At 70.7% G+C, this 55,642-nt stretch carries 56 protein-coding genes and 2 pseudogenes (2 of these 58 cut by a window edge); 40 read left to right on the top strand and 18 right to left on the bottom strand.

Translation table 11 applies throughout. The features are described from left to right. Positions 1-281 carry the 3' end of a glutamate-1-semialdehyde 2,1-aminomutase gene (hemL, locus tag ABD841_RS13410; RefSeq protein WP_344971140.1) on the top strand. 1,015 nt of this gene lie to the left of the window's left edge, so only the last 281 of its 1,296 coding nucleotides appear in the window; its start codon lies off the left edge, out of view; the stop codon is at positions 279-281. 108 nt (positions 282-389) lie between these two features. On the opposite strand, the gene ABD841_RS13405 is transcribed toward hemL, so the two are convergent. Together ABD841_RS13405 and ABD841_RS13400 are read right to left on the bottom strand one after the other, a co-directional pair. Further along, entirely contained in the window at positions 390-863 is a 474-nt protein-coding gene (locus tag ABD841_RS13405) for a Uma2 family endonuclease (RefSeq protein WP_344971197.1), read from the bottom strand. 165 nt (positions 864-1,028) lie between these two features. Continuing rightward, on the bottom strand, positions 1,029-1,949 hold the full coding sequence (locus ABD841_RS13400; RefSeq protein WP_344971138.1) for an EamA family transporter: 921 nt from the start codon (positions 1,947-1,949) through the stop codon (positions 1,029-1,031). 74 nt (positions 1,950-2,023) lie between these two features. On the opposite strand from ABD841_RS13400, the gene ABD841_RS13395 reads away from it, so the two are divergent. The 6 genes from ABD841_RS13395 to ccsA all read left to right on the top strand — a co-directional run bounded on the left by ABD841_RS13395 (position 2,024) and on the right by ccsA (position 7,959). Further along, positions 2,024-2,953, top strand: a complete 930-nt coding sequence (locus ABD841_RS13395; RefSeq protein WP_344971136.1) for a LysR family transcriptional regulator — start codon at positions 2,024-2,026, stop codon at positions 2,951-2,953. Positions 2,954-3,127: 174 nt separating this feature from the next. Continuing rightward, positions 3,128-3,766 (top strand): histidine phosphatase family protein, encoded by a 639-nt coding sequence (locus ABD841_RS13390; protein WP_344971134.1) that lies wholly within the window; start codon positions 3,128-3,130, stop codon positions 3,764-3,766. 56 nt (positions 3,767-3,822) lie between these two features. Beyond that, positions 3,823-4,395: a TlpA family protein disulfide reductase gene (locus tag ABD841_RS13385; RefSeq protein ID WP_344971132.1), complete on the top strand. Its 573-nt coding sequence runs from the start codon at positions 3,823-3,825 to the stop codon at positions 4,393-4,395. A gap of 36 nt (positions 4,396-4,431) precedes the next feature. After that, positions 4,432-5,166, top strand: coding sequence for a cytochrome c biogenesis CcdA family protein (locus ABD841_RS13380; protein WP_344971131.1), 735 nt, complete (start codon positions 4,432-4,434; stop codon positions 5,164-5,166). A gap of 35 nt (positions 5,167-5,201) precedes the next feature. Continuing rightward, the gene (resB, locus tag ABD841_RS13375; protein WP_344971129.1) at positions 5,202-7,001 is read left to right on the top strand and encodes a cytochrome c biogenesis protein ResB; all 1,800 of its coding nucleotides are present in this window, start codon (positions 5,202-5,204) and stop codon (positions 6,999-7,001) included. Next, entirely contained in the window at positions 6,991-7,959 is a 969-nt protein-coding gene (gene ccsA / locus ABD841_RS13370; RefSeq protein WP_344971127.1) for a cytochrome c biogenesis protein CcsA, read from the top strand. Before resB ends, ccsA begins: the two co-directional genes overlap by 11 nt. A gap of 289 nt (positions 7,960-8,248) precedes the next feature. Here the strand turns inward: ccsA and ABD841_RS13365 are convergent, their stop codons facing one another. Beyond that, on the bottom strand, positions 8,249-8,548 hold the full coding sequence (locus ABD841_RS13365) for a PLDc N-terminal domain-containing protein (RefSeq protein ID WP_425581982.1): 300 nt from the start codon (positions 8,546-8,548) through the stop codon (positions 8,249-8,251). A 112-nt stretch (positions 8,549-8,660) separates the two neighbouring features. Here ABD841_RS13365 and ABD841_RS13360 point away from each other — a divergent pair, with 112 nt between their 5' ends. Together ABD841_RS13360 and ABD841_RS13355 are read left to right on the top strand one after the other, a co-directional pair. Then, positions 8,661-9,560: a hypothetical protein gene (locus ABD841_RS13360; RefSeq protein WP_344971123.1), complete on the top strand. Its 900-nt coding sequence runs from the start codon at positions 8,661-8,663 to the stop codon at positions 9,558-9,560. A 10-nt stretch (positions 9,561-9,570) separates the two neighbouring features. After that, entirely contained in the window at positions 9,571-9,810 is a 240-nt protein-coding gene (locus ABD841_RS13355) for a hypothetical protein (RefSeq protein WP_344971122.1), read from the top strand. A gap of 203 nt (positions 9,811-10,013) precedes the next feature. On the opposite strand, the gene ABD841_RS13350 is transcribed toward ABD841_RS13355, so the two are convergent. Then, positions 10,014-10,253: a BldC family transcriptional regulator gene (locus tag ABD841_RS13350; RefSeq protein ID WP_012887349.1), complete on the bottom strand. Its 240-nt coding sequence runs from the start codon at positions 10,251-10,253 to the stop codon at positions 10,014-10,016. A 263-nt stretch (positions 10,254-10,516) separates the two neighbouring features. Between ABD841_RS13350 and ABD841_RS13345 the strand changes: the two genes are divergently transcribed. Continuing rightward, a complete protein-coding gene (locus ABD841_RS13345) occupies positions 10,517-10,714 on the top strand; it encodes a DUF4229 domain-containing protein (protein ID WP_344971120.1) in 198 nt (65 codons plus the stop codon). Here the strand turns inward: ABD841_RS13345 and ABD841_RS13340 are convergent. Continuing rightward, complete coding sequence (locus tag ABD841_RS13340; RefSeq protein WP_344971118.1) at positions 10,698-11,963, bottom strand: delta-60 repeat domain-containing protein; 1,266 nt, start codon at positions 11,961-11,963, stop codon at positions 10,698-10,700. The genes ABD841_RS13345 and ABD841_RS13340 overlap by 17 nt on opposite strands. Before the next feature lie 77 nt (positions 11,964-12,040). Here ABD841_RS13340 and ABD841_RS13335 point away from each other — a divergent pair, with 77 nt between their 5' ends. The 19 genes from ABD841_RS13335 (at position 12,041) to ABD841_RS13245 (ending at position 31,840) form a co-directional block, all read left to right on the top strand. After that, positions 12,041-12,766, top strand: a complete 726-nt coding sequence (locus ABD841_RS13335) for a demethylmenaquinone methyltransferase (protein WP_344971116.1) — start codon at positions 12,041-12,043, stop codon at positions 12,764-12,766. Positions 12,767-12,915: 149 nt separating this feature from the next. Continuing rightward, the gene (locus ABD841_RS13330) at positions 12,916-14,193 is read left to right on the top strand and encodes a geranylgeranyl reductase family protein (RefSeq protein ID WP_344971114.1); all 1,278 of its coding nucleotides are present in this window, start codon (positions 12,916-12,918) and stop codon (positions 14,191-14,193) included. Continuing rightward, positions 14,190-14,312, top strand: a complete 123-nt coding sequence (locus ABD841_RS13325; protein ID WP_344971113.1) for a hypothetical protein — start codon at positions 14,190-14,192, stop codon at positions 14,310-14,312. Before ABD841_RS13330 ends, ABD841_RS13325 begins: the two co-directional genes overlap by 4 nt. Before the next feature lie 2 nt (positions 14,313-14,314). Further along, positions 14,315-14,674: an NADH-quinone oxidoreductase subunit A gene (locus ABD841_RS13320; RefSeq protein ID WP_344971112.1), complete on the top strand. Its 360-nt coding sequence runs from the start codon at positions 14,315-14,317 to the stop codon at positions 14,672-14,674. A 2-nt stretch (positions 14,675-14,676) separates the two neighbouring features. Continuing rightward, positions 14,677-15,228, top strand: coding sequence for a NuoB/complex I 20 kDa subunit family protein (locus tag ABD841_RS13315; RefSeq protein ID WP_344971110.1), 552 nt, complete (start codon positions 14,677-14,679; stop codon positions 15,226-15,228). A 226-nt stretch (positions 15,229-15,454) separates the two neighbouring features. Continuing rightward, positions 15,455-16,132: an NADH-quinone oxidoreductase subunit C gene (locus ABD841_RS13310; RefSeq protein ID WP_344971109.1), complete on the top strand. Its 678-nt coding sequence runs from the start codon at positions 15,455-15,457 to the stop codon at positions 16,130-16,132. Between the two features lie 125 nt (positions 16,133-16,257). After that, positions 16,258-17,514 (top strand): NADH-quinone oxidoreductase subunit D, encoded by a 1,257-nt coding sequence (locus ABD841_RS13305; RefSeq protein WP_344971195.1) that lies wholly within the window; start codon positions 16,258-16,260, stop codon positions 17,512-17,514. Further along, on the top strand, positions 17,511-18,308 hold the full coding sequence (gene nuoE / locus ABD841_RS13300; RefSeq protein ID WP_344971107.1) for an NADH-quinone oxidoreductase subunit NuoE: 798 nt from the start codon (positions 17,511-17,513) through the stop codon (positions 18,306-18,308). Before ABD841_RS13305 ends, nuoE begins: the two co-directional genes overlap by 4 nt. Positions 18,309-18,384: 76 nt before the next feature. Beyond that, positions 18,385-19,671: an NADH-quinone oxidoreductase subunit NuoF gene (nuoF, locus tag ABD841_RS13295; RefSeq protein ID WP_344971105.1), complete on the top strand. Its 1,287-nt coding sequence runs from the start codon at positions 18,385-18,387 to the stop codon at positions 19,669-19,671. Positions 19,672-19,738: 67 nt separating this feature from the next. Continuing rightward, the gene (locus ABD841_RS13290; RefSeq protein WP_344971104.1) at positions 19,739-22,333 is read left to right on the top strand and encodes an NADH-quinone oxidoreductase subunit G; all 2,595 of its coding nucleotides are present in this window, start codon (positions 19,739-19,741) and stop codon (positions 22,331-22,333) included. After that, positions 22,333-23,682, top strand: coding sequence for an NADH-quinone oxidoreductase subunit NuoH (gene nuoH, locus ABD841_RS13285; protein ID WP_344971102.1), 1,350 nt, complete (start codon positions 22,333-22,335; stop codon positions 23,680-23,682). The genes ABD841_RS13290 and nuoH overlap by 1 nt, the downstream gene beginning before the upstream one ends. Beyond that, a complete protein-coding gene (gene nuoI, locus ABD841_RS13280; RefSeq protein WP_344971101.1) occupies positions 23,669-24,184 on the top strand; it encodes an NADH-quinone oxidoreductase subunit NuoI in 516 nt (171 codons plus the stop codon). Before nuoH ends, nuoI begins: the two co-directional genes overlap by 14 nt. Beyond that, positions 24,177-25,010, top strand: coding sequence for an NADH-quinone oxidoreductase subunit J (locus ABD841_RS13275; protein ID WP_344971099.1), 834 nt, complete (start codon positions 24,177-24,179; stop codon positions 25,008-25,010). Before nuoI ends, ABD841_RS13275 begins: the two co-directional genes overlap by 8 nt. Beyond that, positions 25,007-25,303, top strand: a complete 297-nt coding sequence (nuoK, locus tag ABD841_RS13270; protein WP_344971097.1) for an NADH-quinone oxidoreductase subunit NuoK — start codon at positions 25,007-25,009, stop codon at positions 25,301-25,303. Before ABD841_RS13275 ends, nuoK begins: the two co-directional genes overlap by 4 nt. 70 nt (positions 25,304-25,373) lie before the next feature. After that, positions 25,374-27,215: an NADH-quinone oxidoreductase subunit L gene (gene nuoL, locus ABD841_RS13265; RefSeq protein ID WP_344971193.1), complete on the top strand. Its 1,842-nt coding sequence runs from the start codon at positions 25,374-25,376 to the stop codon at positions 27,213-27,215. Beyond that, the gene (locus tag ABD841_RS13260; protein ID WP_344971094.1) at positions 27,215-28,789 is read left to right on the top strand and encodes an NADH-quinone oxidoreductase subunit M; all 1,575 of its coding nucleotides are present in this window, start codon (positions 27,215-27,217) and stop codon (positions 28,787-28,789) included. The genes nuoL and ABD841_RS13260 overlap by 1 nt, the downstream gene beginning before the upstream one ends. Then, positions 28,786-30,339, top strand: a complete 1,554-nt coding sequence (gene nuoN, locus ABD841_RS13255; protein ID WP_344971092.1) for an NADH-quinone oxidoreductase subunit NuoN — start codon at positions 28,786-28,788, stop codon at positions 30,337-30,339. Before ABD841_RS13260 ends, nuoN begins: the two co-directional genes overlap by 4 nt. 14 nt (positions 30,340-30,353) lie before the next feature. Continuing rightward, positions 30,354-31,349 carry a polyprenyl synthetase family protein gene (locus ABD841_RS13250; RefSeq protein ID WP_344971090.1) on the top strand — a complete coding sequence of 332 codons (996 nt, stop codon included), beginning with the start codon at positions 30,354-30,356 and terminating at the stop codon, positions 31,347-31,349. Positions 31,350-31,438: 89 nt separating this feature from the next. Then, positions 31,439-31,840, top strand: coding sequence for a MarR family winged helix-turn-helix transcriptional regulator (locus tag ABD841_RS13245; protein WP_344971088.1), 402 nt, complete (start codon positions 31,439-31,441; stop codon positions 31,838-31,840). Positions 31,841-32,051: 211 nt separating this feature from the next. Here ABD841_RS13245 and rarD read toward each other — a convergent pair whose 3' ends face one another. After that, positions 32,052-32,969: an EamA family transporter RarD gene (rarD, locus tag ABD841_RS13240; RefSeq protein ID WP_344971086.1), complete on the bottom strand. Its 918-nt coding sequence runs from the start codon at positions 32,967-32,969 to the stop codon at positions 32,052-32,054. Between the two features lie 137 nt (positions 32,970-33,106). Here rarD and msrA point away from each other — a divergent pair, with 137 nt between their 5' ends. Beyond that, the gene (msrA, locus tag ABD841_RS13235) at positions 33,107-33,769 is read left to right on the top strand and encodes a peptide-methionine (S)-S-oxide reductase MsrA (RefSeq protein ID WP_344971084.1); all 663 of its coding nucleotides are present in this window, start codon (positions 33,107-33,109) and stop codon (positions 33,767-33,769) included. Positions 33,770-34,349: 580 nt separating this feature from the next. Here the strand turns inward: msrA and ABD841_RS13230 are convergent. The 4 genes and pseudogenes from ABD841_RS13230 to ABD841_RS13215 form a co-directional block, all read right to left on the bottom strand. Beyond that, positions 34,350-34,712: a hypothetical protein gene (locus tag ABD841_RS13230; RefSeq protein ID WP_344971082.1), complete on the bottom strand. Its 363-nt coding sequence runs from the start codon at positions 34,710-34,712 to the stop codon at positions 34,350-34,352. After that, positions 34,709-35,092, bottom strand: coding sequence for a hypothetical protein (locus tag ABD841_RS13225; RefSeq protein ID WP_344971080.1), 384 nt, complete (start codon positions 35,090-35,092; stop codon positions 34,709-34,711). Before ABD841_RS13225 ends, ABD841_RS13230 begins: the two co-directional genes overlap by 4 nt. A 134-nt stretch (positions 35,093-35,226) precedes the next feature. Continuing rightward, entirely contained in the window at positions 35,227-36,447 is a 1,221-nt protein-coding gene (locus ABD841_RS13220; RefSeq protein WP_344971078.1) for a helix-turn-helix domain-containing protein, read from the bottom strand. 130 nt (positions 36,448-36,577) lie between these two features. After that, a pseudogene (locus ABD841_RS13215) lies at positions 36,578-37,819 on the bottom strand (replication initiator); the annotation flags it as partial. Positions 37,820-37,967: 148 nt separating this feature from the next. Between ABD841_RS13215 and ABD841_RS13210 the strand changes: the two are divergent. Both ABD841_RS13210 and ABD841_RS13205 read left to right on the top strand, forming a co-directional pair. Beyond that, on the top strand, positions 37,968-38,309 hold the full coding sequence (locus tag ABD841_RS13210) for a type II toxin-antitoxin system RelE/ParE family toxin (protein ID WP_344971076.1): 342 nt from the start codon (positions 37,968-37,970) through the stop codon (positions 38,307-38,309). Next, positions 38,306-38,605 (top strand): helix-turn-helix domain-containing protein, encoded by a 300-nt coding sequence (locus ABD841_RS13205; RefSeq protein ID WP_068898232.1) that lies wholly within the window; start codon positions 38,306-38,308, stop codon positions 38,603-38,605. Before ABD841_RS13210 ends, ABD841_RS13205 begins: the two co-directional genes overlap by 4 nt. Before the next feature lie 443 nt (positions 38,606-39,048). Here the strand turns inward: ABD841_RS13205 and ABD841_RS13200 are convergent, their stop codons facing one another. Continuing rightward, positions 39,049-40,053 (bottom strand): GlxA family transcriptional regulator, encoded by a 1,005-nt coding sequence (locus ABD841_RS13200; RefSeq protein ID WP_344971070.1) that lies wholly within the window; start codon positions 40,051-40,053, stop codon positions 39,049-39,051. Between the two features lie 126 nt (positions 40,054-40,179). On the opposite strand from ABD841_RS13200, the gene ABD841_RS13195 reads away from it, so the two are divergent. Beyond that, positions 40,180-41,064 (top strand): NAD(P)-dependent oxidoreductase, encoded by an 885-nt coding sequence (locus ABD841_RS13195; RefSeq protein WP_344971068.1) that lies wholly within the window; start codon positions 40,180-40,182, stop codon positions 41,062-41,064. Further along, complete coding sequence (locus tag ABD841_RS13190) at positions 41,061-41,699, top strand: DinB family protein (RefSeq protein WP_344971066.1); 639 nt, start codon at positions 41,061-41,063, stop codon at positions 41,697-41,699. Before ABD841_RS13195 ends, ABD841_RS13190 begins: the two co-directional genes overlap by 4 nt. 363 nt (positions 41,700-42,062) lie before the next feature. Here ABD841_RS13190 and ABD841_RS13185 read toward each other — a convergent pair. The 3 genes and pseudogenes from ABD841_RS13185 to ABD841_RS13175 all read right to left on the bottom strand — a co-directional run. Beyond that, positions 42,063-42,554, bottom strand: a pseudogene (locus ABD841_RS13185) (DUF4143 domain-containing protein); the annotation flags it as partial. A gap of 242 nt (positions 42,555-42,796) precedes the next feature. After that, positions 42,797-44,083 carry a hypothetical protein gene (locus ABD841_RS13180; protein WP_344971062.1) on the bottom strand — a complete coding sequence of 429 codons (1,287 nt, stop codon included), beginning with the start codon at positions 44,081-44,083 and terminating at the stop codon, positions 42,797-42,799. 283 nt (positions 44,084-44,366) lie between these two features. Next, complete coding sequence (locus tag ABD841_RS13175) at positions 44,367-45,353, bottom strand: NAD(P)-dependent alcohol dehydrogenase (RefSeq protein ID WP_344971060.1); 987 nt, start codon at positions 45,351-45,353, stop codon at positions 44,367-44,369. A gap of 281 nt (positions 45,354-45,634) precedes the next feature. Between ABD841_RS13175 and ABD841_RS13170 the strand changes: the two genes are divergently transcribed. Further along, positions 45,635-46,417: a DUF2306 domain-containing protein gene (locus tag ABD841_RS13170; RefSeq protein ID WP_344971058.1), complete on the top strand. Its 783-nt coding sequence runs from the start codon at positions 45,635-45,637 to the stop codon at positions 46,415-46,417. 69 nt (positions 46,418-46,486) lie between these two features. Here the strand turns inward: ABD841_RS13170 and ABD841_RS13165 are convergent, their stop codons facing one another. From ABD841_RS13165 to ABD841_RS13155, 3 genes are all read right to left on the bottom strand, one after another. Then, on the bottom strand, positions 46,487-47,143 hold the full coding sequence (locus ABD841_RS13165; protein WP_344971056.1) for a response regulator: 657 nt from the start codon (positions 47,141-47,143) through the stop codon (positions 46,487-46,489). Next, positions 47,140-48,279 (bottom strand): sensor histidine kinase, encoded by a 1,140-nt coding sequence (locus ABD841_RS13160; RefSeq protein WP_344971054.1) that lies wholly within the window; start codon positions 48,277-48,279, stop codon positions 47,140-47,142. Before ABD841_RS13160 ends, ABD841_RS13165 begins: the two co-directional genes overlap by 4 nt. Before the next feature lie 243 nt (positions 48,280-48,522). After that, a complete protein-coding gene (locus tag ABD841_RS13155) occupies positions 48,523-49,005 on the bottom strand; it encodes a hypothetical protein (protein WP_344971053.1) in 483 nt (160 codons plus the stop codon). 352 nt (positions 49,006-49,357) lie between these two features. On the opposite strand from ABD841_RS13155, the gene ABD841_RS13150 reads away from it, so the two are divergent. The 3 genes from ABD841_RS13150 to ABD841_RS13140 all read left to right on the top strand — a co-directional run bounded on the left by ABD841_RS13150 (position 49,358) and on the right by ABD841_RS13140 (position 51,498). Further along, complete coding sequence (locus ABD841_RS13150) at positions 49,358-50,413, top strand: lytic transglycosylase domain-containing protein (protein ID WP_344971051.1); 1,056 nt, start codon at positions 49,358-49,360, stop codon at positions 50,411-50,413. A gap of 229 nt (positions 50,414-50,642) precedes the next feature. Continuing rightward, complete coding sequence (locus ABD841_RS13145) at positions 50,643-51,026, top strand: ArsR/SmtB family transcription factor (RefSeq protein WP_344971049.1); 384 nt, start codon at positions 50,643-50,645, stop codon at positions 51,024-51,026. Next, entirely contained in the window at positions 51,019-51,498 is a 480-nt protein-coding gene (locus ABD841_RS13140) for an SRPBCC family protein (RefSeq protein ID WP_344971048.1), read from the top strand. Before ABD841_RS13145 ends, ABD841_RS13140 begins: the two co-directional genes overlap by 8 nt. A gap of 230 nt (positions 51,499-51,728) precedes the next feature. Here the strand turns inward: ABD841_RS13140 and ABD841_RS13135 are convergent, their stop codons facing one another. Further along, entirely contained in the window at positions 51,729-53,129 is a 1,401-nt protein-coding gene (locus ABD841_RS13135; RefSeq protein WP_344971047.1) for an FAD-binding oxidoreductase, read from the bottom strand. 229 nt (positions 53,130-53,358) lie between these two features. On the opposite strand from ABD841_RS13135, the gene ABD841_RS13130 reads away from it, so the two are divergent. Continuing rightward, the gene (locus tag ABD841_RS13130; protein ID WP_344971045.1) at positions 53,359-53,850 is read left to right on the top strand and encodes a GNAT family N-acetyltransferase; all 492 of its coding nucleotides are present in this window, start codon (positions 53,359-53,361) and stop codon (positions 53,848-53,850) included. Further along, on the top strand, positions 53,850-55,642 hold the 5' portion of the coding sequence (locus ABD841_RS13125) for an ATP-binding protein (protein WP_344971043.1). The gene runs 1,774 nt beyond the window's last position; 1,793 of the gene's 3,567 nt are visible here — the first part of the coding sequence; its start codon is at positions 53,850-53,852; its stop codon lies beyond the right edge, outside the window. Before ABD841_RS13130 ends, ABD841_RS13125 begins: the two co-directional genes overlap by 1 nt.

Raw genomic sequence — 55,642 nt, 5'->3', positions numbered from 1 at the left:
ACGCGCTGGCCGCGGCCGGGGTGCCGCACCGCCTGCAACGCGCCGGGAGCCTGTTCTCCATCTTCTTCACCGACGAGCGGGTCACCGACTTCGCCACCGCCCAGAAGCAGAACACCGCCGCCTACCGGGCGTTCTTCCACGCCATGCTCGACCAGGGCGTCTACCTGCCGCCCTCGGCCTACGAGGCGTGGTTCCTGTCGGCCGCCCACGACGACGAGGCCCTGTCGCGCATCGCCGAGGCCCTCCCCGTCGCCGCCAAGGCCGCCGCCCAGGCGTCCTGACCGCCACCCGGCCCGGACCGATCGTTACCGCGCCCGGCGGGCCTCCTGCGGAGGCGTCAGGCGCGGCGGGTCCGACAGCCCGGGCTGACCGCCCCTGTCCCCGGTCGCCTACCGGGGCAGGGCGGTGAGGTCGATGTCGATCGGGAAGGGGACGGGGACGGTCAGCCGTCCGTGGTGGATGCCGGTGAGGGCGTACACGCGGGTGGCGGGGTCGAGCTCGCAGACGTGGACGACCGGGGAGCCGTCCATGTTCTCCACCCGCCAGAAGTGGGCGATGCCCGCCTCGGCGTAGCGGGACGGCTTGGTCTTGCCGTCGTGGTCTTCGGACTCGGGGGAGACCACCTCGACGGCGAGCCGCGCTTCGGCGGGGGTGTAGAAGGTTCGCTCGTCGTCCTCGGCCGCCGCCGCGTCGACGACGAGCACGTCGGGACAGGGACGCATCCGGTGGCCGAGCTTGACGTCCATCCGGGTGACGGCTGCCAGATCCTCGGGGACCTGGGCGTTCAGGACGACCCGGAGGCCGAACAACACGCGCTCGTGGAAGCGCTTCTGGGGGGACGTGAAGACGAGGGCTCCATCGATCAGCTCGACGTGCTCGAAGAAGTCGGGTTCGCCGTTGGGGCCCTCGGCCGGCAGGTGATCGAGGTCGTCGGCGGTCCATCCCCGGGGAGGCGGTGACGGTCAGTAGCCGAGTGCGGCGCTCACGTCGGTCACCGTAACATCGTCCCCGTCACCCGGCGTGCTCATTCACATCGCCTTCGTTGCCCTCATTCCATTGTCGCCTGATTCGCCCCGGACTGGGGAGAACGTGGGAGAGGGACGGAGAACGCGGCGGGGGCGGGTGCCGGCGTAGAGGACGCCGGAGAGGATCAGGACGGCGGCGACGAGCTTGAGCGGGGAGATCGGCTCGCCGGTGAACAGGGCGGCCGAGGACATGCCGAACACCGGCACGAGGAGCGAGTAGGGGGCGACCAGCGAGGCGTCGTAGCGCTGGAGCAGGAAGCCCCAGACGCCGAAGCCGCCGAGCGTGGAGATCAGTGCCACGTAGAGCACCGACAGGCTGCCCTCCACCGAGAACTCCAGCCGGGGAACCCCCTCCACCAGCAGCGACAGGGTCAGCATGGGCAGGGCCGAGACCGCGCTGAGCCAGACCATGAAGCGGAACGGGTCGGGCGGCGCGGCCTTCCTGACCGCGATGTTGCCCGCGCCCCAGAAGAACGCCGCGGCGACGATCAGCAGGAACGCCCCGATGGGCCCGCCCGTGCCCAGGTCGGCGGCGATCAGCGTGAGCCCGGCGAACGCGACCGCCATGCCGGTGACCCGGCGCGCGGTGACCCGCTCCCGGAGCAGGACGACGGCCAGGACGAGTGTGAAGACCGCCTGTACCTGGACGACGAGCGAGGTCAGCCCGGCGGGCATGCCCGCCCGCATGCCCAGCAGCAGCAGGGCGTACTGCCCGGCGCCCAGCGTGGCCCCGGCGGCGAGCACTCTGCGCCAGGGGACGCCGGGGCCGCCGACGAACAGCAGCGCGGGGAAGGCCGCCACCAGGAAGCGGAGCGCGACGTAGAACAGCGGCGGGAAGTGCCGGAGCCCGACCTCCATGACGACGAAGTTGAAGCCCCATACGGCGGCCAGGCCGATGGCGAGGAGGAGGTGGCGGGGACGCATGCTGCCATCCTCTTTTTCGATAATATTTCAGCACAAGTGAGATTTTCTTCAGTTGGTTGTTTAGACTTGCTTACATGTTGGACCTGAACCGGCTGAAGGCCCTGCACGCGGTCTCCGTCTACGGGTCGGTGGGCGCGGCGGCCGACGCGCTCATGGTGACCCCGTCGGCGGTCTCCCAGCAGCTCGCCAAGCTGGAGCGCGAGACCGGCGCGACGCTGCTGGAGCGCAACGGCCGCGGCGTGCGGCTGACCGACGCGGCCGGGCTCCTCGCCGACCACGCCGGGCGCATTCTCGCGTTGGTCGAGACCGCGGAGGCCGACTTCGAGGCGCTGCGCGGTGAGGTCGTGGGGCGGCTGAGCATCGGGGCCTTCCCGACCGCGGCCCGGGGGCTGCTCCCCGCCGCGCTGACCCTCCTGCGGAAGCGCCATCCCGATCTGCGCCTGCAACTCATGGAGCGGGAGCCGGAGCGGCAGATCCGGGAGGTGACCCGCGGTGAGCTCGACCTCGCGGTGGCCCAGGACTGGATGAACCGCCCCCTGCCGATTCCCGAGGGGCTCTCCCGGGCGGCGCTCCTCGACGACATCGCCGACGTGGTCCTGCCCGCGTCCCACCCGCTGGCCGGCCGGTCAGAGATCGAGCTGGCCGAGCTGTGCGGGGATCGGTGGATCAGCTCCTCACCCGGCACCGTCTGCCACGACTGGCTGGTCTACACGCTGCGCTCGGCCGAGTTGGAGCCGGAGATCACCTGCATGGCGGACGAGTACCCGACCCAGATGGCCCTCGTCGCGGCCGGCCAGGGGTGCGCCATCATCCCCCGCCTGGGCCGCGACTTCGTCCCCGAGGGCGTGCGGGTCGTCCCGATCAGGTCGCGCCCCACCCGCAGGCTCTACGCCCTCTGGCGCAGCGACGCGGCCCGCCGCCCGGCCATCCGCGCGGCGGTCGACGCGCTCAAGGTGGTCGCCGCCGACCTGCAGTGCCCCGTGCCGGACATGACGGTCCGCTGAGCGGGGTGACGCGGACATGACGGTCCGCTGAGCGGGGTGACCGGATGTGACGGCCCGCTGAGCGGGGTGGAACGCTCGCGACGGCGGGCGCGGCCCGTCGGTTGCGGTGCCGGTGTGGGCGGAGAGGCCCACCCGCACATCGCTTTCCGTACCTGTCGGTAGGCTAGCTGCACCATGGCTGAGACCACCGTCGTCCACCTCCTGCGCCACGGTGAGGTGCACAACCCCGCCAACGTCCTGTACGGCAGGCTGCCCGGCTATCACCTGTCCGAGAACGGCCGGCTGATGGCCGAGACGGTGGCCAAGTCCGTCGCCGGGCGCGATGTGACCGCGCTGTTCTCCTCGCCGCTCGAGCGCGCCCAGGAGACCGCAGTCCCGCTCGCGAAGACCTTCCACCTGGAGGTAACGCTCGACGAGCGGCTCATCGAGGCCCAGAACATCTTCGAGGGGCTGCCGATCGGCGGCGGCGACGGGGTCTTCCGCAACCCGCGCCTGTACCGCCACCTGTGGAACCCGCTCCGCCCCTCGTGGGGGGAGCCGTACGTCCACCTGGTCCGGCGGATGCGGGCGGCCGTCGAGGCCGCCCGCGACGCGGCGCGCGGGCACGAGGCGATCCTGGTCAGCCACCAGCTCCCGATCTGGACCATCCGCCTCGCGGCCGAGGGCAGGCGCCTGCCGCACGACCCCCGCCGCAGGCAGTGCGGTCTCGCCAGCCTCACCAGTCTCTCTTTCGAGGGCAACCGGTTGATCAGCGTCGGATACAGCGAGCCCGCGGCCGCGCTCGTCAAACGCCCCACTGTGCCGGGCGCCTGACTCCGCCGGTAGAGTGACTGCTCTACCGGTTGTAGTACAGGGAGATCCTGCCACCCATGCGCGCAAAGTTCCTCACCACGGCCTTCGTGCTGCTTGCCGCCGTGACCGGGTGCGCGGGAACCCAGGGGTCGCAGCCGCAGACCGGTGACACTCGCTTCGTCGCGGGCGACGGAAAGATCACCGTGTTCCAGGCCGCCGACCGCAGGCCCGCCCCGGCGGTGGAGGGCGAGACCCTCGACGGTGGTTCCGCGTCGCTCGCCGCGCACAAGGGCAAGGTCGTGGTGCTGAACTTCTGGGCGTCCTGGTGCGCGCCCTGCCGGGCCGAGGCCCCGGTGCTCAAGGACATCGCGGCCAAGACCAAGGCCGACGGGGTGGAGTTCCTCGGCGTCGACTTCAAGGACCGCAAGGCCGACGCGCTCGCGTTCGAGCGCAGCCACGCCCCGGGTTACCCCAGCATCTTCGACCAGCCGGGCAGGGTGGCGCTCTCCTTCCAGGGCACGGTCCCCCCGGCGGCCATCCCCTCGACTCTGATCATCGACCGGCAGGGAAGGATCGCCGCGCGGGCCCTCGGGGCGGTCAAGTACGCCGACCTCCTCGACGCCGTCACCAAGGTCGGCGGCGAGAAATGACGGGGCGCCACGACTCCGGACGGCGGTGGGCCCGCGATGAGCGCTGACCTGGTGGGTACGGTCGCGAGCGGGTCGCTCGTGCTGGCGCTGCCGATCGCGGTCGCGGCGGGTCTGGTGTCGTTCCTCTCGCCCTGCGTGCTGCCCCTGGTGCCCGGTTACCTGTCGTACGTGACCGGCATGAGCGCCGACCCCCGGCGGGGGCGCATGGTCCTGGGCATCGTGCTGTTCGTGATGGGGTTCGCCGCCGTGTTCGTGGCCGGAGGGGCGCTGTTCGGCGGCCTCGGCGCGGTGCTGTTCGGCAACGCCGAGATCATCACGCGTGTCCTGGGCGCCCTCACGATCGTGCTGGGCCTGGCCTTCATGGGCGCCGTCCCGGGACTGCAGCGCGACTTCCGCATCCACCGGGCCCCCGCCGCGGGCCTGGCGGGGGCGCCGCTGCTCGGCCTGGTGTTCGGTCTCGGCTGGACCCCTTGCATCGGTCCCACGCTCGGGGTCGTGCTCACCCTGGGCCTCAACGAGGGCAGCGCGGGGCGCGGGGCGCTGCTCGCGTTCGCGTACGCGCTGGGCCTCGGACTGCCGTTCGTGGTGGCCGGGATGGCGTACAGCAAGGCCCTGCGGACGTTCAAGGCGGTGCGCCGGCACTCTCAGCTGATCACCCGGGCCGGTGGCGTCATGCTGGTCGCCGTCGGCGTCCTGCTCGTCACGGGGCTCTGGGCGCAGCTCATCGCGGGGATGCAGGGATGGATCGGCGGATTCGAGCCGGTGATCTGATGGGACACGTCGAACCGGGTGGGAGGGAGCGAGCGGTGAGCGAAGCCGACCCCGACACGACGACCGGCCGCTCGGGGCGCGGCCCGGTGACCGACGTGGCCGGTCCGGCCGGCCCGGCGGACTCCGCGGATCGCGGCCGGGGCGCCGATCAGGCCCTCGACCGGGAGCAGGGCCCCGACCGCGGCGAGAGCGCCGAACGGGGCACATCCGTTCCCCAGGGCACCCGGGCGGCCTCGGCCGCCGGGGCGGGGCCCGCGGGGGAGGGAGGCCCCGCAGGGTTCGGGCTGGCCGGCTGGGCGCGCTGGTTCTGGCGGACGCTCACTTCGATGCGGACCGCGCTGATCCTGCTGTTCCTGTTCGCCCTCGCGTCGATCCCCGGCTCGATCTGGCCGCAGCGCGGCGTGTCCGACGCCAAGGTGGCCCAGTACTTCACCGACAGCCCGCAGCTCGCCGAGTGGCTCGACAGGTTCTGGCTGTTCGACGTGTTCAAGGCGCCCTGGTTCGCCGCGATCTACCTGCTGCTGTTCCTGTCGCTGATCGGCTGCGTGCTGCCGCGCACCACGGCCCACCTGCGCGAGCTGCGCAGGAAACCGCCCGCGGCGCCCCGCAACCTGTCCCGGCTGCCGCAGCACGCCTCCTTCGAGGCGGACCTGACCGTCGAGGCCGCCGCCGCCCGGCTGCGCTCCCGGCGGTTCCGGGTGACCACGGGCCCCGGCTGGGTCGCCGCGGAGAAGGGCTACCTGCGCGAGACCGGCAACCTGCTCTTCCACGTCGCGCTGCTCGGGCTGCTGGTCGCGGTCGGGGTGGGCGCGCTGTACGGCTACCGTGGCAACGTGCTGGTGGTCGAGGGCGACGGGTTCTCCAACACGGTCGCGGCCTACGACCGTTACATGCCCGGTCAGCAGGTCAGCGCCGAGTCGCTGGAGCCGTTCTCCTTCACCGTCGGGGACTTCCGGGCCACCTACATCGCCCAGGGTGAGAAGGCCGGGCAGCCGCTGGACTTCGAGGCCGCGCTGAAGGTCACCGACGCGCCCGGGGCGCGCGAGCGCGACTACGTGCTCAAGGTCAACGAGCCGCTGGACGTCAACGGCACGCTGACCTACCTGATCGACCACGGCTACGCGCCCACCTTCAAGATCACCGACGGGAGCGGCCAGGTGGCCTTCGACGGGCCGGTGCCCTGCCTGGTCGTCCAGCCGTCCACCTTCACCTCCGAGTGCGTGATCAAGGTCCCGGACGCCAAGCCGGAGCAACTCGGCCTGCTGGTGGGTTTCCTGCCGACGACCGTTCCCGCGGGCGACGAGTGGGTCTCGGTCTTCCCCGGCGCCGCCAACCCGACCGCCCAGGTCTACGGGGCCTTCGCCGGTGACCTGGGCCTGAACGACGGGCGCCCGCAGTCGGTCTACGAGATCGAGCCCGAGCGCCTGAAGAAGATGAAGCCGCTGCTCATGAAGGCCGACCCACTGGCGGTGGGCAAGAAGCTCGACCTGCCGGGTGGCGCGGGCTCGATCGAGTTCACCGGGGTCAAGGAATGGGTCGCCCTGCAGATCGCCTACGATCCGGGCAGGATGCCCGCGCTCGTGGCCTCGGTGGTGGCCGTCGTGGGGCTCGTGCTGAGCCTGACCGTCCACCGCCGCCGGGTCTGGGTGCGGATCCGTGACGCGGCCGCGTCGCCGGAGGGACCGGACGGGGCCCCGGCGGAGGACGGCCGTCCCGAGGGCGTTCGCCGGCAGATCGAGGTGGGCGGTCTCACGCGTACCGAAGGCGGTGATCTCAGCGAGGAGTTCGCCGAGATCGTCGCTGCTTTGAACCCAGGAGTGAAGGATGCCCGCTGAGGTCGACCCAGGCCTCGCCACACTGAGCGACCAGCTCATCTTGGCGACGGTCCTGCTCTACGTCTTCGCAATGATCGGCTACGCGCTCGACCTGGCCTTCGGCCGGCCCAGGGCGCGGGCCCGCGCCGAGGCCGTGCCCGCGCTCGCCGCGGTCGGCGGCGGAGCCGCTCCGGAGTCCGCCTCCGGGACGGACGCCTCGGAGGGCGATGCCCGGCGGACGGCGCCCTCCGCGTGGGCGTTGTGGGCCGGTCCGGCCGGGGTCGTGCTGAGCTGGCTCGGCTGGGCCGCCAACCTCGGGTCCATCCTGACCCGGGGCCTGGCGGTGGACCGGTGGCCCTGGGGCAACATGTACGAGTTCGTGGTCGCGATGTGCCTGGCGGCGGTGAGCGCGTTCCTGTTCATGCAGCTCCGCTACCGGATCCGCTTCCTCGGCGCGTTCGTGATGGTCACCGCGGCCCTGGGCCTCGGCTTCGCCGTGCGGTACCTGCACGTGCAGGCCGGTCCGGTGGTGCCCGCGCTGAACTCGTACTGGGTCGCGATCCACGTGTCGGCGGCGATCATCGCCAGCGGGCTGTTCATCGTGGCCGGCGTCTCCGGTGTCCTCTACCTGGTCAGGAAGGACACCGCGGTCCGTCTCCCGTCCCGGCAGGACCTGGAGCGGGTCGCGCACCGGGCCATCGTGATCGGTTTCCCGATCTGGACCTTCGCCGTCATCGCCGGCGCGCTCTGGGCGGACAAGGCGTGGGGCCGCTACTGGGGCTGGGACCCCAAGGAGATCTGGGCGTTCATCACCTGGATCGCCTACGCCGCCTACCTGCATGCCCGGGCCACCGCGGGCTGGAAGGGCAGGGCCGCCATGATCGTGCAGCTCGTCGCCTTCGCGTGCCTGCTGTTCAACCTCGTCGGGGTGAACATCTTCCTGGGCGGCCTGCACTCCTACGCCGAGGTCCCGGGCTGACTCTCGGCCCGGCGCCCTGACCGGACGCCCCGGGGCCGTAGCCACGCCCCGGGGTCGTCGTCCGGGGACGCCGGTCCGGGCGCGCGGAGCGCGGATCCGGGCGGACCGGCCGGGCACAGGAAGCGGGGCGGGCACGTGGAGCGCCCACGCGGGCAGGCCCGGCGCCGGGAACGGTCCGGGTATGCGGAGCGTCCGTGTGGGAAGGCAGGCCGGGCGCCGGGAGCGGGGCGGGCACGCCGGGCCGGGGCGCTGGCCCCGGCCGCGCCGGCCGTCTCCCGACGATCCTCCGTCAGTCTTCGTCGCGCAGGCGTCGCTCCAGATCCTTGAGGAACTCCGGGTCGTCGTCGGGGCCCTTGGGCGCCTCGGGCCGCGGGGGCCTGTCCTGGAAGAACTGGGGACGAGGGCTCCGGGGACCGTTCGGGCGGCCGAGCAGCAGCCAGAACACTCCTCCGACGGGCACCAGCAGCACCACGATCAGCACCCAGAGGAGCTTGGGCAGGTTCCTGGACTCCTCGTCCGGCGTGGTGATGACGTCGAACAAGCAGTAGAGCCAGAAGGCGAGTAGCGCCAGGCCGACAAGCAAGGGCATGCCCGAACTGTAAGCCATTGTGAGACCCGCTGCGGTCAGCCTTCCGTTCCGGGTGACTGGCGAAGATCGACGTCGTACGGTAGAGACCGTTGCCGCTTCCCCAGGGGGTGCGATGGCACATTCGGGCGAGAAAGGCCGTCATCGACGGCGGTGGTGGCAGCGCGGTCCGGCCTCGCGTGCGGAGAGTACCCTCAGGGAAGCTCCCCGTGACGCCTCTCGTGAGAGTGACGCCTCCCGCGAGCGCGATGTCCGCCCCGAGGGTGACATCCCGCGCGGGTTCGAGCGTCCCGAGCACCGCTCCGGCGCGGTCACCGCGCCCGTGGTCGACCGCCCGCAGTACACCTGGCAGGACTTCGAGCTCGACGACGAGCGGCCCCGGGCCCAGCCGAACTCGCCCGACACCCCCGACCTGGGCGACGGTCTGCGGCACTGCGGGCCCCTGGAGCGCATCCTGCACCGCCAGTGGGACTCCCGGCGGGAGACGCCTCCCCCGGAGGCCGTACGGGCCGTGGAGAGCCTCGCCAGGCTTCCCGACAGGCTCAAGGCGAAGCTCGCCGAGGGCCTCGACGGCATCTACGTCGGCGCCGGCGGGGTGCCCGACCTCGACGACATGGGCTACCTGCGCGGCGCTCCGCTGCCGTCCGGCCGGGCGACGTGGGACATCTGCGCGGGTGCGTACGGTGATCGCAAGATCGTGGTGGGCGACCGCCCCTCGCCCACACCCGACGTGATGATGCACGAGGTCGGTCACGCGATCGACGACGTCGACGCGCCGCACGGAGGCTGGGTCTCCGACTCACCGGAGTTCGCGGCGCTCTACGAGCAGTGCGTCCCCAGGCTGGCCTCCGGGTTCCACCTGCAGCCGGGAGACCTGGGGCGCAAGGAGTTCTTCGCCGACGCCTTCGCCGCCATCGCCTCCCGGCAGCGCCCCGCGCTGGTCGACATGCTGGGCGGCGACACGCGGATGGCGCTCAACGTCATGTTGTTCTTCAACCGGCGCTACGGAATCTAGGTGATCTGGGATGTACGTCATCCGGCTCGCTGACGGGACTCTGCGGGTGCCGCAGACCCTGTCCAGCGGTGACGGGCGTCTGATCGGCAACGCCTACGTGGAGATCTCTCCGGGCGATCCCGGCTACGACCGCTGGCTGGCCGAGTCGATCACCGAGGAAGAGTGGGCCGAGCGGCGGAGGCGCTGGCTCGCGGAGAACGACGAGTTGGAGAAGGAGTTCCTGGCTTTCAAGGCCGAGCAGGACACCTAGGCGGCGAGCGGATGGGCGGCTCGAAGGGCCCCGGGCTGCGGGAGCCGGAGCGGGCGGCGGGCCGGCCGGAACGGACCGGGTGGGATCCGGTGACGGGGGAGGTCACCGTCCGTGTCGTGTGGCACTCCACACGACTCCACGGTGACCCTGCGGCTTTCCGGGTAAGGCGCGCAGGATCACCGATGGTGTGACGTCATAAGTCGTCAGACGCGCGGGGACTCGCCCGCCGGCCGTTCGGCCGTCAAGACGTCCTCTCCGCGCAGAAGGGCGTGCACTTCCGACTCGCGGAAACGCCGGTGCCCTCCGGGGGTACGGATGCTGCTGATGCGGCCTGCCGCGGCCCAGCGCGTAACCGTTTTTGGGTCAACCCGGAAGAGGGCGGCAACCTCTCCGGGCGTCAGCAGACGCTCGCTGCTACTCTCCACAATCTCTCCCCCTCGCATCCCGCTTCCTGCCAGCGGGCGGACAGGTAACCAGTGTGCCGAGCGAAGCCTGATTTATCCGTGGTTTTCAACAAAGATCACGGGTTGTTATCGACTGCCTGCCCGATTGTTAGATGATAGAGCCTCTTTGGGACTCTCGTGGGTGTTTCTTTACGAAACTGATCTCTTGTGAAGAGTAGCAGCGGTCACACCCGATGCGAAGAGTGCCCGCCCGGCGTTCACCGAGCGTGCTTGAGCGAGCAGAGTGACGTAGCCTCGACGCTGTGCACCCCGTCTTCGTTTACACAGCGTCCCGGCTCGGCCTGCTGGCCGTGAGCGTGGGCGTGCTCTATCTCCTCGGCCTGCGCGAGCCCCTGATCCTGCTGATCGCCGCATTCCTGGTCAGCGGCGTGGCCAGTTACGTCCTGCTCTCGAAACAGAGGGACGCGGTGAGCGAGCGAATCACTAAGAATCGGGAGTGATCGGCAACGGGAACATACCGACTCGGGCATGGTACTCGCGACCAAGCCGTGTCGTGTCACTACCAACGAGTAATCCGCCCCGATGTGCCAGGAATGCCTTGACGCCGATTCCCCGCTCCCGCGTGGGATTCCAGCTCAGGGCCCTGCCGGTGCCGGGGTGGATCGCCCCGATCCCGGGACGTGTCACGGCCCCCGGTCCGGCCGAGTCGCGGCCGCGCGGGTTGTCCAGCCAGCGCTGGTGCCCGCCCACGTAGACCGCCGCCCCGGTCACCGCCACCGAGTACAGCGAGTCGCCCCCCGTGTGGTTCACCCAGGTGGGCGCCACCTCTCCCGGGGCGTACGTCTCGAAGCGCGCGGCGGTGTCGCACGTCGTGCGCGGGCCCATCGGGCCGCCGGTGGTGACCACCACGAAGTAGCCGCCGTCGGGCGCGAAGTCCAGCCCGCGCACGTAGCTGGGGAAGTCGTCGCGGCACCTGCCCTCGTAGGCGCGCGTCCGCCACGGGGCGACCCGCGCCGGTGCGGCGGCCACGTCGATCAGGCCGAGCTGCGGGCGGGACATCCCGTCGAGGGTGGTGAAGTCGCCGTCGACCGCCAGCCGGTCGCGGCCGAGGGACAGCGCGTGCACCCTCGTCCGGCCGCCCCGGGGCGCGCCCGGCCTGACCGCGAAACCCGGGTCGGCGGCGCCGGTGACGGCGTCCAGCCGGGCCAGGGCCGTGCGGTTGGCGCCGCCGATCCGGGTGAAGTCGCCGCCGACGTACAGTTGCCGGCCGCGCCTGGCCAGACTGGTGACCGCCCCGTCGTGGACGCGGGGGCCGAAGCCGGTCACCGGTGAGCCGTCGGCGAGCCGGAGCAGAGTCAGGCCGCGCGCCCACACGCCGCCCGCCGCCGAGAACCGCCCCCCCACGTAGACGGTGCCGTGCACGCCCGCGGCCAGCGCGAGGACCGGGCCGTCGACGTGCGGCGCGAAGCCGGACAGGACCCGGCCGGTGGCCGACTCGTAGGCGAACAGTCCGGACCGCGGCAGCGTGCGCGTGCTTCCCGCCTCGCGCACCGCGCTGAACGATCCGCCCACGACCACCGTGCCGCCCACCAGCGCGATGGCGTTGACGATCCCGTCGAGCACGTGGGGGGTGCTGTCGACCGGGTCGGCCGAGACGACTCCGCTGTGCTTCACGGTGCCGGCGGCGGCGACCCCCGCGGGCGCCAGGAGCAGCGCCGTGGCCAGCACGGAAGTGATTCTGGCAAACATTCGACAATTGGTAGCACGCTCTAGGTAACCGAACGACTACTTTCCGTGGATTGCCGGGGCGGGCCTAGGCTGGTGACATGACGCGCGCTTCTCTGGACAAGCACCCGCACGAGGTCGCCGCGATGTTCGATCGCACGGCCCGGCGCTACGACCTCGTCAACGACATCATCTCCATGGGGCAGGTCCGGCTGTGGCGCAAGGCGACCGCGGCGGCCGTCGACGCCGGCCCCGGCGAGCTGGTCCTCGACCTCGGCGCGGGCACCGGCACCTCCACCGACACGTTCACCGCGCTGGGCGCGCGCGCGATCGCCTCCGACTTCTCGCTCGGCATGCTGCGCACCGGCGTCCGGCGGCGCGGCGGCTCGGGCGTCCACGGCGGAGGGGTGCGGGGCGTCAGCTTCATCGCGGGCGACGCGCTGCGACTGCCCTTCGCCGACGAGGTCTTCGACGCGGTGACGATCTCCACGGCGCTGCGGAACGTGCACGACACCGGCCAGGCGCTCCGCGAGATGTACCGGGTGGCCAAGCCGGGGGCGCGTCTGGTGATCCTGGAGTTCTCGCACCCGACGCCCAGCTCGTTCGACCTCGTCTACTCCCAGTACCTGATGAAGCTGCTGCCGAAGGTCGCCAAGGTCTTCGGCTCCAACGACGACTCGTACGAGTACCTGGCGGAGTCGATCCGGGCGTGGCCCGACCAGGCGGCGCTGGCTAAGATCATCCAGGAGGCGGGCTGGGAGCGGGTCGCGTGGCGCAACCTCAGCCTCGGAATCGTGGCCCTTCACCGTGCATATAAGCCCGTATAGAAGATTGGCTCGCGATCGTGACACCCGCCTGACACTTTGCCCTGCAAAGGCGTTAGACTTCGGGCCGACAAGTTTGTGAAGCACTTCACAAAGGAACGAAAGGCCCCTTACCCCGAGGCCCTCAAAGCGTGTAGGACAGGACAGGTCCCGTGACCGTGCCAGCCGCCACACAGCGGAATGTCGCTGAGGCTGACGCCGACGTCATCGTCGTCGGCGCCGGGCCCGCCGGTTCGACAACCGCTTTCCATCTCGCACAGGCCGGGCTTGACGTCCTGTTGCTGGAGAAGACCACCTTTCCCCGGGAGAAAGTCTGCGGCGACGGGCTGACGCCCCGGGCCGTCAAGCAACTCCTCGCCATGGGAATCGACATCGACGCCCCCGGCTGGATCAGGAACAAGGGCCTGCGCGTGGTCGGCGGGGGCCTGCGCTTCGAGCTCGACTGGCCCGAGCTGTCGAGCTACCCCGACTTCGGCCTGGTCCGCACCCGCCAGGACTTCGACCAGATCCTCGCGGAGAACGCGGTCAAGGCGGGTGTCCGCCTGCTCCAGGGGGTCACCGTCACCGCCCCCATCCTCGACGACCGCAGCGGTCACATCGTCGGGGTCGTCGCCAAGAAGGACGACGAGGAGGTCTCCTACCGCTCCCGCCTGGTGGTCGCCGCCGATGGCAACTCCACCCGGGTGTCCCTGGCTATGGGGCTGCACAAGCGCCAGGACCGCCCGATGGGCGTCGCGGTGCGCACCTACTTCACCAGTCCGCGTCACGACGACGACTACCTGGAGACCTGGCTGGAGCTGTGGGACGGCGACACGCTGCTGCCCGGCTACGGCTGGATCTTCGGCGTCGGCGACGGCACGTCCAACGTGGGCCTGGGCCTGCTGAACACCAGCGACGCCTTCAAGAGCATGGACTACCGCGACCTGCTGCGGCGCTGGGTGAAGGGCATGCCGGCCGAGTGGGGCTACGTCGAGGAGAACATGACGACCCCCATCAGGGGGGCCGCCCTGCCGATGGCCTTCAACCGCCAGCCGCACTACACGCGCGGCCTGGTGCTGGTCGGGGACGCCGGCGGGATGATCAACCCGTTCAACGGCGAGGGCATCGCGTACGCGATGGAGACCGGCCACATCGCCGCCGAGACCATCGTCCAGGCCCTCGGCAGGGTCACCGCCGCCCAGCGGGAGCGGGTGCTACGCGCCTACCCGCAGACGCTCAAGGACGTCTACGGTGGATACTTCACCCTTGGGCGTGGTTTCGTGGAGCTCATCGGGCACCGCGGTGTGATGAACTTCGCGACCCGGCACGCGCTGCCGCACCCCCGCCTGATGCGGTTCGCGCTCAAACTCCTTGCTAATCTCACCGACCGGCGAGGCGACGCGTCGGATCGCATCATCAACGCCCTGTCGAAGGTGGCGCCACCGGCATGACCTCAGCGAACGCCTGGAAGCCCGAACCGGGGGCGATGATCGCCCTGCCTACACTTGCGAAATACACCGACATGCAGAGCTACGCGCCGGCGCGCGTGGAGATGGGAGAGGAGGCGTAGCGATGGAGCTTTACGCACCCATCCTGGTGCTCGCCGTTCTCGCGGCGGGATTTGCGATCTTCTCGGTGACGATCGCCCCCTTCACCGGTCCCAAGCGCTGGAACCGCGCGAAACTCGACGCCTACGAATGCGGCATCGAGCCGACGCCCCAGCCCGTGGGCGGCGGTCGCTTCCCGCTGAAATACATGATCACCGCGATGCTCTTCATCGTGTTCGACATCGAGATCATCTTCCTCTACCCGTGGGCGGTCGCCTTCAACAAGCTCGGGGTCTTCGGGTTGGTCGAGATGCTGCTGTTCATCGTCACCGTGCTCGTGGCCTACGCGTACGTGTGGCGCCGCAAGGGTCTGGACTGGGACTAGATATGGGTCTTGAAGAGAAACTTCCGAGCGGGTTCATGCTCAGCACGGTCGAGCAGGTCGCCGGCTGGGCGCGTAAGAACTCCGTCTGGCCGGCGACCTTCGGCCTGGCCTGCTGCGCCATCGAGCTGATGTCCACCGGTGGTCCCAAGCACGACCTGGCGCGCTTCGGCATGGAGCGCGCTTCGGCGTCTCCGCGCCAGGCCGACCTGATGATCGTGGCGGGGCGCCTGTCGCAGAAGATGGCCCCGGTGCTCCGTCAGATCTACGACCAGATGGCCGAGCCCAAGTGGGTCATCGCCATGGGCGTGTGCGCCTCCAGCGGCGGCATGTTCAACAACTACGCGATCGTGCAGGGCGTGGACCACGTCGTCCCGGTCGACATCTACCTGCCCGGCTGTCCGCCGCGGCCCGAGATGCTCATCGACGCGATCGTCAAGCTGCACGACAAGATCCAGAACATGAAGTTCGGTGCGCACCGCGCCAAGCAGATCGACGAACTGGAGCTGCAGGCGCTGCGGACGCTCCCGCTGATCGACCAGGGGACCGTCAAATGACGACCGGACCCGACACGGTGAGCGCAGCGAACGAGGAACGGTGAGCGACTGATGAGCCGGAGCGAACTCGACGCAGTGAGCGGAGTGGTCCGCGAGGTACGAGCGGCCCGCGCAGCGAACGAGGAGCGGTGAGCGACTGATGAGCCGGAGCGAACTCGACGCAGTGAGCGGAGTGGTCCGCGAGGTACGAGCGGCCCGCGCAGCGAACGAGGAGCGGTGAGCGACTATGAGCACTGACAACCTTCCCGGCCTGCCGGAGGAGCCGGTCGACCACCGGGGCATGTTCGGCGCCTCGGGCACCGGTGACACCTCCGGGTACGGCCGCCTCGTCGTGCGGCGCAAGCCCGAGCTGTCCACCCCCCGCCCGTACGGTGGCTACTTCGACACCATCGCCGACGAGCTGGAGCGCGCTCTCGGCGGTGACCTCTCCGACGCCGTCGAGCGCGTGGTCGTCGACCGCGGGGAGCTGACCTTCCACGTGCGGCGCGAGCGCCTGCTCGACGTCGTCAGGGTCCTGCGTGACGATCCCGCCCTGCGGTTCGAGCTCTCGCTCGGCGTCTCCGGGGTGCACTACCCCCACCTGGAGGGCCGGGAGCTGCACGCGGTGATCCACCTGTGCTCGATCACCCACAACCGCCGCCTCCGCCTGGAGGTCTCCTGCCCCGACGCCGATCCCCACATCCCCTCCACGGTTTCGGTCTACCCGACCCACGACTGGCACGAGCGGGAAACGTGGGACTTCTTCGGCATCGTCTTCGACGGGCACCCGGCGCTGACGCGGATCATGATGCCCGACGACTGGGACGGGCACCCCCAGCGCAAGGACTACCCGCTCGGCGGCATCCCGGTCGAGTACCGCGGCGCCGAGATCCCCGCGCCGGACCAGAGGAGGTCTTACCGGTGAGCGCCGCGTACGAGGAGAACGTCAAGGTCGACGAGCCCACCGGGGGCCTGGGCGAGGCCGCCGGGGGCTTCGACGAGGCCACGGAGGGCAGGGTCTACACGGTCTCCGGCAACGACTGGACGGAGCTGGTCGAGACCCTGTCCGGGCAGCAGGACGAGCAGCTCGTCGTCAACATGGGCCCCCAGCACCCGTCCACCCACGGCGTGCTCCGCCTGGTCCTCAACCTCGACGGCGAGACGGTCACCGAGGCCCGCACGGTCATCGGCTACCTGCACACCGGCATCGAGAAGAACATGGAGTACCGGACGTGGACCCAGGGGACCACGTTCGTCACCCGCATGGACTACCTCTCGCCGATCTTCAACGAGACGGCCTACTGCATGGCCGTCGAGAAGCTGCTGGGCATCACCGACCGGATCCCCGAGCGGGCCCAGGCCATCCGCGTGATGATGATGGAGCTCACCCGGATCTCCTCGCACTGGGTGGCCATCGGCACCTTCGGCATGGAGCTGGGCGCGACCACCCCGTTCCTGTTCGGCTCCCGCGAGCGTGAGATGGTGCTCGACGTGATGGAGTACATCACCGGCCTGCGGATGAACATGGCCTACGTCCGGCCGGGCGGCGTCTCCGTCGACCTGCCGGCCGGGGCCGTCGACAAGGTCGCCGAGCTGCTGAGGATCATGCCGCAGCGCATCAAGGACATGCGCAAGATGCTCGACGCCAACCCGGTCTACCTGGCCCGGACCAAGGACATCGCCTACCTCGACCTCACCGGCTGCATGGCGCTGGGCGTCACCGGCCCGATGCTGCGGGCCGCGGGCCTGCCGTGGGACCTGCGCAAGTCGCAGCCCTACTGCGGCTACGAGACCTACGAGTTCGACGTCCCGACCCAGAAGACCGCCGACGTCTACGGGCGCTACCTGGTCCGGATCACCGAGATGGAGGAGTCGCTCAAGATCATTGAGCAGGCTCTCGACCGGCTGGCCGGCCCGCTCAAGGGCGGGCGCGTGATGATCGACGACAAGAAGATCGGCTGGCCCTCGCAGCTGGCGCTCGGCCCCGACGGCCTGGGCAACTCGCCCGACCACATCGCGCACATCATGAGCGGCTCGATGGAGGCGCTGATCCACCACTTCAAGCTGGTCACCGAGGGCTTCCGGGTCCCGGCCGGGCAGGCGTACGCCTCGGTCGAGTCGCCCCGCGGCGAGCTCGGCGCCCACGTGGTCAGCGACGGCGGCACCCGCCCGTACCGCGTGCACTTCCGCGACCCGTCCTTCACGAACCTGCAGGCCATGCCCGCGACGTGCGAGGGCGGCATGGTCGCCGACGTCATCTCGGCGGTGGCCTCGATCGACCCGGTCATGGGAGGCGTCGACCGATGAGCGACGAAAAGATCAACGCGACCACGGGCACCGGTCTGACCGGTGAGACCGCGGTGGGCACGACCACGGCCACGGGCGGTGAGCCCGCGAACCGGGCCGCCCGCGCGGCCGGCGAGAAGGAGAGCGCGACCGTGAACGGTGGTTACGCGCCGGACGTCCGCGAACGCCTGGAGCGGGACGCCAAGGAGATCATCGGCCGCTACCCCAAGCCGCGGTCGGCCCTGCTTCCCCTGCTGCACCTGGTGCAGTCGGAGGACGGCTACGTGTCCGACGCCGGTCACGAGTTCTGCGCCGAGATGCTCGGCCTGAGCAAGGCCGAGGTCGTGGGCGTGTCGACCTTCTACACGATGTACAAGCGCAGGCCGATGGGCCAGTACCACGTGGGCGTGTGCATCAACACGCTCTGCGCGGTCATGGGCGGCGACCAGATCTGGGACGAGCTGTCCGAGCACGTCGGCGTCGGCCACGACGAGACGACGGCGGACGGGAAGATCTCGCTGGAGCGGCTGGAGTGCAACGCCGCCTGCGACTTCGCCCCGGTCATGATGGTCAACTGGGAGTTCTTCGACAACCAGACCCCGGCCTCGGCCAAGCAGCTCGTCGACGACCTCAGGGACGGCAAGGAGGTCTCGCCGACCCGCGGGCCGAAGAAGCTCTGCACGTTCAAGGAGGCCTCGCGGGTGCTGGCCGGGCTGCCCGACGGCCTGGCCGCGGACGGCCCCACGGCGGGCGACCCCTCCCTGGAGGGCCTCAAGATCGCCAAGGCCAAAGGTTGGAAGGCTCCCGAAGCGTGAGCAGGCGTAACGAGCGAGCCATCAGGCACGGTGCGGCCTCGTCCCGGAGCGACGGGCTGCCAGGCGAGGAGACGAAGTGACCACTCTCACCCCGGTTCTCACCGCGAACTGGGACCAGCCAAACTCCTTCACCCTGGAGGGCTACGGCGACTACTCGGCGGCCAAGAAGGCCCTGGGCATGGACCCGGACGCCGTCATCCAGGCCGTCAAGGACTCCGGACTGCGCGGCCGCGGCGGCGCGGGCTTCCCCACCGGCATGAAGTGGGGCTTCATCCCCCAGGGCGACGGCAAGCCGCACTACCTGGTGGTCAACGCCGACGAGTCCGAGCCGGGCACGTGCAAGGACATCCCGCTGATGATGGCCAACCCGCACGCGCTGGTCGAGGGCGTCATCATCGCCTCGTACGCGATCCGGGCCAACCACGCCTTCATCTACGTGCGCGGCGAGGTCCTGCACGTCATCCGCCGCCTGCAGGCGGCCGTCGCCGAGGCGTACGCCAAGGGCTACCTCGGCAAGGACCTCTTCGGCTCGGGCTTCGACCTGGAGCTGGTCGTGCACAGCGGAGCCGGCGCCTACATCTGCGGCGAGGAGACGGCGCTGCTCGACTCGCTGGAAGGTCACCGCGGCCAACCTCGGCTCAAGCCCCCCTTCCCCGCCGTGGCGGGCCTGTACGCCTCGCCCACCGTCGTCAACAACGTCGAGTCGATCGCGAGTGTTCCCTCGATCATCGCCAACGGCGCCGACTGGTTCGCGGGGATGGGCACCGAGAAGTCCAAGGGCTTCGGCATCTTCTCGCTGAGCGGGCACGTGACCAGGCCCGGCCAGTACGAGGCGCCGCTCGGCATCACCCTGCGTGAGCTGCTCGACATGTCCGGCGGCATCCGCGAGGGGCACCGGCTCAAGTTCTGGACCCCCGGCGGGTCCAGCACGCCGATCTTCACCGACGAGCACCTCGACGTCCCGCTCGACTTCGAGTCGGTCGGCGCCAAGGGCTCCATGCTCGGCACCCGGGCCCTGCAGATCTTCGACGAGACCACGTGCGTGGTCCGCGCCGTGCTGCGCTGGACCGAGTTCTACGCGCACGAGTCCTGCGGCAAGTGCACCCCGTGCCGGGAGGGCACCTACTGGCTCAAGCAGGTCCTCAAGCGGCTGGAGAAGGGGCAGGGCACCGAGGAGGACCTGACCACGATCACCGACATCGCCGACAACATCCTCGGGCGCTCCTTCTGCGCCCTGGGCGACGGCGCCACCAGTCCCATCCACTCGTCGGTGAAGCTCTTCCGCGACGAGTACCTCAAGCACTTCGAGATCGGCGGCTGCCCGTTCGACCACGCCCCGTCCAGGCTGTGGGGGACGAAGTGATCGCCAGGCGCGAGGCAACCGACAAGCACAGCACCGTTTCGGTCATGAGGCCGACGGAGGAGGCGCCATGACCGTCGAAGCCACCACCCCGGCCCAGGCGCCGGTGGACCTGGTCACCGTCACCATCGACGGCTTCCAGGTGAGCGTGCCCAAGGGCACGCTGATCATCCGGGCGGCCGAGCTGCTCGGCATCCAGATCCCGCGGTTCTGCGACCACCCGCTGCTGGAACCGGCGGCCAACTGCCGCCAGTGCCTGGTGGACATCCCGGACGCCGGCAACGGCCGCGGGTTCCCCAAACCGCAGCCCTCCTGCGCGATCGAGGTCGCCCAGGGCATGGTCGTGCAGACCCAGCTCACCTCCCCGGTCGCCGAGAAGGCGCAGCGCGGTGTCATGGAGCTGCTGCTCATGAACCACCCGCTCGACTGCCCGGTCTGCGACAAGGGCGGCGAGTGCCCGCTGCAGAACCAGGCGATGTCCAACGGCCAGGGCGAGAGCCGCTTCCAGGAGAAGAAGCGGACCTTCCCCAAGCCCGTGGCGCTCTCCAGCGAGGTGCTGCTCGACCGCGAGCGCTGCGTCCAGTGCGCCCGCTGCATCCGCTTCTCCGATGAGATCGCCGGCGACCCGCTCATCGACTTCTTCGAGCGCGGGGCCAAGGAGCAGGTCGGCGCCGCCGACGGGCGGCCGTTCGAGTCCTACTTCTCCGGCAACACCGTGCAGATCTGCCCGGTGGGCGCGCTGACCGGCGCGGCGTACCGTTTCCAGGCCCGCCCGTTCGACCTGATCTCCACGCCCGGCGCCTGCGAGCACTGCGCCAGCGGCTGCTCCCTGCGCACCGACCACCGCCGCGGCAAGGTCACCCGCCGCCTGGCCGGGGACGACCCCGAGGTCAACGAGGAGTGGAACTGCGACAAGGGCCGCTGGGCCTTCACCTACGGCACCCAGCCCGACCGGCTGAAGACCCCCCTCGTCCGTGACGAGGAGGGCCGCCTGGTCCCGGCGTCCTGGCCCGAGGCGTTCGCCGTCGCGGCCCGGGGCCTGGCCGCGGCGCGCGGACGCGCGGGCGTGCTCGTCGGCGGGCGCGTCACCGTCGAGGAGGCCTACGGCTACGCCAAGTTCGCCAGGATCGCCCTCGGCACCAACGACGTCGACTTCCGCGCCCGCCCCCACTCCGCGGAGGAGGCGCAGTTCCTGGCGCACGCCGTCGCGGGCAAGGGCATCGAGGTCCGGTACGCGGACCTGGAGAAGGCGCCGGCCGTGCTCCTGGCGGGCTTCGAGCCGGACGAGGAGTCGCCGATCGTCTTCCTGCGCCTGCGCAAGGCGTGGCGGAAGAAGGGCCTGAAGGTCTTCTCGGTCGCGCCGTTCGCCACCGCCGGGCTCGCCAAGATGGGCGGCACGCTCGTGCAGGCGGCGCCGGGCGCCGAGACCGCCGTCCTCGACGACCTCGCCGCCGCCGCCCCGGCCGCCGCCGAGGCGATCGGGCAGCCGGGCGCGATCATCCTGGCCGGCGAGCGGCTGGCGACGGTACCGGGCGCGCTTTCGGCGCTGGTCCGGCTGGCCGCCTCCACCGGCGCCCGCCTGGCCTGGATCCCGCGCCGCGCCGGCGAGCGCGGCGCCCTTGAGGCCGGCGCGCTGCCGAACCTGCTGCCGATCGGCCGCCCCGTCGGTGACGAGACCGCCCGCGCCGAGGTGGCCCGGGTGTGGAACGTCGCCTCGCTGCCCGAGGGCGAGGGCCGCGACACCACCGGCATCCTGCGGGCGGCGCTCGACGGGGAGCTCGACGCCCTCGTCGTCGCCGGTGTCGACCCCTACGACCTGGCCGCGCCGCAGGCCGCCCTGCTGGCCCTGGAGAACACCCCGTTCATCGTGAGCCTGGAGCAGCGCGCCAGCGCGGTCACCGACCGGGCCGACGTGGTCCTGCCGGTCGCCGTGACGGCCGAGAAGTCCGGCACGTTCGTCAACTGGGAGGGGCGCGGGCGCACCTTCGAGGAGGCGCTGCGCGTCCCCGGCGTCATGAGCGACCTGCGGGTCATCTCCGCCATCGCCGACGCCATGGACGTCCACCTGGGCCTGCCCGACCCGGCCGCCACCCGCCGCGAGCTGGCCTCGATCGGCGCCTGGCGCGGCCCGCGCACCCCCGCCCCCGCGGCGGACGGCGCGGCCCCCGCCCGGCCGGAGGCCGGCGAGGCCGTCCTGGCCACCTGGCACCTGCTGCTCGACGACGGCCGCCTGCAGGCGGGCGAGCCCTACCTGGCGGGTACCGCCCGCGCGGCCGAGGCTCTGGTCTCCGAGGCCACCGCGGCGGAGGTCGGCCTGGTGGACGGCGACCAGATCACCGTCGGCGCCGAGCACGGCTCGCTGACCCTGCCGGTGCGGATCGCCGACCTGCCCGACCGGGTGGTGTGGCTGCCGGCCAACTCGGCCGGCCGGTCGGTCACCCGGGACCTGCGCGCCGTCGCCGGTACGGTCGTCACGATCGGGCCGGCCTCCGGGAGCGCGTCCGCCGGCGTGATCGCGCCCAGCGCCGCGAGCCCGGTCACGCCCGGCGTGGCGAGCACGGTCGCGGGCGCGCCCGAAGGCGCGGACACGGTGCTTCCCGAGCGTGCCTCCGGCACGACGGCCGGCGAGGTGGAAACCGCCGGCGAAGCTAACGAGGAGCGGTAATGAATGCCCGGACTCTCCTAGCGGCCGATCCGACCCTTGCCGACTTCGGCAAGGACCCGCTCTGGATCAGCATCATCAAGGCCGTTGTCATCTTCGTCGTCCTGATGCTGGGCGTGCTCTTCGGCGTGTGGTTCGAGCGCAAGCTCATCTCCCGCATGCAGAACCGCTACGGTCCCAACCGGGCGGGCAAGTTCGGACTGCTCCAGTCGGTGGCCGACGGTCTGAAGATGGGTCTGAAGGAAGACCTGATGCCCCGGACCGTCGACAAGGTGATCTACTTCATCGCCCCGGTCGTCCTGGGGGTCCCGGCCTTCCTGGCCTTCTCCGTCATCCCGATGGGCCCCAAGGTCTCGATGTTCGGCGTCGAGACGCCGCTGCAGCTGACCGACCTGCCGGTCGCGGTGCTGCTGGTGCTGGCGATGGCCTCGATCGGCGTGTACGGCATCGTGCTCGCCGGCTGGGGCTCCCGCTCGCCCTACGCCGTGCTCGGCGGTCTGCGGGCCAGCGCCCAGGTGGTCTCGTACGAGATCGCGATGGGCCTGTCGTTCGTGGGGGTGTTCCTGTTCGCCGGGACGCTCTCCACCTCGGAGATCGTCGCGGCGCAGGCCTCCGGCGGGGTGCTCAACCTGGGCGGTCTGCAGATCCCGATGCCCTCGTGGTACATGATCCTGCTGATCCCGTCCTTCCTGATCTACATCGTCACCATGCTGGGCGAGACCAACCGGGTCCCCTTCGACCTTCCCGAGGGCGAGGGCGAGCTGGTCGGCGGCTTCCAGACCGAGTACTCCAACTCGCTGAAGTTCGCCATCATCATGCTCGCCGAGTACGTCAACGTCTTCGTGGTCTCCGCGGTGTCGATCACGCTGTTCATGGGCGGCTGGCGGGCACCGTGGCCGATCTCCATGTGGGACGGGGCCAACACCGGCTGGTGGCCGCTGCTCTGGTTCTTCCTGAAGATGGTGCTGGTCTTCTCCTTCTTCGTCTGGTGCCGGGCCTCGCTGCCGCGAATCCGCTACGACCAGCTCATGGCCCTCGGCTGGAAGATCCTCATCCCGATCAACCTGGCGTGGATCCTCCTGGTCGCCACCGTCAGGGCCCTGCAGATCCAGGACGTCAACCGCTCGGTCGTGCTGATCCTCGCCGCCCTCGTCATGGTCGGCTGCCTCGGCATCTGGTGGCGCTTCGACAGCGTGCTGCAGAAGCGCAAGGAGGACAAGGCCGCCCAGATCCAGGCCGAGTTCGAGCAGCTCCAGGCCGAGCCCACCGCGGGTGGCTTCCCCGTGCCGCCGCTTGACCTGCCGCACTACCACGGGGTGGCGCGCAAGGAGGTTTCCAGTGGGAGCAACTGATTGGCTGAACCCCATCAAGGGGTTCGGCGTGACCTTCCACACCATGTTCAAGAAGGTCGAGACGGTCAACTACCCCGAGGAGAAGCGGCCCACGGCTCCGCGCTTCCACGGCCGGCACCAGCTCAACCGCTGGCCCGACGGCCTGGAGAAGTGCGTGGGCTGCGAGCTGTGCGCGTGGGCCTGCCCGGCCGACGCGATCTTCGTCGAGGGTGCGGACAACACCGACGAGGAGCGTTACTCGCCGGGCGAGCGTTACGGGCGCACCTACCAGATCAACTACCTGCGGTGCATCCTGTGCGGCCTGTGCATCGAGGCGTGCCCGACGCGCGCCCTGACGATGACCAACGAATACGAGCTCGCCGACAGCAGCCGTGAGAGCCTCATCTACACCAAGGAGATGCTGCTCGCGCCGCTCGGCTCCGGCATGGAGGCCCCGCCGCACCCCATGCGTCTCGGCGAGACCGAAGAGGACTACTACCGGCTGGGACGAAACAATGGGTGAGACCATCACGTTCTGGGTCCTGGCGGTCGTCTCCGTACTGGCCGCCCTCGGACTCGTCTTCAGCCGCAAAGCGGTCTACTCCGCCCTGATGCTGGGCGTCGTCATGCTCTCGCTGGCCGTGCTCTACGCGGTCCAGGACGCCCCGTTCCTCGCCGCCGTGCAGATCATCGTCTACACCGGCGCGGTCATGATGCTCTTCCTGTTCGTCCTGATGCTCGTCGGCGTCGACTCCTCCGACTCGCTGGTCGAGACGATCAAGGGACAGCGTCTCTGGGCGGCGATCGCGGGCCTGGGCTTCGCGGTCCTGCTCGCCCTGGCCATCGGCAACGCGGCCTACGGCGCGCCCACCGGACTGGGCGCCGCGGTGCAGGAAGCGGGCGGCAACGTGCCCTCGCTGGCGCAGCTGATCTTCACGAGGCACGTCTTCGCCTTCGAGGTCACCTCGGCGCTGCTGATCACCGCCGCGCTCGGCGCGATGGTGCTCGCCCACCGCGAGCGGATCCGGCCCAGGGCGACCCAGCGTGACCTGGCCCGTGCCCGCTTCTCCGGCCCGCAGCCCTCGCCGCTGCCCGGACCGGGCACCTACGCGCTGCACAACGCCATCGACATGCCCGCCCTGCTGCCCGACGGCACGGTCGCGGCCAAGTCGATCAACCGGGTGCTCGCCCGGCACGAGGTGGAGGAGGGTTTCGCCCCCACCGACCCGGCGAAGGCGGCGCTCATCAGGCAGGTCCTGGAGAAGGACGCCCCCCAGGACGAGAACCCGGACCTGGCCGACAAGCCCGTCCAAGTGAAGGACGCGCTCCAGCAGGAGGACGGCAAGTGACCACTCACTACCTGGTGCTCTCCGGGCTGCTCTTCGCGATCGGTGCCATCGGCGTGCTCACGCGACGCAACGCCATCGTGGTGTTCATGTGCGTGGAGCTGATGCTCAACGCCTGCAACCTCGCGTTCGTCACCTTCGCCCGGCAGCACGGCAACCTGGACGGCCAGCTGATCGCCTTCTTCGTGATGGTGGTGGCCGCGGCGGAGGTCGTGATCGGCCTTGCCATCATCGTGATGATCTTCCGAACCCGCAGGTCGGCGTCTGTGGACGACGCCAACCTGCTGAAGTACTAAGAGGTGGCAGGTGCAATCTCCCGCTGAGATCGTCCCGCACTCCGCCGGGGTGATCGGGGCCTCCTGGCTGATGATCGTGCTGCCGCTGCTCGGGGCCGCGATCCTCCTGCTGGGCGGGCGCCGTACCGACCGCTGGGGCCACCTGCTCGGCGTCGCGATGTCCGTGGCCTCCTTCGCGGTGGCCGTCGCAGCCTTCTTCGAGCTGCTGGGCCGGGACCCGGGGCAGCGCCGCCTCGGCATCGCGCTGTACGAGTTCATCCCCGGCGTCGCCGACATGGGGCTGCTGATCGACCCGCTCTCGATCAGCTTCGCCCTGCTGATCACCGGTGTGGGCTCGCTGATCCACATCTACTCGATCGGCTACATGGCGCACGACACCGAGCGGCGCCGGTTCTTCTCCTACCTGAACCTGTTCATCGCGGCCATGCTCCTGCTGGTGCTGTCCGACAACTACGTCGGCCTGTTCATCGGCTGGGAGGGCGTGGGTCTCGCCTCCTACCTGCTGATCGGGTTCTGGCAGTTCAAGCCCTCGGCGGCGGTCGCGGCCAAGAAGGCGTTCGTCGTCAACCGCGTCGGCGACTTCGGCCTGCTGATCGCGATGTTCACGATCTGGAGCACGTTCGGCACGTTCGCCTTCGCCGACCTCCCCGAGAAGGTCGGCACGGCCTCCCAGGGCACGATGACCGCGATCGGCCTGCTGCTCCTCCTGGGCGCCTGCGGCAAGTCGGCCCAGCTCCCGCTGCAGTCGTGGCTCCTGGACGCGATGGAGGGCCCGACCCCGGTCTCGGCCCTCATCCACGCCGCGACCATGGTCACCGCCGGCGTCTACCTGGTCGTCCGGTCCGGTCTCTTCTTCGAGGCCGCCCCGACCGCGCAGCTCGTCGTGACGATCGTCGGCGTGGCCACGCTGCTCGCCGGTGCGATCATCGGTTGCGCCAAGGACGACATCAAGAAGGGCCTGGCCGGTTCGACGATGTCGCAGATCGGCTACATGATGCTCGCCGCGGGCCTCGGCCCGACGGGCTACGCCTTTGCCATCGCGCACCTGATCACGCACGGTTTCTTCAAGGCCAACATGTTCCTCGGCGCCGGTTCCGTCATGCACGGCATGAACGACGAGGTCGACATGCGCAGGTACGGCGGGTTGTTCCCGGTGATGAAGGTCACCGCGATCACCTTCATCATCGGTTACCTGGCGATCATCGGTTTCCCGCTGCTGTCCGGCTACTTCACCAAGGACGGCATCATCGAGGCGGCGATGCACCACAGCCCGGTCCTGGGCTGGCTCGCCGTGCTGGGCGCGGGCATCACCGGCTTCTACATGTCGCGGATGGTCTTCATGACCTTCTTCGGCAAGCGGCGCTGGGCCGACGACGCGCACCCGCACGAGTCGCCCTCCGTCATGACCGTGCCGCTGATCATCCTGTCGATCGGCTCGATCGTCCTCGGCGCCTTCCTGATCCTCGACAACCGGTTCATGCAGTTCCTCGCCCCGGCGGTCGGCCTGCCCGCGGAACTTCCCGCGTTCCACCCGTTCAGCGTCCCCGGCCTGGCCACGCTCGCGCTGGTCGCGGTCGGCGCCGCGTTCGCCTGGTTCCGCTACGGTGCCGCCGAGGTGTCCCCGGTGGCCCCGCGCGGCTCCTTCGTCACCACGTTCGCCCGTCGTGACCTGTACGGCGACGCCCTGAACGAGGCGCTGTTCATGCGCCCCGGCCAGTGGCTGACCCGGATCGCGGTGTTCTTCGACAACCGCGGCGTCGACGGCCTGGTCAACGGCCTGGCGGCGGCGATCGGCGGGACCTCGGGCCGGCTGCGCCGCGTCCAGACCGGCTACGTGCGGTCCTACGCGTTGTCCATCCTCTTCGGTGCCGCCGTGGTCGTTGGCGCCCTGCTCTACGTGGGGAACATGTGATGCCCTGGCTCTCAACCCTGATGGCCGTGCCCGTTCTGGGCGCGGTGGGTGTCTCCCTTGTCAAGAACGACAAGGTCGCCAAACAGCTGGCCCTGGTGGTCTCGCTGATCGTGCTCGGGCTCACCGGCGCCCTCGCGGCCCAGTTCGACCCGACCTCGGAGACGCGCTTCCAGTTCGCCGAGGTCTACGACTGGATCCCGCGCTTCGGCGTGCACTACGGCGTCGGCGTCGACGGCATCGCCCTGGTGCTGATCGCGCTCTCGGCGGTGCTCGTGCCGATCGTGATCCTCGCCTCCTGGCACGACGCGGACGGCACCGTCGTGACGGTGCCGGGCGAGGGGCCCAAGACGGTGGCCCCCAAGCGCTCGGTGCGGACGTACTTCGCACTGCTGCTGGTGCTCGAGGCGATGATGATCGGCGTCTTCGCGGCGACCGACGTCTTCCTCTTCTACGTCTTCTTCGAAGCCATGCTGATCCCGATGTACTTCATGATCGGGTCGTACGGCGGGGTCCAGCGGTCCTACGCGGCCGTGAAGTTCCTGCTGTACTCGCTCTTCGGCGGCCTGCTCATGCTGGTCGCGGTGATCGCGCTCTACGTGGTCGCCGACCGGGCCAACGGGGCGGACCAGCCGGGCACCTTCATGTTCACCGAGCTGATCGGGGTCGTCCAGGACCCGACCACGCAGAAGTGGCTCTTCGCCGGCTTCTTCATCGCGTTCGCGGTCAAGGCCCCGCTCTGGCCGTTCCACACCTGGCTGCCCGACGCCGCCGCGCAGGCCCCGGCCGGTGCCGCGGTGCTGCTGGTCGGCGTGCTGGACAAGGTCGGCACGTACGGCATGCTCCGCTTCTGCCTGGAGCTGTTCCCGGACGCGTCGGTCTTCTTCACCCCGCTGGTGATCACGCTGTCCGTCGTGGGCATCGTCTACGGCGCCATCGTGGCCATCGGCCAGACCGACATGAAGCGCCTGATCGCCTACACCTCGATCTCGCACTTCGGCTTCATCGCCCTCGGCGTCTTCGCGATGACCGACCACGCCGGCGCGGGCGCCACGCTCTACATGGTCAACCACGGTTTCTCGACCGGCGCGCTGTTCCTGATCGCCGGCTTCCTGATCTACCGCCGCGGTTCCAGCCTGATCGCCGACTACCGGGGCGTGCAGAAGGTCGCCCCGGTGCTCGCCGGCACCTTCCTGATCGCCGGACTGTCGGGCCTGTCCCTGCCGGGCCTGTCCTCGTTCGTCAGCGAGTTCATGGTCCTGTTCGGCACGTACGAGCGCTACGCCATCCCGGCGATCATCGCGACCACCGGTGTCATCCTGGCGGCCGTCTACATCCTGTGGATGTACCAGCGCACGATGACCGGTCCGCCGGCCGAGTCGGTCAGGGCCCTGCCCGACCTCGACACGCGGGAGAAGTGGGTGGTGGCCCCGCTGGTCGCGGTGATCATCGCTCTGGGCTTCTTCCCCAAGCCGGTGCTCGACGTGATCAACCCCGCGGTGGACAAGACGCTCTCCAGCGTCAAGGTCGACCAGTCCAACACCGCCGTGGCAGACAAGAAGGGGGCCGGCCAGTGAACGGCACCATCACAGCCCCGACGATCGAGTACGCGCTGCTCGCGCCGATGCTGCTCGTGTTCGGCGCGGCTGTCGTCGGAGTGCTCGTCGAGGCGTTCGCGCCGCGCTTCCTGCGCAAGTCGGTCCAGGTGCCGCTCACGCTGCTCGCCCTGGCCGGCGCGTTCGTCATGACCGTCCTGACCGCGCTCAACGGCCTGCCGGACGCCCCGGCGGCCATGGGCGCGGTCGCGGTGGACGGCCCCTCGCTGTTCATCTGGGGAATCATCCTCGTCCTGGCCCTCATCAGCACGCTGCTGATCAACGACGACGAGCAGTTCGTCGCGCAGGCGGCGGCCGTGCCGGGAAGCCCCGACGAGGAGGAGGCGGTCCGCCACGGGTACGCCCAGACCGAGGTCTACCCGCTGCTGCTCTTCTCGGTCGGCGGCATGCTGCTGTTCGCCGCCTCCAACGACCTGCTGGCCATGTTCGTCGGCCTGGAGGTCATGTCGCTGCCGCTGTACCTCCTGTGCGGCCTGGCCCGCCGTCGCCGCCTGCTCTCGCAGGAGGCCTCGGTCAAGTACTTCCTGCTCGGCGCGTTCTCCTCGGCCTTCTTCCTGTACGGGATGGCCATGGTGTACGGCTACGCCGGGTCGGTCGACCTGAGGGCCATCGGCTCCGCGCTCGGCTCGGTCAGCGGCCAGGAGACGATCCTGCTGCTCGGTGCCGCGCTCCTCGGCATCGGCCTGCTCTTCAAGATCGGTGCCGCGCCGTTCCAGGCGTGGAAGCCCGACGTCTACCAGGGCGCGCCGACCGCGGTCACCGCCCTGATGGCCTCCACCGTGCTGGTGGCCGCCTTCGGCGCCGTGCTGCGCGTCTTCTGGGTCGCCCTGGGCGGTCTGGAGTGGAACTGGCAGCCGGTGATGTGGGGCGTCGCGATCCTCACCATGATCGTCGGTGCGATCCTGGCCATCACCCAGACCGAGATCAAGCGCATGCTGGCCTACTCCTCGGTCGCCCACGCGGGCTTCCTGCTCACCGGCGTGCTCGCCGTGGGCGACGCCGCCGAGCAGAACCAGCAGTCCCTGTCGGCCATCCTGTTCTACCTGGCCGCGTACGGCTTCACCACGGTCGGCGCCTTCGCGGTGGTCACCATGGTCCGCGACGCGGGCGGTGAGGCGGGGCACCTGTCCCGGTGGGCCGGTCTCGGCAAGCGCGCCCCGGTCCTGGCGGGCATCTTCGCCTTCTTCCTGCTGGCCTTCGCCGGCATCCCGCTCACGAGCGGCTTCTTCGGCAAGTACGCCGTGTTCGCGGCGGCGGTCTCCGGCGGCGCGCTGCCGCTGGTGATCGTCGGCGTGGTCAGCTCGGCCATCGCGGCGTTCTTCTACGTCCGCGTGATCGTGCTGATGTTCTTCAGCGAGCCCGCCGCCGACGGTCCGTCCATCGCGGCCCCCACGGTGGGTACCTCGGCTGTGGTCGCTCTGGCGGCAGCGGCTACGGTAGTGCTGGGCGTTTTCCCCCAGCCGGTGCTCGATATCGCGGACCAGGCTGCGTCCGCGTTGTTCATTCGCTAGAGGAGTAATGGTCCATGGCTGCGCCACCGGTGGTTGATCTTCCGTTCGTCGACGAGCGGTTGGCGCAGGACCTGGCAGCCGGACTGGCCGAGGTCGAGAAGCTGCTGCGGTCCTCGGTGGAGAGCGACGACGCCTTCGTCACGGAGGCGTCGAAGCACCTCATCGAGGCGGGCGGCAAGCGGTTCCGGGCGATGCTCGTGCTGCTCGCCGCCCAGTTTGGCAGGCCGGACGCCCCCGGCGTGGTCCCGGGGGCCGTGGTGATCGAGCTGACCCACCTGGCCACCCTGTACCACGACGACGTGATGGACGAGGCCCCGGTCCGCCGGGGCTCCCCGTCGGCCAACGCCCGATGGGACAACACCGTGGCCATCCTGACCGGCGACTACCTGTTCGCCCAGGCCTCGGAGATCCTGGCCGACCTCGGCGCCGACATCATCAGGATCCAGGCCCAGACGTTCTCCCGCCTGGTGCGCGGCCAGATCCGCGAGACCATCGGCCCCCGCCCCGGCGAGGACCCGGTCACCCACTACATCGACGTGCTGGCCGACAAGACCGGCTCGCTGATCGCCACCTCGGGCCGGTTCGGCGCCCTGCTCAGCGGCGCCGCCCCCGAGGTCGTCGAGCGGGTGACCCGGGCCTGCGAGGCCATCGGGGTCGCCTGGCAGCTCGGTGACGACCTGCTCGACGTCGCCGCCGAGTCGGTCGAGTCGGGCAAGACTCCGGGCACCGACCTGCGCGAGGGCATCCGGACCCTGCCGGTGCTCTACGTCCTGGCCTCCGACGACCCCGGGAGCGCCCGGCTGCGCGAACTCCTGGCGGGTCCGGTGGGTGAGGAGGACATCGAGGAGACCCTGCGTCTGCTCCGCTCCCACACCGCGATGGAGCGGGCCCGCGCCGAGCTGACCTCCTGGGCCGACCGGGCCCGCGAGGACCTGGCGGGCCTTCCCGACATCCCGGCTCGCGCCGCCTACCTCGCCCTCTGCGACTACGTCGTGGAGCGCTCGGGCTGATCGGGAATCCCCGATCTCTTTGCGCGTGCATGCAAATGCGCGGATCCGCGTAAACTCCTCTCAGGTCGGATGCACCGGGGAGGTTCGCAATGTCGTGGGACCGTTTCGCCCTTCTGCACGCACGTGTGGAGGCTGACCTGGCCAAGGCCCTGCAGCGCGGTCACGGTCTCGGACTGTCGGAGTACCGCGCGCTGGGGCGGCTCGCCGCGGCTCCCGGCGGCGAGCTGCGCATGCAGGAACTCGCCGAGGCCGTGGGGCTCAACCAGAGCTCGGTGACCCGTCTCGTCGCCCGCCTGGAGGAGGCGGGCATGACCCGCCGGGCCCTCTGCCGCGACGACCGCCGCGGCGTCTACTCGATGATCACCGACCGGGGGCGCGCCCGCCTGGCCGAGGCCACCCCCACCTACGAGCGCACCCTGGCCGCCGCCCTGGAGCAGGCGGGCATCGACCCCGACTTCACCCCCCTGGTCCTCGCCGTACGGGGCTCCTAGCGCCTTTCAGGGGGCGCTGAGGGGCTTTCAGGAGCTTTCTGACGCTTCGTCGGAGAGTGGCAGTCTTCGGAGGGGACCTTCAGGGCGACGGCTTCGGAGAGCGACGGTTTTAGGACGACGGTCTTCGGAGAGCGACGGTTTTCAGGACGACGGTCTCCGGAGGGCGGCGCCTCCGTCGGACGGTGATGGTTTCCGGAGGGCGGCGCCTTCGTCAGACGGTGACGGTCTCGCGGTCTTCCTGCCGGGCCTGCCTGGCCCGGTGGGCCGTACGGAGGCTGTCCCAGGTGAAGACCGACAGGGCCAGCCAGACGATGGCGAACCCGATCCAACGGCTGGGCGGCATGACCTCGCGTGCGACGAGCACCCCGCACAGGAACTGCAGCACCGGCGCGATGTACTGGAGCAGGCCGATCGTGGTGAGCGGCACCCGGATCGCGGCGGCGGTGAAGCAGAGCAGCGGGACGGCGGTGACCACCCCGCCCCCGGCCAGCAGCAGGGCGTGCGCGGTGCCCGCGTTCCCGAAGGTGCTCGTGCCCTGCTGCCCCAGGAAGACGAGGTAGCCCAGCGCGGGGAGCAGCAGCACCAGTGTCTCGATCGCCATGCTCTCCGCCGCGCCCACCTGCGCGGTCTTCTTGACCAGGCCGTACGTGCCGAAGCTGAGGGCCAGCACCAGCGCGATCCACGGCAGCCGGCCGTAGTCGAAGGTCAGCACGAGGACGGCGACGGCGCCCAGCCCGACCGCGGCCCACTGGAGCGGCCGCAGTCGCTCCCTCAGCAGCAGGACGCCGAAGAGCACACTGACCAGGGGATTGATGAAGTAGCCGAGCGCGCCCTCGACCACGTGCCCGCTGTTGACCGCGTAGATGTAGACACCCCAGTTCACCGTGATGATCATTGCGGCCAGGACGAGGAGGCCGAGCTTCTTCGGGGTTCGTACGAGCGCGTGGAACCAGGACCAGTGGCGCCGTACCGCCAGGATGGCGGCGACGGCCACCAGGGACCAGGCGATGCGGTGCGCGAGGATCTCCACCGCGCCGGAGGGCTTCAGGAGCGGCCAGTACAGCGGAAACAGGCCCCACATCGTGTATGCGGCGACGCCGTACAGGACTCCACGACGTGATTCAGGCATGTAACTTATTTTCGCTCCTTACCGGATTTAATACAAGTTAGTATTACTTTCCGGATCATTAAGCGTTGCTTACGGGAACATGGCGCGGCCCTCGACAGTTCCCCTCTCTGGGGAGAACACGTCAGAAGGAGGTCCCCATGGGCTGGCTGTTCGGCAAGGACAAGACGTCGATGGTGTCGCCGGAGAATGCGCTCCCGGGCCGTGACATCCGCATGGCGGTCCCCGCCCGGCACGCGGTCCTCGACGCCCCGCTGGCTCCGCCGTACCCCGAGGGAAGTGAGATCGCGGACTTCGGCCTCGGCTGTTTCTGGGGCGCCGAGCGCAAGTTCTGGCAGACCCCCGGGGTGATCTCCACCTCGGTCGGCTACGGCGGCGGCTACACCCCGAACCCGACCTACGAAGAGGTCTGCACGGGCCTGACCGGCCACACCGAGCTCGTCCGCGTCGTCTTCGACCCGGCCCGCGTCTCGTACGAGGAACTGCTGCGGGTCTTCTGGGAGGCCCACGACCCCACCCAGGGCATGCGCCAGGGCAACGACGTCGGCACCCAGTACCGCTCGGCGATCTACTTCCACTCGCCCGAGCAGGAGAAGTCCGCCCTGGCCTCGCGTGACGCCTACCAGAAGGTGCTCACCGAGTCGGGCTACGGGCCCATCACCACCGAGATCGCCGCCGCCGGTGACTACTACTTTGCCGAGGAGTATCACCAGCAGTACCTGTTCAAAGTTCCGAACGGCTACTGCGGCATCGGCGGAACGGGAGTGGCCTGCCCGGTCGGCCTGACGAGTGGCGAGGCGTAGACCTGCGGAGATAGCTGAAATCTGGCCCTTGATCGCCCGGCATGCCCGGTGCTGATCTTGGGCCAGAGGTGTTTCCGGCGAGAATCTTCTCTACAGGGTCGAGTACTTTCTCTACAGGGCCAAGGCGGCAGCGCTCCGCGCCGCCGCACGGCGGGACACGCCCCGCCGTCCCGGCACGGCCAGCGGGCCGGGCATGCGGCCTGGGGGCCGGTCCCGGCCCGCGCCAGCCGGGACGGCACGGCGTAAGCCCGCCGCCCGCCGCACCGCGCACCCGCCGCACCGGACGAACCCGCCGCCCTGGGTACGCGCTGCCGCCGCCGCTCCGCCACCGGCCCCAACCGCTGCGCGGTCCCTTCGGGATGCTTCGCATTGGCGCCGGCCGCTGCGCTCCGTGAAGTTCACCCGGCATGTCCGATCAGCGGAAAGAACAGGCTGCCGCTTCGCTTCCTGTGCTCAGCCCTGGCGGGCTTGCGCTCCGGGTCGGGTTGCCAACGGATGACCCCGGCGACCTGGTCACGGTCGTCTCTGGTCGGGTGCGGCGGCGCGGGCACGGGGGAAGATCGCGCCGCCGCACCGGCTTTCAGCAGTGACGCCCCGGCATCCGTGAGGGGAAACGCCGGGGGGCCATCACCACCAGGGCGTCACTGAGCACGGTGGTCATCAGCGACCCGCCCGCCGGGAACGCGCAGTACACGGCGACGGGGTAGATGCGCAGCCCCCCGGGCAGGGGGTGAAGGTCGGCCACGTGTGCCCACACCAGATCCGCGGGCCCCAGGTCGGCCCGCCGGTTCTCGGCCCGCGCCGGGACGAGCGCGAACGGGTGACCCGCCTCCCGCTGGAACAGCAGGCCGTACCCCGCCCGCAACTCCGCCGCAGGCCGCACGGCGCTCCGGGGGTCGTCGATGTCCGCGCGGGCGGGGATGGCCTGGAGGTGCACCGTCACGACGGCTCACCCGGCCAGGCGGCGAGGATGAGTTCCACCACCTGTTCGGGGTGTTCGCGCTTCACCGCCTGGAGGTCGGGGCCGTTGCGCAGGGACACCAGGTAGCAGCCCGAGCGCGGCCCTACGGTCACCGTGGCCTCACGCCCGCCCTGGGGACCGATCACGGCCAGTTCCGGCGGGTGCCGATCGGTCCACGAGCGTGGCCACCGGGACGCCGGGCGGTCAGAGGCGAACCTGAGACTGATCGTGTGGTGACGGTGGGCACGGATACCCCGCTCGATGAGAAGCCGCTGCACGGTCACCAGCGCCCGGTCATGACGTTCCGCCGTCGCCTCGTCGACTACCCCCTGAGGTTCGGCCGGTGTCGCATGCTGTGTCACCTGTCCTCCAAGGTCGCAACCGCCGGATACGGACAGCGAGGACGGTAGTTCTCGCCGTCACGGCGACCTTAGGAACGGTCAAGGGGCCTACTGTTCACAGCTTGTGCACAGCGGACCCCTTGACGAGCGACCAGCTAGATGGCCATGCGGCTCTCCAATGTCCGCAGCGGTTCCGGGATCTTCCGGTGGACGCGCACGAGCTGACGAATTGTCTCCCTGGCCGAGGGATGGAAGCGCGCCATCTGCGGCGCGGTCCGCTCAGCGATGATCATCCGCTTGAGCGCCCTGTCGTGATCGTTGGCCCACAGGTGCGCCCGCGCCATGTCGATCTCGTGGTGTGCCCGGCGTTCGTCGGTGGTGTCGCGTCCGGTCAGATCGACTCCCTGATCCAGCCGGATGGCCTGGTCGGAGTCGCCGAGTTCGACGGCCACCGCGCACCCGTGGATGGCGGCGTTGCCCGGGTTCATCTGCAAGCCGTAGGGGTCGCGGCGGTCTCTCGGATTGATCCGGGCCGCCGCCTCGCTCGCGGTCCCGTGGTGCTCCCACGCATCGGCCGCCTTACCGGCCCTTGCGGCGGCGATGGCCGCGCTCAGATGCAGAGAGCCGAAGACTTCGGTGGACACCGGGTCGTCCTGGTCGATCTTGCCCGCCGTCTGCTTGAGCATCTTCAGCGCGACGTCCCAGGAGCCGAGCGTCATCAGTAACCGCGCCCGGCCCATGGTGACCAGGTGCGGCAGGTACGGATCCCCAGCCCGCTGGGCGGAGACCGATGTCCGCTCCACCACGACCTGTGCCAGGTCGTTGTAGCCCAGACGCCGGGCCAGCGATCCGGCGAAGCTCTGGGCGCGGTTGAGCAGCCGCCAGGCGCGGGGGTCGCCCGACTCCATGACATGCACGGTCAGCTCTTCCAATGCGGCAGGCAGGAGCGCGCCGAGGCGAGCGTGCGAGGCGGATTTCTGGAGTTTCTGGAGCCTGCCCAGCTCGGTGCTCAACTCGTCGAGTGTCCGGGGCGGCATGTCCGGCTCGGGCGCGACGTCCACGTACGCCAGCGCCATCCGGATGGCGGGGATCGCCGCGTGCACGGCGTCGCTGCGCTTGTCGGAGCCCCGGTACGGTTGTCCGTTGATCTCCGCCGGATCCACCTGACAGGCCCGCGCGACAGCGGCGACGAGCGAGGGCGTGGCAGGCCGGGCGCCGGACTCGACCTTGGCGATGAGGCTCCGCGAGACGTTGGCGAGCCGGGCCAGACCTTCCTGGCTGAGGTTGCGGAGCTTGCGTGCTCTGGCGATCCGCTGGCCGGTGTGCTCGCTGCGATCGTCGTGCATCAGGTCGGGGTTCCAGTCGTGCCCGGTCATCTGTATGCCTTCCTCGCGACTGCGCGGCATGTCCACCATAACGAGCCGTCCTTGCCGCCGGGGTGAACATTCCCGCCGCGGTCAGCTCTTGAACGAGGTCAGAGCACTGCCAGGGCAGGGAGACGCGCGGCTACTCGAACACCCGCTCTTCCGCTCTCTGCTTGGCGATCTCGCGGGCGGTGGTGATGCGTTGCCGGGCGAGTTCGGCCCAGAAGGCTTCGCCGTGCCGGTGTCCGTTCCCGGTATACCGCCACCAGGACAGGGTGACTGTCTTCTCCGCGTCGGGGGTGGGCAGGCCGAGGATCATCCGAGCCTGTTCGGCCCGGTACTCCGCGCGCGCCTGGCGCAGATCTCCCAGGGTGACGGAGTGGTAGCGGCTCTTGGTGGAGAAGTGGCCCCGGTAGCCGAGCATGTGAGCCCACTGCCGCAGTGGGAGATCCCGGTACGGGGGAAGCTCACCCAGGCTGAGACAGGTGTAGATCATCCGACGGCCGTGCTCGGTGACCTTCAGCGCGGCGATGTCCCCGGCGTTGCGGATCGGGCGGTCCACCGTCCCGGCGGACTCGGCGCCCTTGGTCGCGTACTTGGCGACGTAGGAGGCCACCCGCTGATCGCTGACGCCGTCCAACTCCGCCGAGACGTAGACCGGCCGCACGTCGAGCTGGGCGCCCCAGCGCAGCACCACCGGAGGAGGATCGCCCGGTAGCTGCTTCGACGCCGGTACGGCGATCTACGCGGCGGCGTGCCGGATCGCCTCATCCAGCAGGGGGACGGTGGCCCAGCCCGGCGGCGGTGCGGTCGGGCCGTCCGGCCCGTCGAGCCGGATCACCGCGTGGAAGTGGACCAGGCCGCGCGTCTGGTACTCGGCGACCTTGGCGTACGACAGGCGCAGGGCCGCGCGCAGGTGGGTACGGCGGATGCCGAGCAGCCGGGCGAGCGCGGCGAGGAGTGCTTGGGTAAAGCGGCGCCACGGCTCGCCCGCGTGCGCGTTCCGCAGCACCGCGCCCCGGTAGTCGTAGCAGCTCGCACAGAGCGGTTGGCCCACTTGCGGATCGTCGCGGTCATGGCGTGCCCCGCATCCTTCAGGCCGCCCGTGCTCGCAGATCGGGTGATCACGCCGGGGACGGCACGGCAGAATCGCGCCGTTCTTGCCCGTGCGGTGCGCGTGGACCGCGCCGAAGGACGGGGCGGTGAAGGTGGCGAACACGCGGGGATGCGCGCTGACGCCCTCGGGGACGCCCTTGCCGCCGCGCAGGCCGGAGATGATCAGGTGGTAGGTGTCGTCCCGGTAGAGCGCCGAGCAGGCCGGGCAGCGCGAGGCCCGGCGGTTGCCGCACGCGGTGAGCAGGAACCCGGTCGGTTCGGCGCCAGTGCTGCGCCTCGTCTGAAGGTCGTTCCGGTACGGCTTGCGTCACCGTGGTGGGAGCTGGAGGCCACGCGCTTCACCCAACGTGTTTTTATGAAAGCAGAGTGCGACAGAACCGTGGCTCATAGCATCAATGCTATGAGTTGGGGGTACCGTGGAGCTGGAACCAGAGGTTCGCAAGTGGCTTGAAGACCTGCCTTCGGCGCTGTTCGCAAGAGCGGCCTTCTATGTCGATCTTCTTTCGGCGGAGGGGCCTCTGCTGGGCGAGCCCTACACCAAGCAGCTGGACGGCAAGCTACGCGAACTCCGGTTCCATCTCGACGAGTTCGCGATGCGCATCACGTACTGGATCGCGCCTGGCCGCCGGATCGTGCTCCTGGCCGTGTTCCGCAAGACGCGGGCACGTGACGGTCGGGAGATCGATCGGGCTCGGCGGGCCATGCGTCGCTGCATCGAGTTGATGCACACCGTTGACGAGGAAGAAGAAGCGGTATGAGCGAGCAGGGGAGCTGGCGAGAGCTCAGGGATCGCCGGATGGCCGAGCCGGGTGCGGCCGAGGCGTATGAGGCCGCACGTATCGCCTACGAGCTGGGCAGGACGGTTCGGACGATGCGTGAGGGACGGGGATGGAGTCAGAGCGACCTGGCTCGTGAGGCCGGCATGACCCAGTCCGCGGTGGCCCGTTTCGAGGCGGGCGGGACCATTCCCACATTGCCGGTTCTGGAACGTCTGGCGCGCGCCCTGGACGCGGATGTCGAGGTCCGTCTGACGCCGAAGGCTCCAGCCGCTTGAGAGGTGCTCGGGGCACCCCCAGGTCTTGTGCCGGGGCTTGTCCGGCTACTGCAGGCTCGGTGGGACCAACGTCAAGCCGGGTGACCCGTCCGGGTGGTCCTGCCCGACGGGTCTGACGAGCCCGGAACAGTAAGCACGGCAGTCGGGGAGACCCTCGTACGGCCTCGGGCTGTTCGGGGTCTCTCCCGCCGCCCGACGTCGGGAAACCGAGCCGGGGGCGGCGGCGATGAGCCGGGACCCCGGTTGCATGCTCGTCTGCCGTGGCTCTGTCCACAGTGCTCGCTGTCCTGTGTGGCTTCCCATCAAACATGCGGCGTCTCAACGAGTCGGAGGAGGCCGCGGCGGACCCGCGTGATCCGGCGCTGGTTCTCGTCCGGGCGGTTACGGAGACCGGGCGGCGGGCGTCGTCCGACAACGCGAAGGGTCCGACGGTACCGGTCCGGTCAGCCGTTCATCGCGCGAGGGAAGGCCCGTCGATAGTCGCCCGGAGACACCCCCAGCTGCTTGAGGAAGTGGTGGCGGAGGTTGTTGGCCGTGCCGAGCCCGCTCAGCTCCCCGACCTTCGCGATCGGCAGGTCCGTCGACTCGAGCAGACTCCGGGCACGTGCCAGGCGTTGGTTGAGCAACCACTGCAGCGGTGTCATCCCGGTGGTCGCTCGCAGCCGCCGGTAGAGGGTTCGGGGGCTTATCGCGGCACGTCGCGCCAGTTCCTCGACCGTGAGCGGCTGGTCCAGGTTCGCGCTGGCCCATTCCAGGGCGGGACCCAGACTCTCGTCATCGGTCGGCGGCACGGACAAGTCGATGAACTGCGCCTGACCGCCGGGCCGATGGGCGGGCACCACCATCCGGCGGGCCAGCTGGTTGGCGATGTGCGCGCCGAGGTCGCGACGTACCAGGTGGAGGCAGAGATCGAGCCCCGCGGTCAGCCCGGCGCTGGTGAGCACGTCGCCGTCGTCCACATACAGCACCGAGTCGTCGACCTGCACCTTCGGATAGCGCTCGGCCAGCTGGGCGGTGTGCATCCAGTGGGCGGTGGCGCGGCGTCCGTCGAGCAGCCCTGCTTCGGCGAGAGCGAAGGCGCCGGTACACAGGGAGACGATCCGGGCGCCGGCGGCATGGGCACGGCGGAGGGCCGCCACCAGCTCGGGCGGCAGCGGCGTGCCGTCCTCGACGCAGGAGTCGGGAACCGAGGGCACGATGACCGTGTCCGCGCCGACGAGGCCGTCGAGCCCGTAGCCGGTCCGCACCGTCAGCCTTGATCCGGCGGGACCGCTCCGGTCATCCGGCGGACGCCTGCCCGTCCCGCACAGCCGCAGGTCGTACCAGGGGTCGGCGAGATCGGGATGCGGCCTGCCGAAGACGGTGCAAGGAATGCTCAGCTCGTACAGGTCCCAGGAGGGCACTTCGATGTCCTCGGTCACGACCACGGCGACGGAACCGGCGCTCATGATCCGAAGCCTATGGCAGGAATTTGGTGACATCCGTCATCCCCGTCACTGTTCTGGGCCGCGGCCCGCTGAGAACGTGGTCTCCGCGTGACCGACCGCCGCGAGCGGACAGACAAGGAGCTGTGGATGACCTCTGACCATTCGGCCGTGACCGTCATCGGGCTGGGCTCGATGGGCTCGGCGCTGGCCACCGCACTGCTGGACCGCGGCCATCCGACCACTGTGTGGAACCGTACGGCGCGCAGAGCCGAGGCGCTGGCCACCCGGGGGGCCCGTCCCGCCGTCACCCCCGGGGAGGCGGTCACGGCGAGTCCGCTCATCGTCGCGTGCGTGCTGGACTACGGGGCACTGCACGGCATCCTGGAGCCCGTCGGCGGCTCCCTCGAAGGCAGGACCCTGGTCAACCTCACCTCCGGCTCCCCGGAACAGGCCCGGGAGACCGCCGCGTGGGCCCGCTCGCTCGGCGCCGGTTATCTCGACGGCGCCATCATGACGACTCCCCCGGGCGTCGGCAGCCCGGAGATGATGTTCCTCTACAGCGGTTCACCCGAGGTCTTCGAAGCCCATCGCCCCACCCTGGCCGCATTGGGCGACCCCGTGCACCTGGGCGCCGATCCGGGCCTGGCGTCCCTCTACGACGCCGCGTTGCTCGGCCTGATGTGGTCCGCCCTGACCGGTTGGCTGCACGGCACCGCACTGGTCGGCGCGGAGAAGACGGAAGCCACGGCCTTCACCCCCTTCGCGGTCCGCTGGCTGACCGCCGTGGGCGGTTTCATGACCGCGTACGCGCCGCAGGTGGACGCCGGCCTCTACCCAGGTGATGACGCCACCGTCGACGTGCAGATCGCCGCCGTCGACCATCTCGTCCACGCCGCGGCGGCGCGGGGTGTCGACAACGCGCTGCCCGAGTTGCTGAAGCACACCATGGAGCGGGCCAGAGCGGCGGGTCACGGCTCCGACAGCTACGCGAGCGTGATCGAAGTCCTGCGGAACCCGGAGGGTGGCCGATGACCGCGGTGCCGGAGACCGCCTTCCCCTCCTCGCCCGACCCCGTGCCCCCCGTCACCGCCGCGTCATGGCCGGGCCTGGTGTCGGCCGTCGCCGACGAGTGCCTGGCCGTTCTCCTCAAGGGAGCCGGTCAGGACTGGTCACGCCGGGCCGGCGGTCTCGACTGGACCTGCCGCCAGACCCTCGACCACCTGGCCCTCGGTCTGATCGGCTACGCCGGTCTGCTCATCGCCCGTCCCCGTGACCGCTACATCACCCTCTTCGCCTCCCTCGACCCCCACGCCTCCGTTCCCGAGTGCCTGGAAGGGCTCGGCATCGCCGCGTCCCTGCTCAGCGTCACGGTCCGGGACACGGCCGCGGACGTGCGGGCATGGCATCCCTGGGGTCACTCCGACGCCGTGGGCTTCGCCGCGATGGGCGTCGTCGAACTGGCCGTTCACACCTACGACATCACCCGCGCCCTCGGCCTGCCCTGGACACCGCCCGGTGAGCCCAGCGCCGCCGCCCTCGCCCGTCTCTTCCCGGACGCCCCACCGGGGCATGATCCGTCCGCCACTCTGCTGTGGTGTACGGGCCGCATCTCGCTCCCCGGAATGCCCCGGCGTACGGAGTGGCGGTGGTACGGCGGCGCCGCATAGGGCCCTCGCCCCGATCTCCGCCGCCGTACCGCACACCGCGGCGCAAGGGTGCTCCGTGGCATGCGGCCGCGGTGGGACGGGAGTGGCCTGCCCGGTCGGCCTCTCGGCTGGCGAACGGGGCGAGGCTGGTCGTGTTCGGAAGTCTTTCGCGGGAGCGGAAGCGGTGGGTGCGGGATATCAGGTGGCCGGAGATGCCTCCCACAGCGCGGACAGTGGAAGGGCACGCATCTGGTCCCCGAAAGGGAGAGTTTCCTGTCCCGCGTAGAGGACGTACCCGGCGACGAGTCGGTCGCCGAGCCTGCGGGCCAGGTGCTGAAGCCCTCTGAAGTCATCGGCGCGTACGGTTTCCGCAGCCTTGACCTCGACGCCGACGACTTCGCCGGAGGCCCGTTCCAGAATGCCGTCGACTTCGACTCTGTCGCGATCTCGGTAGTGGTAGAGCCGCACGGGTTCTTCCGACCACGTCAGCTGGCGGGCCAGCTCGCCGAGGGCGAAGTTCTCCATCAGCGGGCCCACGGGTGCGGTTATGTCGGTGACCCGGGAGGGGGTGAGGCCGGCAAGGTGGGCGCCAAGGCCGGAGTCGACCACCAGGAGCTTGGGCGTCGCGATGGCGCGTGCGGTCGTGTTCGAGGACCAGGCCGGAATCCGCTTGATGACGTACACCAGGTCGAGCAGGTCGACGTACCGTTTCACGGTGTTGCGGGGGAGTCCGAGGTCACGGCTGATGTTGTCGATCACGGCGAGTCCGCCCATCCGGCCGCAGAGGACGTTGAGCAGGCGGCGCATGTCGGCGGGGCGCTCGATGTCCGACACTTCTTTCACGTCTCGATTGATCAGATTTGCCGGGTACTTCATGGCAGATCTGCCGTACAGGACGTGGCAGATTTGCCGTAAATAGGATGGCAGGTATGCCGTGACCCCAGGGGAATCCCCCCGGGGGGCAAACCTCTGAAACCTTCCTATGGTCACGGTGGCTGCGGTGGGACGGGAGCGTCCTGCCCGGTCGGCCTGGCCTCCAGCGAGGCATGGACCTGCAGGGATGGCCAGAGGCCGGCCCGTGATCGCCCGGCTCGACCGGGGCGGCCGGCGGATCGAGCTCAGTCGACCCGCCAGTAGGCGGCCTGCCGGTGTCGGGTTCCGTTCCCGGACGTCTCGGTCACGGTGGCCGCCCACGCGGTGGGCGCTCCCGGCCACGATGCGATCGCTTCTATCGACGTCTCCCGAAGGTCCAGTTGCTTCACCCAACGAGTGCCGGACAGCCGCCAGAGCCGGGACGTTCCGTCGGTCGCCCAGGCGTCGCCCCGGCCTGCCGGGGCGAGTTCGAGCCGGTCCCCTGCCGGCCCGTCCACACCGAGGCGGTAAGACCACCGACCGGCGGAATAGCGCATGACCAGACTGCGGACGTGGAAGCGGTCGTCACCGTCGTCTTGCTCGTGCCCGTCTCGCAGCTCACTCGGGCCCACGTCGACCCATCTCACGTATCCGACGGCGAGAAGCTCGTCATCGCCCGTGAAGAGCATGTCGAGCAGCGAGGCGTGCCAGTCCTGGATGCGACCGCCGGTGGGCTTGGGCAGCCGTGGCAGCGACTGACGAGTCCAGGCGACGCCGTCGAAGGACGCGGCGGCCGGCTGCCCGGTCACGGGGTCGTGGCCGACGACCCACACGTCCGAAGGGCCGCGTCCGCTCAGCGATCGGGCCGTGATGGGGACGCTGTGCCGTTGCCAGGCGCCCCCGCGGAACTCCACGACCGTGCTGGGACACTTCATCAGATCGGCGGCGTGAGTGTCACAGCCGACGGCCCAGGCGGCCCCGGGCGCCACGACATCGAGATCGAGCGGGTAGAACTGCCGGACCGTGTTTCCGAGGAGCGTCGAGGACCAGGTTCCGCCCGCCCGGTGGAACGCTCGCACGCCGGGGTCGTGTGCTTCCACCGTCGCCGCACCGCCGGGGTCGATGATCCAAAGGTCGTCGGCCGACGTTCCCGAGACGAGACGCTCGGCAGCGGCCGCGACGGGAACGCGCGGTCCGGCCTCCTGCCGCCAGGTACTGCCGTCCCAGCGTTGGAGAAGCAGCCCGCCGGGGCGGCCGTACTTGTGGATCCCGCCGACCGCGTATGCGGTGCCGTCGCCGAGCACGACCAGATCGTGGACGGCCGTGCTGTGGTCACCGTGGTTCACCGCGGCCTGCCGCCACTGCCCGGTTCGGGCCCTACCGGGCAGGGCTGACGTCTCGATGACAGGGGCGGGCTCGTCGGGTGTCGGACCGGGCCCGCCCCCGGCGGACGTCCGGCTCGGCTCGGCCGGTGCCCGGGTACGGCCGACCGGTGGCGGGCCACAGGTTGCCACCAGCAGGAGAACGGCCAGGACCAGGAACAGGCGGGGCATGCATTCATTTTTCAGACGATCGGCGATTTCTCACAGCGCGGAGACGGTTCTACGCCACAGCCGCCGCCCGGTGGGGCCGTTTCCGCCGCTCGGTACCTATCAGAATGTGTTCCGGCTGGGATGGCGGTGTGAGTACCGGCCACGCCGATGCCGTCACCTTGCGCGGGCCATCCTCGCACGGCCCGCATCCCGGTGTGGTCGTGTGCGGTGCGGGGTGCCGGTCACGGCGGTGGGGGAGACCGCCTCGCCGGTGGGGCCGTCGTGCACGCGGCGGGCCGGCGTCTCAGACCGTGACGACGACCTTTCCCGCGGCGCGTCCCTGCTCCTGATACCTGACGGCCTCCGGGATCTCCTCGAACGGGTAGCGGCGGTCGATGACCGGGGTGACCTTCCCGTCCTCGATGAACCCGGTCAGCGTGATCAGGTTCTGCTTGTTCTCCGTGCACCGGACCACGTCCGCCAGGGCCGTCCTCCGGGAGGTGAACGGCGACGCCGCGAGCGCCGCGAACACGTGGGCGACGGGCTGCAGCCACCGCCCCCCGGGCCCGCCGACGACGACGTAGACCCCCTTGGGGGTCAGCACCCGCCGGCACGCCGACCCCGGGCGGCTGCCCGCGCTGTCCAGCAGAAGGTCGTAGCGCTGTTCCCTCCGCGTGAAATCCTCCACCGTGTAGTCGATGACCTCGTCCGCGCCGATCGATCGGACCAGGCCCACGTTCCGGGTGCTGCAGACGCCGGTGACCTCCGCGCCGAACGCCTTGGCGATCTGTACGGCGAACGTGCCCACGCCTCCCGAGGCCCCGTTGACGAGAACCTTCTGCCCGGGCTGGATCCTTCCCTCGTCGCGCAGGCCCAGCAGGGCGGTGCCGGCCGCCAGCGGCACCGCCGCCGCCTCCTCGAACGAGAGGTTCTTCGGTTTCGGCGCCAGCTCGCCTTCCCGGACGCACACGTACTCGGCGAAGCCGCCCTGCTTGGGCATCGCGAACACCTCGTCGCCGGGGCGGAACTCCGTCACGTCCCTGCCGACCGCCTCGACCTGCCCCGCGATGTCGGCGCCCAAGATGGTGATCTTCGGCTTGCGCAGCCCGGGGCCGCCGCCCATCAGACGTGCGATGTACGGCTCCCCCCGCATGAGGTGCCAGTCATAGGGCTGGACGGAGGTGGCGCGCACCCGGACCAGCACCTCGTCGTCGCCCGGCACGGGCTTGTCGACCTCGGTGAGCTCGAGTGCGTCGGGTGAGCCGTACGAGCGCAGGACGAACGCCTTCATCAGATCCTCCTCATCCACCGCGGGGCGCGGGTGCCGGCCGTGGCGCAGGTCCGCCGGAGATCGGCGGGCTCATGGGCCGACGTCGTGGCCCGCGCCGGTGGACCGGGGGAGCCGCCGACCGGACGGTGACGAGCGTGTCCCGAGCCACCCGGGATCAGCGTAGGAAGCCCGCGCGAAGGACTCATCAGCCGAAAGTACGCCCGATCGGCGGACGGACGGCCGACTCGGACCGGGCCGTTCCGGCGATGCGCCGTCACCGTCCCGGCGGCCACGCTCGAACCATGACCGATGAGAGCCCGCTGAGGCGTCCCCCGTTCCCGCGGTCGCCGCGGAGCGACCGGCCGGCGGACGACCGGCACACATCGGGGGCGTCCACCGCGGCCCCCTCCGGCCGGGCGGGCCGGCTCGTGCCCGCCGCGTTGATCGTGCTCAGCGCCGTTCCCATGGCCGCCGGGGCCGTCCGCCTGACCGAGTTGACGGGCGGCGCGGAGATCACCCCGGAGAACGCACGGTTCTTCGCGGCGCCTCTGCCGGTGGTGCTGCACATCCTCAGTGTCTGTCTGTACAGCGTTCTGGGGGCTTTTCAGTTCGCCCCCGCCTTCCGCCGCCGGAGACCCGGCCGGCACCGCGTCGTGGGACGGCTCCTGGTCCCGTGCGGACTCGTCGCGGCGCTCTCGGGGCTGTGGATGACCCTGTTCTATCCCCGCCCCGACGGTGACGGTGATCTCCTCACCGGCTTCCGGCTCCTCTTCGGCTCGGCCATGGCCCTGGCCGTCGTTCTCGGCTTCGCCGCGATCCGGCGGCGGGACGTCGCCCGGCACCGCGCCTGGATGATCCGCGGTTACGCGATCGGCCTGGGCGCGGGCACGCAGGTGCTGACGCATCTGCCCTGGGTGCTGGTCTTCGGGACACCCGGTGAACTCCCCAGAGCGCTGCTCATGGCCGCCGGCTGGATGATCAACGTCGCGGTGGCCGAATGGGTCATCCGCAGGCGGCCGGCGACCCGGCCCGCACCTCTGCCGAGCCCCGCGGGTGCTCCGGCGGGCGGTCCCGGGCGCCGGTGAGCGGGACACCCACCGCCGGGGAGCGGGAGCCCGGGACCGCGATCACCCGGGGATGCCGCCGCCTCCGGTTCAGTTGTTGACGCGATTGGTCTCGTAGGCCCACATGGCGATCTCGACACGGTTACGGGCGCCGAGTTTGGCCATCAGGCTGGCGATGTGGGACTTGACGGTGCTGAGAGAGATGCGGAGCTCGTCGGCGATCTCGCTGTTGGTCCGTCCGCGTGCCACGGTGGCCAGGACCTGTTCCTCACGGTCCGTGAGCGTCTCGACGGGCCGTACCGGTGGTGCGGAGGGCCCCGTGCGGGCGAAGGCCCCGAGCAGTCGTGCGGTGATGCTCGGGGCGATGAGCGCGTCACCGGCGGCGGCGGCGTGGACGGCCTGGGACAGCAACTCGGCGCCGGCGTTCTTGAGCAGGAAACCCCGGGCGCCGGCCCTCAGGGCGGCGTAGACGTACTCGTCGAGGTCGAAAGTGGTGATGACGACGACGGCGAGGGGGTCGTCGACGTCCGGTCCGGCGAGGGCTCGGGTGGCTTCGATCCCGTCGATGCCGGGCATGCGGATGTCGAACAGGCACACGTCGGGACGTAGCCGCCGCGCCAGTTCGACGGCTCGTCGCCCGTCGGCGGCCTCGCCGACGACCTCGATGCCCGGCTGGGCGTTGAGGATCATCGTGAGCCCGGTGCGGACGATCTCCTGGTCGTCGGCGACGAGCACCCGGACGCTCATGCCGCCGCCCCGGTCCGGGGCAGCACGGCGGTCACGGTCCAGCCCCGGTCGGGATTCGGACCGGCCACGCAGGTGCCGCCGAGCAGGTGAGCACGCTCGATCATGCCGATGAGCCCGTATCCCGGCGACGCGGTCGGGCGCACGAGGCCGCTGTCGCCGTCGTCGCTCACCCGCAGGTGCACCGACGTGTCGTCGGCGGTGACACGGACCTCGACGCGGGTGGCGTGACGCGCATGCCGTCTGGCGTTGGTGACGGACTCCTGGGCGAGGCGGTAGATCGCGGCCTCGACCGAGGGAGGGAGGTCGCCGAGGTCACCCGAGATCTCCACGCCGACGGACGGACCGGAACGGTCCCGGCCCGCGAGCTGTTCGATGTCGGTGATGCGCCGGCCGGGCGCCAGGTCGATCGGGTGGTCCCGGCGGAGGACCCGGACCATGGCGTGCATCTCGGCGAGCGCGCGCGCAGCCTCGGCCTCGATCACGTGGAGCGCCTCGGTCGCGGCCTCCGGTCGCGACGCCGCTGTGGCGAGGCCCGCCTGGGCGCGTATCGCCATGGCCGACACGTGGTGGGCGACGGTGTCGTGCAGGTCGCGGGCCAGCTGCTCGCGTTCGAGCAGCTTGGCCTGTTCGATCTCGCGCATCCTCGCCCCGGCCCGGTACCGGAACGCCCCGCCCAGGGCGACGGTCGTCGGCAGGACGGTGAACGCACCGATCGCGTCGGCGCCGGTGGTGTGGCCGGAGACCAACGGGAGGGAGGCCGAGACGAGCATGACCGTCAGCCCGACCACGGCCTCGCGCCCGGACCCCCACCGGAACAACGAGTACGGCAGGATCAGCTGGTACGCCATCGTGTACATCTCCGAAGGGGGCTGGCCCGTCAGCAGCGGGGCCAGGTTCGTGACGGCGAAGCAGATCACGACCATCAGCAGCGGCCTGGTCCGGCGCCACAACAGGGTGGGCAGCAGCCCGACGGCGACGATCACGGAGAGGGTCCGCCACGGAAGGTCCGGCCGCAGGACTCCTTCGAGCACCGCGACCGGCGCGAGCACCCCCACCAGCACCCAGTCCCGCCACACCCGCCGCGGCGGGTCGGGAGGACGGGGCTCGTCCCACACGGAACGGAGGAAGGTGGGCACGTGGACATCGTACGGGAGCCCCTCGCCCCGGACGGTTCAACGACCTGGAGGAGGTCGCGGCGGATCTGCGCGACCTGGCCTGCTGCCCCGGCCGCCGGGAATCGACACCGACAGCCGCAGCCGGGCGAGCGGAATGCCCACCGGCTCGCGGACCGGAACACACAACCGGGACGGCGACAGCGGCTTCGTGACGGTGTTCCCGGCCACGTGCCTGGCGAGGACCGGTCGCCCCGGCCTTCGCGTCTAGCCGCAGTACTCCCACGCGCCTTCCGGCGTGCCTCCGTGGACGATGGGCTGGGAGCCGATCCGGATCGCCCCGCCGAACCGGACGCACAACTGGTCGGCGTAAGCGTAGACCGGGCCCGCGAACCACTTGTAGCGTGTGCTGCCGTCGGCGACTCCGATGTCAGGGCCGTCGTACTTCTTGTTCCTGTTCTTGTCCGCGAAGAGCGCGACGTACAGATAGCTCGTCCGTCCGACGTAGGCGCTCGCCACCCGGGTTATGGCGCATTTCCGCCGGGTGAGGCTGCTGTGGTACAGCGTGACGGTGCCGTACACCTCCCCGCCCTTCGCCCCTTTCGTGAGGGTGTAGTCGGCTACCTTGCGGAACGAGTTTCCTCTGCAGGTGCCCTGAGGGTAGGCGTGCGCGGGGGCGGCGGACACCAGGGTGAGGGCGGCCGCGGCGGCCAGGGCCGTGCCGCCCGCGACCCAACGAGTGATCTGCAAGGGCTCTCGCCTGACTGTCCAGGAGATGGTCATCGATCATCCCTGATAAGCGAATACGGGACGGGATCACGCTAGCATGGCCGCCTTTGGCGGTATCTACCATTTCTTTGCTCTATGGCCCTATATGGGCATCCGGTGCCGAGGCGTCGGCAAGGCGTTCTCCCTCGGCGTGGTGACCACGTGCGCCCGGTGGCGGCCCGGCGCCGGGCAGTCCCGCAGTTGAGATCGATGCCGGCGTCTGCACGCCCTGTTTCGCCCGGAGCGGCTCACACCCGTTGCCATGACGGAGGGGCCGGCACATTCCGCTCCGTCGGTAGTCCCCGCGAGGTCACCGGTTCGGTACGTTGGGCCGATGGAGGACCAGCACGCGGGGGGTGCGCGGCCGGGGCGTGGTCACCGGCCGGGCGGGCGGGTGACGGTCGCGCGGGGGGACGCCTCGGGTGGCAGGCCGCCGGGTGCGCGCGCAGGCCGGTTGCGCGGGAAGCCGCTGGCCGCCTCGCTCGTCGGCCTGGCCGTCGCGGTCTCCGGCTGCGCCGGCTCGCAGGGCGCCGCGTCCACGGCAGCCCCCGGCGGGACGGTGACACGGCCGGTTCCGGAGCGGTCGGCGACGCCGTCGGCGACGGCGCCCGCACGCCGGGCGTCTGTCCTGCCCGCCCCGGACGCGGCGATCCCCGAGGACCCGTCACGGCTGGCCCGTTCCCTGGCCGACACCACCGCGGAGCTGCGACGCGCCGTCGACGACTGGGTGCGGACGGGGGATCCCGCCAAGGGGCGGCCCCCCGAGCCGGTGGTGCTGCTGGCCCTGCACCAGCAGCGCGTCTACCGGCATCTGGCCCGCAACCCGAAGGTCGCGTCCCGCACCTATGCCGCGTTGCCCAAGGCCCTGGCCGGGCAGGCGAAGGACAACGTGACGGCCGTCCGGAATCTGCTCTCCCTCGTCCACCCCGTCAGCAAGCCGGCGACGTTCCGCGTCGAGCAGCCCGAGCCCGCCGACGTCCTGCTCGGCCACTTCCGGCGCGTCGAGCGCCGGTTCGGTGTCGAGTGGGAGGTGCTGGCGGCGGTGATGTTCGTCGAGACCAAGTTCGGTCGCGTGCGGTCACCGAGCCACACGGGTGCCAAGGGGCCGATGCAGTTCATGCCGGGGACATGGGAGGCCTACGGGATGGGGGGTGACGTCCACGATACCCGGGACGCGCTGCTCGCCGCGGCCAACTACCTGCGCGCGTCGGGGGCGCCGCGCGACTACCGGCGTGCGCTGTACGCGTACAACCACTCCTGGGCGTACGTCGACGCGGTGCTGCTGCACGCGCGCCAGATCAAGCGGGACATCAGGAACTACTACGCCTACTACAACTGGCAGGTGTTCGTGGTCACCACCGGTGGTGAGCGTCGCCTCACCGGCCCCTGATCCTCGGCGCGTGTCCGTCGCGGGGATCCCGGACCCGTGATCGCCCGGCGGCCGGCGCGGGTCCGGCGGGACCGTTCCTTCACCATGCCGTTCTCTCCTTCGGCGGCACCGCGAGCTCGACGGCGGTGCCGCCGTCCTCGTGGATGCGCGCCGGCGGGTCCGCGGGCTTGACAGGGGGAGGCGCGAGGCGCATTCTTAACCTGCTCGTTCTAAAACAAGGTGGTTATAAATGGCGGACGACCGGATCAGTCTCGTGTTCGCCGCTCTCGCGGATCCCATCCGGCGCGCGATCCTGACGCGGCTTACCGAGGGCGACGCGACCGTCGCCGAGCTCGCCGCGCCGTTCGATGTGTCCCAGCCGGCGATCTCCCGGCACCTCAAGGTGCTGGAGAACGCGGGGCTCATCTCCCGCACCCGGCGCGCGACCGCCCGGCTCAGCCACCTGGAGGCCGAGCCGCTCCGCGAGGTGACCACCTGGCTGGCCCGCTACCAGCGGTTCTGGGACGAGAGCCACGAGCGGCTCGACGAGCTGCTCGCGGCGCTGCAAGGCGACCGGAAGGGCGAACGCGACCGCGACACGGCGGTCCGACCGAGGGGAGACGACCATGGGTAAGACGCAGATCACCGCCGAGCCCGGGATGCCGCAGATCATCATCACGCGTGAGTTCGACGCGCCGCGTGACCTGGTGTTCCGTGCGTACACCGACCCCGAGCTGCTGGTGCGCTGGCTGGGCCCGCGCGATCTGACGATGACCGTCGACGAGTACGACGTCCGCGACGGCGGCAGGTGGCGCTACGTCTCCAAGGACGCCCAGGGCAACGAGTACGGCTTCCACGGGGTCTTCCACGGCACCCCGTCGCCGGAGGGCATCGTGCAGACCTTCGAGTTCGAGGGCGTGCCGGGCCACGTCTGCCTGGAGACGCTGACCATGGAGGAGCGCGACGGCAGGACCATGGTGCGCACGTCCTCGGTCTTCCAGTCGGTCGAGGACCGCGACGGGATGATCGCCTCCGATATGGAGCGCGGCGTGCGCGACTCCGACGAGCGCCTGGCGGAGTTGCTCGCCACGCTGCAGGCCGGCTGAGGCCGCCACGCGTCCCTCTGCGCGGGTGCGGGCCGCCCTCCGGCCCGCACCATCACCGCGTCATCGATCAACATCACCTGCGGTCCGGTCGTCGGCTGGCGCCCGGCCGGGAAGGTGCTCCGCGCGATCGGCTCGCGGACCGGCGGATGCCTCCGGCCGGGCCGGGCCCCGCCGGTCCGGCCGGGCCGCGATCCTGACGGCGCTCCACGGGTGCCCGGGAGCCACGTGGCTCAAAGGCGCGGCACGACGTGGCCGAAGCGGAAGACGCGCGCCGGGTCGTAGTGCTCCTTGATCGCGACGAGCCTGCGCAGCACCGGCTCCGGCCAGGCCCGGGCCAGGTCCTCGGGGGCGAGCGCGCGCCCGTGGAAGTTGAGCTGCGTGCCGCCGGTCGCCCAGGGGGCTAGCGCGTCGAGCACGGATCCGGCCACGGCCGGGATCACGCTGTCCATCAGCTCGGGGACCGGAGCGCCGACCACGAGGATGCAGAAGGCGGCGTCCCGCCCGCCCACGGCGTTCGGCTCGCGCGGTTCCCGGGCCAGCGCCCCGCCCATCTGGCGCAGCTCCACGATGGCCAGCGGCGCGTCGGTCGCCGGGCCCGCGGTCGCCAGCAGCGCCTCCACGGTCTCCTCGGTGAGCTCGCGCAGCAGGATGCCGCGTTCCCAGGTCGGCATGGGGTTCACCGGGTCGTTGTGCACCGAGTCGATCGCGCTGAACGGGATCTGCGCGATCCCGTCGAGGACCGGCTCGGCGACGGCGCGCATCGGGGCGAGCAGGGCCTCGGCCTCCTGGGCCTCGCCCAGGTGGGTAAAGCGCAGATGGGTCACGAAACGCCCGCGCAGCTGCGGCGGCAGCTCGGGGAGCGGCGGCAGGCGCAGCATCGCCACCGAGGTGGTCGTGGCCTCCGGCAGCGTGCCGGCCCAGTCCCGGTAGGCGTGCAGGACGGCGGCCGTGTCCTCGGCCCGGTAGTAGAGGCCGCCCCCGTACAGGGACGCCACCGGGAACAGGTCGACGACGATGGAGGTCACCACGCCGAAGCTGCCCTTGCCGCCGCGCAGCGCCCAGAACAGGTCGGGCTCGCCGTCCGGGCCGGCCACCCGGATCTGCCCGTCCGCGGTCACGACGGTGATCTCACGGACGTGGTCGGCGGCGAAGCCGAAGGCCCGGCCGATCGGGCCGAGGCCGCCACCCAGCGTGTAGCCCACCACGCCCACTCCGGACGACGATCCGTTCAGCGGCGCCAGGCCGTGCGGCGCCGCCTTGGCGATGACCTCCGCCCAGGTGCAGCCCGCGCCGACCCGCGCACTGCGGTCGGACGGGTCGACGGTGACGTCGCGCATCCTGGACGTGGTGATCAGCAGCGCCCCGTCGGCGGCCTGTACCGCTCCATGGCCGGTGGCCTGCACGGCGACGGGCAGGGAGTGCCGCACCGCGAAGCGGATCGCCGCCGCGACGTCCTCGGCGCCGGTGGCGCCGACCACGACGGCCGGACGGTGCAGGGTGGCGAGGTTGAAGCCGGTGATCTCGGCGTCGAAGCCGTCCTGCCCGGGGGTCAGCACGGGGCCCGCCACCTGCCGGCGCAGCGCGTCCAACTCGTCGCCGAAATGGTCCGCCGCGGGTGACACGGTGCTCATGGGTCTCCTCCTGATCGCGAAAGGTGCGCAGCCGGCGTCCACCGGGCCGGCCCTCAAGTTCTCCCACCCGCCTCTTGGGAACGATTAGTAAGTCACCGATGACCCGCTTAAGGCCGACCTGGACATACCGCCTCCTCGCGGGGCGTGGGCGGGCGGGGAGAGCCGAGGCGGAAGGGCGGGCCTAGAGTTTTCCTGACCGTCCTCAAGACGCCCGGAGCATGCTGCGCGCATGTCGTCACCACCGGAGTCACAGCCGTCCGGCATGCTCCTGCTGCGGGAGATCCCGGCTCTCCCGGGCGGGTGGGCCTCCGCGATGTTCGGCATGGTGCTGGCCGAGACGCTGGCGGAGGTGTCGGTCGCCCGCTGCCGCCTGTACGTGCTGGTCGATCTGGTCCGGCCCGCCGCCGACCCGCCGGTGGCCGGCGCCCTCGTCGAGATGGGGCCGCCCGCCCGCGAGGCCCGGTTGCGGGCCCTGTCCGTCGATCGGGCGCACCGGGGGCGGGGCCTGGACCGCAGGCTGCTGGGAGACCTGCTGACGGAGCTGCGCGCGGACGGTGTCCAGCGGGTGCGCTACCGGGTCGTGGGAACGGACACGGCAGTGTGCACGTTGCTACGTTCGGCTGGGTTTGTCCTAGAAGATGAGAACCCCGCAGTAACCTGCCGATACGATGGGGCCGCGATCGAGGCACCGGCGGTCGCCTGGCTCATGCGGGAGTTGTGATGCTCGCTAACGACGACGACGGGCGAGCGCCCGCCGACGCGGCGGACCGGCTGGACTTCCGGATCCTCGGCCCGATCGAGGTCGTCGACGGCACGGGAACCCCCCTCGACCTGGGGTCGCGCAAGCAGCGCGCCGTCCTGACGCTGCTGGTGCTCAACGCCCCCCACGTCGCCCCCCTCGACCAGCTGATCGACCGGCTCTGGGCGGACGAGCCGCCCTCCAGCGCCACGGGAACGCTCCAGGCGTACGTCTCCCAGCTCCGCAGGATCCTCGAACCGCGGCGCAGCCCCCGCTCCCCGGCCCGCGTCCTGCGGACCCGCGAGCCCGGGTACCTGCTGGACATCTCGCCCGACCAGGTGGACGCCAACCGCTTCGCCCGGGCGCTGGAGGCGGCGCAGACCGCCCTGGCCGCCGGACGGGCGCGGGAGGCCGAGCGGACCCTGGACGAGGCCCTGGCCACCTGGCGAGGCCAGCCGCTCGCCGACTTCCCCGACGACTCCTTCGCCGGGTCCACGGTGGCCCGCCTCACCGAGGCCCGGCTGTCGGCCCTGTCGGTCCGCGCCGAGGCGTGGCTGACGCTGGGCCGGCACGCCGAGGCCGCCGTCGAGGCCGGGCACCTGCTCGATCTCGACCCCTACCGGGAGGGCTTCTGGGCCCTGCTCATGCGCGCCCTGTACCGCGACCGCAGGCAGGCCGAGGCGCTCGCCGCCTACCAGCGCTGCCGTACCCTCCTGAGCGACGAACTGGGCCTGGACCCGAGCCCGGAGCTGCGCCGGCTCGAACAGGCCATCCTCGACCAGGACGAATCGCTCATCGGCGCCTGGCCTGCGGTGGCCACGGGCCCGTGGCCGGTTCCGGAGGGGGAGACGCGTCTCCCCGCGCGGGGCGCGCACGTCCCGGCCGCTCCGGATCCCGGCGATCCGGCCGGGCTCGGCCCCCGGCCGGGCGAGGCCGGACCCGCGCAGGCGCCACCGCCCGTCCTGGCCGAGTACCGCAGCAGGCTGGTGGGCAGGGAGCCCCACCTGCGCCGGATCCGGGAGAGGCTGGACGACGCCGTCCGCGGTGCGGGCGGCGTCCTGCTGGTCAGCGGGGAGTCCGGCATCGGCAAGACCCGCCTGGCCGACGCGGCCGCGCAGCTCGCCGAGGAGGCGGGCGTCACCGTGGTGTGGAGCCGCTGCGTCGAGGGCAGCGGCGCGCCCCCCTTCTGGCCGTGGATCCAGGTTCTGGACGCCCTGGGCGGGGGCGGCCCCGGCGGCACGGACGCCGGGGACGGCGGTGAGCTGGCCGGGGTGATGCGCAGGCTGACCGGCGGGGACGGGGCGCCCGGCACCGACGACCCCGACACCGCGCGCTTCCTGCTGCACGACGCCGTGTCCAGGGCGCTGTCCCGGCGGGCGGACGCCTCGCCGGTGCTCCTCCTCATGGAGGACATCCACTGGGCGGACGCCGCGTCCCTGAAGCTGCTGACCTTCTTCGGCGCGGACCTGCACCGGGTGCCGCTGCTCGTACTGGCGACGCTCCGCCCCGACCCCGCCGAGGCGCGCCAGGCGCTGACGGACGCGCTCGGCGACCTGACCCGGCAACGCGGCACCGAGCGGATGAGCGTCACCGCCCTCACCGCCGAGCAGGTCGCCGACTACCTCCACGACCTCGACCCCGCCCTCGCCCACGCGCTGCACGACCGCACCGGCGGCAACCCTTTCTTCCTCGGCGAGCTGCTCCGCCTGCTGACCAGTGTCTCGCCCCTGCACCGGGTGACCGCCGCGGACGTCGCCTCGATCGCCGTGCCCGA

It is taken from the genome of Streptosporangium fragile (assembly GCF_039534445.1).
GTDB lineage: Bacteria > Actinomycetota > Actinomycetes > Streptosporangiales > Streptosporangiaceae > Streptosporangium > Streptosporangium fragile.
The sequence above is the reverse complement of the archived record's forward strand: the minus strand, read 5'-3'. Positions and strand labels throughout refer to the sequence as shown.

Coding starts and splice junctions, on each gene's coding strand:
- ABD841_RS13400 (WP_344971138.1), bottom strand. CDS start 1,949: ATGCGTCCCCGCCACCTCCTCCTCGCCATCGGCCTGGCCGCCGTATGG.
- ABD841_RS13395 (WP_344971136.1), top strand. CDS start 2,024: ATGTTGGACCTGAACCGGCTGAAGGCCCTGCACGCGGTCTCCGTCTAC.
- ABD841_RS13390 (WP_344971134.1), top strand. CDS start 3,128: ATGGCTGAGACCACCGTCGTCCACCTCCTGCGCCACGGTGAGGTGCAC.
- ABD841_RS13385 (WP_344971132.1), top strand. CDS start 3,823: ATGCGCGCAAAGTTCCTCACCACGGCCTTCGTGCTGCTTGCCGCCGTG.
- ABD841_RS13380 (WP_344971131.1), top strand. CDS start 4,432: ATGAGCGCTGACCTGGTGGGTACGGTCGCGAGCGGGTCGCTCGTGCTG.
- ccsA (WP_344971127.1), top strand. CDS start 6,991: ATGCCCGCTGAGGTCGACCCAGGCCTCGCCACACTGAGCGACCAGCTC.
- ABD841_RS13365 (WP_425581982.1), bottom strand. CDS start 8,548: ATGCCCTTGCTTGTCGGCCTGGCGCTACTCGCCTTCTGGCTCTACTGC.
- ABD841_RS13360 (WP_344971123.1), top strand. CDS start 8,661: ATGGCACATTCGGGCGAGAAAGGCCGTCATCGACGGCGGTGGTGGCAG.
- ABD841_RS13355 (WP_344971122.1), top strand. CDS start 9,571: ATGTACGTCATCCGGCTCGCTGACGGGACTCTGCGGGTGCCGCAGACC.
- ABD841_RS13350 (WP_012887349.1), bottom strand. CDS start 10,253: ATGCGAGGGGGAGAGATTGTGGAGAGTAGCAGCGAGCGTCTGCTGACG.
- ABD841_RS13340 (WP_344971118.1), bottom strand. CDS start 11,963: ATGTTTGCCAGAATCACTTCCGTGCTGGCCACGGCGCTGCTCCTGGCG.
- ABD841_RS13335 (WP_344971116.1), top strand. CDS start 12,041: ATGACGCGCGCTTCTCTGGACAAGCACCCGCACGAGGTCGCCGCGATG.
- ABD841_RS13325 (WP_344971113.1), top strand. CDS start 14,190: ATGACCTCAGCGAACGCCTGGAAGCCCGAACCGGGGGCGATGATCGCC.
- ABD841_RS13320 (WP_344971112.1), top strand. CDS start 14,315: ATGGAGCTTTACGCACCCATCCTGGTGCTCGCCGTTCTCGCGGCGGGA.
- ABD841_RS13315 (WP_344971110.1), top strand. CDS start 14,677: ATGGGTCTTGAAGAGAAACTTCCGAGCGGGTTCATGCTCAGCACGGTC.
- ABD841_RS13310 (WP_344971109.1), top strand. CDS start 15,455: ATGAGCACTGACAACCTTCCCGGCCTGCCGGAGGAGCCGGTCGACCAC.
- nuoE (WP_344971107.1), top strand. CDS start 17,511: ATGAGCGACGAAAAGATCAACGCGACCACGGGCACCGGTCTGACCGGT.
- ABD841_RS13290 (WP_344971104.1), top strand. CDS start 19,739: ATGACCGTCGAAGCCACCACCCCGGCCCAGGCGCCGGTGGACCTGGTC.
- nuoH (WP_344971102.1), top strand. CDS start 22,333: ATGAATGCCCGGACTCTCCTAGCGGCCGATCCGACCCTTGCCGACTTC.
- ABD841_RS13275 (WP_344971099.1), top strand. CDS start 24,177: ATGGGTGAGACCATCACGTTCTGGGTCCTGGCGGTCGTCTCCGTACTG.
- nuoL (WP_344971193.1), top strand. CDS start 25,374: ATGATCGTGCTGCCGCTGCTCGGGGCCGCGATCCTCCTGCTGGGCGGG.
- ABD841_RS13260 (WP_344971094.1), top strand. CDS start 27,215: ATGCCCTGGCTCTCAACCCTGATGGCCGTGCCCGTTCTGGGCGCGGTG.
- ABD841_RS13250 (WP_344971090.1), top strand. CDS start 30,354: ATGGCTGCGCCACCGGTGGTTGATCTTCCGTTCGTCGACGAGCGGTTG.
- ABD841_RS13245 (WP_344971088.1), top strand. CDS start 31,439: ATGTCGTGGGACCGTTTCGCCCTTCTGCACGCACGTGTGGAGGCTGAC.
- rarD (WP_344971086.1), bottom strand. CDS start 32,969: ATGCCTGAATCACGTCGTGGAGTCCTGTACGGCGTCGCCGCATACACG.
- msrA (WP_344971084.1), top strand. CDS start 33,107: ATGGGCTGGCTGTTCGGCAAGGACAAGACGTCGATGGTGTCGCCGGAG.
- ABD841_RS13220 (WP_344971078.1), bottom strand. CDS start 36,447: ATGACCGGGCACGACTGGAACCCCGACCTGATGCACGACGATCGCAGC.
- ABD841_RS13205 (WP_068898232.1), top strand. CDS start 38,306: ATGAGCGAGCAGGGGAGCTGGCGAGAGCTCAGGGATCGCCGGATGGCC.
- ABD841_RS13200 (WP_344971070.1), bottom strand. CDS start 40,053: ATGAGCGCCGGTTCCGTCGCCGTGGTCGTGACCGAGGACATCGAAGTG.
- ABD841_RS13195 (WP_344971068.1), top strand. CDS start 40,180: ATGACCTCTGACCATTCGGCCGTGACCGTCATCGGGCTGGGCTCGATG.
- ABD841_RS13190 (WP_344971066.1), top strand. CDS start 41,061: ATGACCGCGGTGCCGGAGACCGCCTTCCCCTCCTCGCCCGACCCCGTG.
- ABD841_RS13180 (WP_344971062.1), bottom strand. CDS start 44,083: ATGCCCCGCCTGTTCCTGGTCCTGGCCGTTCTCCTGCTGGTGGCAACC.
- ABD841_RS13175 (WP_344971060.1), bottom strand. CDS start 45,353: ATGAAGGCGTTCGTCCTGCGCTCGTACGGCTCACCCGACGCACTCGAG.
- ABD841_RS13170 (WP_344971058.1), top strand. CDS start 45,635: ATGACCGATGAGAGCCCGCTGAGGCGTCCCCCGTTCCCGCGGTCGCCG.
- ABD841_RS13165 (WP_344971056.1), bottom strand. CDS start 47,143: ATGAGCGTCCGGGTGCTCGTCGCCGACGACCAGGAGATCGTCCGCACC.
- ABD841_RS13150 (WP_344971051.1), top strand. CDS start 49,358: ATGGAGGACCAGCACGCGGGGGGTGCGCGGCCGGGGCGTGGTCACCGG.
- ABD841_RS13145 (WP_344971049.1), top strand. CDS start 50,643: ATGGCGGACGACCGGATCAGTCTCGTGTTCGCCGCTCTCGCGGATCCC.
- ABD841_RS13140 (WP_344971048.1), top strand. CDS start 51,019: ATGGGTAAGACGCAGATCACCGCCGAGCCCGGGATGCCGCAGATCATC.
- ABD841_RS13135 (WP_344971047.1), bottom strand. CDS start 53,129: ATGAGCACCGTGTCACCCGCGGCGGACCATTTCGGCGACGAGTTGGAC.
- ABD841_RS13130 (WP_344971045.1), top strand. CDS start 53,359: ATGTCGTCACCACCGGAGTCACAGCCGTCCGGCATGCTCCTGCTGCGG.